Source organism: Clostridium sp. (assembly GCF_036660475.1).
GTDB lineage: Bacteria > Bacillota > Clostridia > Clostridiales > Clostridiaceae > Clostridium_J.
This window is the reverse complement of the sequence record NZ_JAVXAO010000012.1, coordinates 57,672-112,564: the sequence shown is the minus strand read 5'-3', so window position 1 is coordinate 112,564 and position 54,893 is coordinate 57,672. Positions and strand designations below refer to the sequence as shown.

The following is a 54,893-nucleotide window of genomic DNA, read 5'->3' as shown; positions in this document are numbered from 1 at the left end:
GAGCAGAGGACTGAAAATCCTCGTGTCGCTGGTTCGATTCCTGCTCGAGCCACCAGTCCTGGCGCCATAGCCAAGTGGTAAGGCAGAGGCCTGCAAAGCCTTTATCCCCAGTTCAAATCTGGGTGGCGCCTCCAAAAGACCTTGTAAATGTAATATTTACAAGGTCTTTTAATTTTTTGTTTAATTAAATTTTGATTTATGTATAATATCGTCTGATAAAAATGTGGTACTTTCATAAATCAAATCACTCCGTTCTATTAAATCTACTCCAGTTAAACTTAAGGCTTCTATAGCCTTCCAAATATTTAACTTAGCAAATTCAGATAAGGTTAAATCCCTAAACTCCATAGAGGGACAGTGAACGGTATTATTATCACATATACCTATAGAAGGGTATATTGTAGGGGTTGTATGGCTTACTGTTCCAATACCCAAAGAATAAAGCATACATTTACTTGTTCCTATATTAATTAAACCACATTCTTTTAGATTAGTTTCAAATATTTTATTTATAACTTTATTGTCTAAAAGTTCTTTACAGGGTAGCTCTAACATATGTACAGAACATTTTATATTTATTAATTTTTCAATACAATCTATGTATTTACGTATGCTAGTCTCTATATTATCGCACTGTATATGATTTTTAGCTTTAATTTCGAAGCTAACATTAGCTGAAGATGGATATTCATTTAAAGAGTTATCACATACAAGTTTTAAATGATCCATATAACAATACTTAGATGTGTTTTGTATTAATTGATTAATAAAATGTACTGTTTGTAAACATACATCCAGAGAAGAATCATTAGCATTATCATTAGATAATATTAAATTTGAATAATTAAGTTGTAGTGTTGTACATGACTGTGAACATCCATTTAGAGAAGTAATATTATCGACGTGTGGTGAAAAGATTACACTTGAATCTTGAAATATATTTTCTTTTGTCATTACAATTTCTGAGCCATTAGAATATTTGCCAGGACATCCAACAACAACAATTGATCCTCCGATTTTCTCAATTACCGAGGAGAGTCCAATAGCTGCACCTAAAACTATTGTGGCATTAGCATTATTGCCAAATATGTGCCCATCGCTACTTCCTGTACTATATTTGCATATAAAACATATTTCAGGATGACCATGTCCAACACGAGCACGAAATGCTGTTGGAATATTTACCAAGTTATGCTCTATAGAAAAATTATATTTTTCTAATAGTTTTACTATATAGTTATAGGATTTATATTCACTAAAACAATTTTCACTAACGTCATATAAAAATTTATTTATATCTAAAATTTCATTTTTTATTACAGATAAAAAACTTAAAATATGTTGTTTCAATTGAAAGCCTCCTTGCAGTAATATAATTTTAAATGTTTATATTATTGGATAATAATACTATAATAGTATATCCATAAAGTTAATTATTTATCCTTTAGAGTATTTTTCAATTAATGATAATAGAATGATTTTCGTTTGAATTAACAATAATAGAATAATCTTTTGAATGAAAATATATTTCTAAATATATTTAGAAATATAATAGAAATTATATAATATGAAAAAAATATGTTGGTTTTAGGAATAAGATGAGTAATTATAAAGTGAAATTTTTTTTGTGGACAAAATAAGAAATTAACTATTGTTGAATAAAATATATCATGAGGGGCTAGAATTAAGACAGTCTTAACATGAAGTGAGAATTAATTTACTTCAAAGAATAAAGATAAGTTTAACTTATCCTAGACCGGATGGAACTAGTTTAAAACTAGAACTATTGGATAAATTTTGAGGGGGATAAATATGAATAGGAAATGTATTGTGTGCAGAAAGCCTCTAGATAATGGTATAATTGTATATGGACGAAGAATTTGTAAAACCTGCGAAAAAAGATTATTAACAATAGAGCCAAATACAGATTTTTATGAGTTCTATAAAAATTGTATTAAAAAGAATTTAGTTCAACTTATGCCAAGAGGAGTGAATGATAAGTGTCAAGACTACCAATAATAGATGCACTAATGAAGTATAGTGAAGAAAAATATGATTATTTTGCGATGCCTGGCCATAAAATGGGAAAAGGTTTTAATAATACGATAGAGGCAAAGGCTTTTTTTAATAATTTAATTAATTATGATATAACTGAGGTAGATGGGTTAGATAATCTTCATCAGCCTACAGGGATAATTAAAGAGGCTCAAGATTACCTGTCTGAATACTATCAAAGCAAAAAATCTTACTTTTTAGTAAATGGAAGTACTTCTGGAAATATGATTATGATTTTCTCAACTTTTAATGAAGGTGATAAGATAATTGTAGAGAGGAATTGTCATAAATCTGTATTTAACAGTATAATACTAAGAAAATTAAATCCAGTATATATTAAAAATGAAGTAAGTGAAAAGTATGATGCTCCTTTTTCAATAAATAAGGAGCATCTATTTCAAGTTATAGAGGAAAATAAAGATGCAAAGGGGATACTTTTAACATATCCAAATTACTATGGAATATGTTTTGATATCAATGAAATTATAGATAGGGCAAAAGAATATAATATAAAAGTTTTAGTTGATTGTGCTCATGGGGCACATTTTGGAGTGATAGAAGAGCTTCCACAGAATCCGGTTAAACTTGGATGTGACATGGTAGTTCATAGTGCACATAAAACGCTACATAGCCTGACTCAAACTTCATTTTTACATGTAAATTCTAATGAATTATTAGAGCAGGCTAATTTTTATACAGGTGTATTTTCAACTACTAGCCCATCTTATATATTTTTAGCAAGTATGGATTATAGTAGATATTATTTAGATACATATGGCATAGTTGCATATAAAGAACTAGTTGAATTATGTGAGACATACAGGATAAAAATAAATTCATTAGGATTTTACCATATAATAGATGAAACAGATCTAGAGTTACATAATAAAAAAGAGAGTTTAAATGTATTGATTGACAAAACTAGGTATGTTATAAATGTTCCCAAAGGCTTTAGTGGACATAAATTGCTAGAACACTTACTAATTAATAAAATACAGTGTGAGATGAGTGATGATAGGAATGTAGTTTTAATATTTTCGACTACAAATGATGTGAGTGATTTCGAAAGGTTATATAATGTTTTGAGAGAATGCACTAGAGAATTCTTGAAATGTGAATATATTAAACCTATAGAATATGATTTGCCAGAAGTAAAAAAGCTACCATGGGAAACACTTAATATGAAAAAGAAACAGTGTAGGATAAATGATTCTTTAAATAAAATCTGCGGACAGGCCATAATTCCTTATCCGCCAGGAATACCATTGATAATGCCGGGAGAGCTTATAAGTAAGTATATTATTGATATAATATACTATTACCAAGAAAATAATGTTACATTATTAGGAATAGATGATAATAATATATACGTATTAGAAAATGATTAACTAAATGGAGGGACTATAGTGAATAAAGGAATATTAATTGCATTAGAAGGGCCAGATGGAAGTGGAAAATCTACACAAATAAAATTATTAGAAGAGTATTTTGTTAATAAAGGTGTAGAGGTGATTAGGACTAGAGAACCTGGAGGGACTAAAATTAGTGAAAAAATAAGGTCAGTCATATTGGATAATGATAATAAAGAGATGGATGATATGTGTGAGGCATTATTATATGCGGCATCAAGGGCACAATTGGTCAGAGAGGTTATAAAACCAGCTATTGAAGCAGGTAAAGTTGTACTATGTGATAGATTTGTATATTCTTCTATTGTATACCAAGGAATTGCACGAAATCTTGGAATGGACATAATTAAATCTATAAATGATGCAGCACTTGGCGGGTTAATGGCAGATTTAGTATTTATGATAACTATTCCTTATGAGAAGGGTATTGATAGAAAACGCAATCAGAAGGCTTTAGATAGGTTAGAAAATGGGGGATTAGAATTTCATAAAAAAGTTTTTGAAGGATATTCAAAAATTAGTACTATTTATGATAAAATAGAATTAATAGATGGGTGCAACTCAATAGAAGATATTCATAAGAGTATAATAAAGCGAGTTGAATCATATATAGGGTTATAATAATCTTTAGGAGGGGTAATATATGAAATTAATAATTGCAATAGTTCAAGATGACGATGCTATGGATTTAGTAGACATTCTAACTGAAAATGGACTAAGAGTTACTAAACTCGCAACTACAGGTGGCTTTTTAAAAGCAGGTAACACAACATTAATGATAGGGGTAGAAGCAACTAAAGTTGATACTGTTTTAGGGTATATAGAAGAAATTTGTAAGGTTAGAAAACAACTTATATCATCACCTTCTCCGGTGGCTGGTTCTACAGGGGTTTATGTTCCATATCCAATAGAGGTAAACATAGGTGGTGCAACTATATTTGTTGTTGATGTAGATAAGTTTTTAAGAGTATGATATAACTAAGGTTAGATAATGTACAATAGGCTCAGCTTATTGTACATTATTTCTTATTGAGAGGAGATTATGGGTATGATAGGACATGATAAAGTACAAAACAGTTTAATTCAAGCTATTGATAATAATAAATTGAGTCATGCTCATATAATTGTCGGTGAGAAAGGTATTGGAAAAAGCGAACTAGTAAAAATTATAGCACTAAAAATTTTAGGAATTAATGAGATAAGGGATCATGTAGATATAATTTATTGGACTCTTGATAAGGGAAAAACGTCCATAAGTGTAAACACAATAAGAGGTATAATTAACGAGTGTAATAAAAAACCTTTCGAAGGAGATAAGAAAGTAATTATAATAGACAATGGAGATAAAATTACATTTCAGGCACAAAATGCTTTTCTTAAAACTATAGAAGAACCGCCATCAAATGTTTTTATATTTATACTATGTGAAGATCTTGAAGGGATATTAGATACAATAAAATCAAGATGTTGTGTACATAAATTAAAGCCATTAAACGATGAAGATATGAAGATATTTTTGAAGAAAAAATATTCTAATATAGAGGATGACAAATTAAAAATTGTTAGTGCATTTGCTAAAGGCATACCAGGAAGAGCTGAGAAACTAATAGATAGCAGTGAATTTAGTATAATTAGAGATACAATTTTTGAAATTATAAGTAAGAGTAAAGATGTTCATAGCGAAGTAGCACTTCACTATGAAAAGTTTTTTAGTGATTATGGAAATAAGGATGAGGATATTTTAGATATAATTATAACTGTAATAAGAGATATAATTATATACAAAGAAGTGGGCGATGAAAGCTTTTTTATTAATATTGATAAATCTTCTGACATTAAAGATTTAGCTAATATATTTTCATCAAGCAAATTAAATGATATGATTAAAATTGTAGATGAAACTAGAAATATTTTAAAAAATAATGTAAACGCATCATTAGCATATATAACAATGATTTTGAAGATGCAGGAGGTTTAAATATGATAACAGTAATAGGAGTAAGGTTTAAGAAAGCTGGAAAGATATACTATTTTAATCCAGGTACTTTAGATATTAAAAAAGGTGACTTTGTTGTGGTTGAAACTGCACGTGGAATTGAATTTGGAGAATGTGTAGTTGGGATAAAGGAACTTAAAGAAGGCGAAATTGTAGCACCTTTAAAAGATGTAATTAGAAAGGCGCTAGAGGAAGATATAGCTGTAAATAGATCTAATAAAGAAAGAGAAGAAGAGGCTCTTAAGCTATGTGTAGATAAGATAAAAGCCCACAACCTAAGAATGAAGCTTATTGATGTTGAATATACTTTTGATAATAATAAAGTAATATTTTATTTTACAGCAGATGGAAGAGTTGATTTTAGGGAGCTTGTAAAAGATCTTGCATCAATTTTTAGAACTAGAATAGAGTTAAGACAAATTGGGGTAAGGGATGAAGCTAAGATGACTGGTGGCTTAGGCCCATGTGGAAGAAGTTTATGTTGTTCTACATTCCTAGGTGAGTTTGCACCAGTATCAATAAAAATGGCGAAAGAACAAAACCTATCATTAAATCCGACAAAAATATCGGGTATATGTGGTAGGCTTATGTGTTGTTTAAATTATGAACAAGAGACATATGAAGGCATAAGAAAGAGATTGCCTAAGATTGGATCTATAGTTGATACATGCCATGGTCAGGGTGAAGTAATATCTAGTAGTGTGGTAAAAGAAGCTGTAAAGGTAAAAGTAAAGGTAAAAGATGGTGAAGATGATATTAAGGTTGTTAAAATTGATGAGTTAACAATGATATCAGGAAGCTATGAAGATGTTATAAATGAGGTTGATTTAAAAGAATTAGAAAAACAAGCTGAAGATCCGAAGCTAATTAAAGAATTATTTCAAGAAAATTAGGGGGAAAACTATGAAGGCTACACTTAAAATTTGTGATATGGTAACATCTAAGGATGTTTTAAAGGTGAAAGAGGCTATATCAGCCAATGAGGGTGTTATTGCATGTGGGATACATAAATCCAAAAAAGAAGTAGAAATTGTGTATGATAATTATTTTATAAATATAGAGGATATAATTCAGTCCATAGAGGATTGTGATTACACAGTAATATAAATAAAAAAATCTTGCGATTATAAATTAGCAAGATTTTTTTGTTGTTACAGAATATGGTGTTAAATATTTTGAGTAGTTTTTAGCGAAAAATTACAGTGATTAAGTATTAAACTAGGTTAATTAGCACAAAAGAATAATTTTATTATAAATATATGTATATTTTTAATAAAATTGTTAATTATTTAAATAATGGTTATTTAAATATAGAGAGGTGTTAATTATGAAATTCAAAAAACAAATAATAATAATTATATCATGTGCAATTGTACTAGGTGGAATATTTTTTGCTGTAAGTTATATTGGTGATAAGGAACAAGTTAAAAAAGATTCAGAAGATGGTATAGTTAATAATTCAGAAGTGAAAACTGGAAATGAAGCAAAAAACCCTTTGACAGAAGATAAAGTTAACGATAATGCAAAGACCGATGATAGTAATAAAGTTGAAACTAGCAAGGCGGAAGTTAAAGAGGGATATTACATCGTTAAAGCAAACGATACTCTTTATTCTATAGCTAAAAAGTATATGCCAAAGTCAGAAACAAGTAAAATTGTTGAAGCAATTTTAAAAAGAAATAATATGACTAAGGATGATGTAATAAAAGAGGGTCAGAAGATAGTAATTTCTTATGAAACAGCATTAGTATCAGGTGAAAAGGCTGAAAGCGATACAGCAACTGATAAGGTAAATTCAAGTGAACATACTAAACACATACAATACACGGTTAAATCAGGTGATACATTATATAGTATATCAAATCAATATTTACCTAACATGGATACAAATAAAGGTGTAGAAGTAATTAAGGCCCATAATAAAATAGAAAATGAGAACACAATAAAGGAATCAGAAACAATATGTATACCTAAGGAATAATGTAAATAACCATGCAGATAAATTCTGCATGGTTATATTTTTAGTATTTTAACAGTAGTAGATTCTGCATAGATAAAATCGCTATCAAGGGTTAATAAATACTCTATATTATGACACATACAAGCTGCAATATGAGTTGCATCATTTATAGATAAAAGATTTTTAACCATAATATCTTTTGTTTTAGAAATACATAGTTTATTTATTTCAACATAGTTATACTTTACTGTATTTTCAAGTTGAGTGTGCATAGCTACAGCTGTCTTATAATAAACACTAAGAAGATCACGTTTGGCACTATTTTTAGAGAGGTTATCAAAGTACCTTTTATATGGAATTTCTCTGAGTTTATCAATTCTTTTCTCTTTGATAATTTTTTTATCATATTTACTGAAGACTGAAATAATTTCTCTTATATTTGTTTGAGAATTAAAGGCACTTTGTTTATCAATTTTATGGCGTATGTCAGTCATAAATACTTTATACATTATTTGATTGAGAACTTCGGCAGAAATAATATTTGTAACAAATAACATACACTTATTGTTGAGCAATAATCTAAATACTTCTATACACTCAGAATGTCGGATATCATCATCATAAACCAAACTAAGTAAGAAGGATGCATCTAGAAGAATCGAAGTATTTGATTGAAAATTTACTGATGAAAAAGGGTATGACAATATTTCCATAATACAAACCTTTCTTATTTTATTTTTACTTAAAAGGTAAATTAATATTAGTTAGGTAATGTAGATTTATATATCAATATTAGTATGTATAGACTATAAGGTGAAAAAAGATAGATCTTATTATATAATAGGTATGCATTGTATATTAATAATATGGCTAATATTAAGTGTGTAGACACCTTTTGTTTAATATAAGGGATAAATATTAGGCTTTATAGGATATAAGCAATAGAAAGGATAAGTGAATTATGGATTTAATAAATATAGATGAGACGTTGGATGATTTACAACTTAAGGGTATTCATATAATACAAAAGAAAGATGGGTTTAGATTTGGGGTAGATGCAGTACTTTTAGCTAACTTTGCTAAGGTGAAAAAAAAAGCTACTGTAATTGATTTATGTACTGGTACTGGAATAGTTCCTTTTATAATTAAGGGAAAGAGTGAATGTGGGTTGTTGCAAGGTGTTGAAATACAACAAGAATTTGTTGAAATGGCAAATAGAACAGCAAGATATAATAATTTTCAGGATGATGTAAAATTTATTGAAGCAGATTTAAAGGATGTAGGATTTTTAAAATCATTAAATAGAGTAGATGTTGTTACGGTTAATCCACCATATAAACTACATAATTCAGGGATTTTAAATGAAAAAGATAAAAATACTATCGCGAGACATGAGGTATGTTGTAAGCTAGAAGATGTAATAGTAGCTGCAAGGGTATTACTTAAGGATAATGGTCGACTTTTCATGGTTCATAGACCAGAAAGAATTGTGGATATACTAACCCTTATGAGAAAGCACAAAATAGAACCTAAGAGGTTAAGATTTGTTCACCCTAAGCCAGGAAAGGCACCTAATATATTGCTCATAGAAGGGCAAAGAGACGGGGGAGCATTTCTTAAAATTGAGGACCCACTATATGTACATTTAGAAGATGATTCATATTCTGAAGAGATTCAAGCCTTATATAATTCGCAATGCTTAGATTTATAATAGAAACTAATGGTAAGAGGAGAGATGAAAAATAATGAGTGGTAAATTATATTTAATACCCACACCAATAGGAAACTTAAAGGATATAACATTAAGAGCGCTTGAAACATTAAAGAGTGTAGATGTTATTGCCTGTGAGGATACTAGACAAAGTTTAAAATTACTAAATCATTTTCAAATTAAAAAGACTTTAATAAGTTATCATATGCATAATGAAAATGGTAAAAGTGAGGATATAATAAAGAGACTATTAGAAGGGCAGAACATAGCAATAATAAGTGATGCAGGTACTCCAGGAATTTCAGACCCAGGAGCTGTAATAGCAAGGAAATGTATTGACGAAGGTATACAATTTGAAGTTTATCCTGGTGCTACAGCTATAACTACAGCTCTAGTTTATTCAGGATTAGACACGAATAAGTTTACATTCGTAGGTTTCTTATCTAGAGAGAATAAGGAGCGAAAGGCTACAATGGAAGGCTTAATGGATAGACAAGAGACACTTATCCTATATGAGGCTCCACATAGGATACAGTCAACTTTAAGTTTTATAAGAGAAAGCTTAGGAAATAGAAAAATTGCTGTATGCAAAGAGCTTACGAAATTGCATGAAACAATATTAAGAGGTACTGTTGATGAATGTATACAGTATTATAATGAAAATCAGCCAAGAGGTGAATACGTAATTGTTATAGCTGGTAAGAGCAATGCTGAGATAATGCAGGAAATGAGAGCTCAGTGGGAAAATATGACCGTTGAGGAGCATATAAAACAATACATGGGTGAGGGCAAGGATAAAAAAGAGGCGGTAAAGCTAGTTGCTAAAGATCGTAACCTACATAAATCTGAGATATACAAGTATTCAATAAATATGTAAAGGTATAAACTGTAACAATTTACTTTAAAAGTTAATATACTAGAAGGAATAAACGTAGTTATGTTGAATATAATTAATATAGAATCATAAAAAAAGGAGAATTGTATAACCTTTTTTTATAAACACTTGAGAATATACTTGAAATAATGTTATAATCATATATGAGATTTAGAATGTTGAGGGGGAGGGTTTTTTTTGAATAAGAAAAGTATATCATTAGTACTTGCTTTGGCTATGGGTATTACTTGTATTGGAACTAATGCACTTGCAGATCCATACAATGACAAGTCCACGTATGAGCAAAAACTAGAGGAAAATAAAAATAGTTATAAAACGGCTCAGGAGCAAGTAGATGAAATTGAAGCTTCAATACAATCAGTAAATTCTCAGATGGAAGATATAACTGTAGATATAGAAAAATTAAATGTAGATATTCTCGAAGTAGAGGGTAGAATTGAAAAGAGCAATAACAAAGTACAAGCTACTGAGAGTGACATAAAAGAAGAGAATGATTTATATAGTAAAAGAATGAGATCTATGTATATGAATGGAATGGATAGTTATATTGAAGTGCTATTAAATTCTAAAGGATTATCAGACTTTGTATCTAGATTAAACAACGTGACTAAAATAATAAATTATGATAAAGAAATTATTAGTAGCTTAATGGATAAGAAACAACTTCTTGTATCTGAAAAGAAAATAATTGAAGATGAAAAAAGTAAGCTAGATGCATTTCAAGATGAAAATAATAAAAAGCTTGCTCAGTTAGAAGAAAAGAAATCAGAGCACAGTGCAGCTATGGAACTTGCAGCATCTAATAGAGATTTATTTGAAGCGGCAATGAAAGAAAGTGAAGATCAATTAGCTGAAACTATTAGACAAATAAATTCATTAACACAAAATACAAATAGACCTAACAGAGGGGATGAAACTACTGGTATAAATCCACCAGGAAGTGGTTCAAGCAGTTCAATTGTAAGCTACGCTATGACCTTTTTAGGTGTTCCATACCAATGGGGTGGAAATGGTCCTAATACCTTTGATTGTTCAGGTCTTACCAAGTATGTTTATGCTGGATGTGGAATAAGTATTCCAAGAACTGCGGAGAGTCAAATGAACGCAGGAAGTCCTGTATCTAGAGATCAACTTCAACATGGAGATTTAGTATTCTTCGGTTCAGGTGGAGAGGTATATCACGTAGGAATATATGTTGGTAATAATAGTTATCTTCATGCTCCACAAGATAATGAAGTGGTTAAAATATCTCCTATGTCACGTCAGGATTATATAGGTGGAAGAAGATATTAATTTGTTATATCAAGACTGGCAACTAGTTTGCTAGTCTTTTATTTATGCATTAGTATTTATAATTAATAAATAGGATAACTCAAATAATGTTATTGTGTAACCTTTAATAAAATAATAGTATTTGTATATCTATACATTATATACGTAGAAAGTGAAAAAACGTTACTTAAAATAAGTAACGTTTTTTAAATTTAATTATTTAAAATTATTCGCCTTTTAGTTCATTTAAACATTTTTGGCATATGTTTTTAGATCTATAGTTAACTACATCACGAGCATCTCCGCAGAATATGCAAGCAGGTTCGTATTTTTTTAATATAACTTGATCGCCATCTACATATATCTCAAGAGCATCCTTAACATCGATGTCTAGAGTTCTTCTTAGTTCTACTGGAATAACTATCCTACCTAGCTCGTCCACTTTTCTTACAACACCAGTTGATTTCATAATAAATTCCTCCTATACACTTTTATAAAATATCACTAATGATTTAAATTACATAAATTGAATTTAATACCATGAATATATAATAGTACAAAAATATCCAAAAGTCAATAAAAAATGATAAAATAAATATAATTATTACAGTATATGGCATAAATATAAAAATGCTTATAGTTATATTATAGTGTACTTAGTAGAAAATAGATAAAACAAGATATATTAAGTAACTATTAAACTATTTTAACATAATAATACTTTTTTGCAACAGTTTTATCTTTACTATTCGAACTAATTCTACAAAATATATCGAATCATGAAGGATACAATGTTTTACAATTCATAAATTTTACAAGAATATAATAAAAGTTATGCACAGTATATATGTGGATAATGTGCATAAAATTAATAAATATTCATGAAGCCAACGAAATCAATAGCAAAATCATTATATTAATCCACAACATATGTTGATAGTATATGTATATTATTTGTAATCTAATGTTACTAATGTTAATAATATTAGATAGGGTAAAATAATGAAGGAATTTTTAGCGACTATATCAAAAAAATTATTTGATAAGATATTTGTAAAGATGATATTTATATTTTATAATTACAATAGGAGTTATAATAAATATTAAGTAATGAGTTGATGTTAAAAACTAATAATTACTAAGGTGATTAAATAAAGGGTATTTTGAGGAAAGATGAGGTATTAAAGTGGAAGACGAAAGAGTTAAAGATGGAGATATTTTTCAAGAAGTTATGGCTAAATTTTCAGATATAGTAAATGAAACTTCAAAAAAAAGTGTAATACAGTATGAGGAACTACCACAGTATGATCTTTTTTTATCACAGGTTAAAGATTATCTAAATGATAAATTTGATCAAGATAATTTTACGAATAATATATTGCAAAATTACATAAAGAGTGAAGTTATATCTAAACCAGAAGATGGGAAAAAAAGAGGGTATACAAAGTTACATTTAGTGCAATTAGTGTTGCTAGGATATATGCGTCCTATTTTAACAATGGATGAAATTAGGAGTGTATTTAGGTTAGCTTTTAATGATATAAATAATAGAGCGGATGATATTCTTTCTTGGGAGGATACATATAAGTTATTCAGAGAACTTCAGCAACAAAGCTTGGAATTGTCATTTATGGGAAGCCAAGAAGGAAGAGAAGAAATATTTAGTAAATATCTTGAGAAATATAATTTCAATGATAAAGAAAAAGAGCGTATCATGATGTTTTTGCTGGTTATGAGTTTAGTAGCAGAAGCGAGTAATATAAAAAGATTAGTAACATCTCTAGTAAATGAATTTGGGGATAAATATAATTAGGTATCTGAAAGTAAATAATAAGCCAAAGATGAGAATGATATTGACTTATTTATTTTTGAGGATATGGTAGGTAAGATTAAATATTTTCTGAAAGTGAAACTATATTAGCATAAAAAAATCTTCTTATGAAAAGATACATAATAGGTAAAGTCATAAGGAGATGAAAAAATGAAGTCAATTTATTTAAATCAGTGTATAATCACGAAGAATGCGGAACGAGTATATGTGCAACTTATGGTTAAGGATAAATATATAGTTAATAAGAAGATATCATATGTACTTGGAGATATAACGGGCGATATTGAATTTGTTAGTATAGATAATTTTAATGTAGGTGACATTGTATTGGTCGGCATAGTTAACAGTAAAGTGATTAATGTAAAATTAGATTATAAACAGCATGATCTTCGTGATTTTATTTGTCATGTAAAGAGAGATATAAAGGATATAATGGTAGAACTTGAAGAGGAGACTACAAATCAATTTAAAGATGAAGAAGTTCTCACTTTGAATAAATATTTCTTTGAAAATTCTAGTTTTGTTAAAGAATTCGCTAAGGGGATTGGTGGATTAGCGCATCATACCTATATAGGGGGACTTGCAGAACATACATTAAATGTAGTGCATTTTTCTAATGAATTTGCGAATAGATATAATTGTAGATATAAAGAGATGGTAATTCTTGCTGCTAAGTTACATGATATAGGGAAAATTTATGAGTATTCGTCAGAGGGGATGTTTAAAAGAACCCTTAGAGGTGAGATGGAAGGCCACATAGTAATTGGAATTACTATGATAGAGGAGGCTTTTGAAAATTCACTAGGGAGTTATAGCGAAAGTTTCAAAAATAGGATAAAAGGATGTATAGTTCAACATCATGGAAAGCCTAAATATGGATCACCTAAGGAACCTAATACACAAGAGGCCTTCATACTTCACTACGCTGATTACGTTGATGCAACTATGGATAAGGTATCTAAAGTAAGAGATTCTACACATATGGATTCCTGGTCTAAATATGATGAAGGAATTAAAACAAAATTGTATATATAAATTATAATTTAGAATTTAAGATTATGGAAGAAATTCTTAGGGAGCTAAAAAGTGAAGTTTGTATATTTAGTTAAGTTAAATACATAATAGTGAAACTAATGCAAATGGTTAGTTTATTAATAAATAGAAGGGAGTATGTCTGAAAATTTTCAGACATACTCTCTTTAAATGTAAATTAAGGATTATTTACATCCAGTATTTTCACCTATGATTTTTGAAACAACTTTAAAGGTCTTTTCAAAGAAAGTTTTTTTGTAAGAAACAGTACATTCTTCAAAAATATATTCTTCATCTTTGTCAACAACGAATTTTAGTCCATCTAAATCTTCAATTATGTCATTTGATTTTTGTTCATCCAGAACAACACTTAAATTTGGGCCACCTCAACCAAAACCTGCAATAGTAAGTCTAGCAGCTGATTTGCCCTGAGTTTTAAGGTTAGCTAAAAGAGCGTCCCTAGCTTCGGTATCAATAGTTATATTCATTAAACATTCCTCCTAAAATTGTATATGATTTTTAATTTGTATTTCATTGTATTTATATAGTACGACTATTAATAGATAAGTTCAATAAATATATTCAATAACTGCTTGGATAAATTTATTTGATAATTAGAACATAATCAGATGTTATCTGATAAGGTATTATCAAAAGCCGATTAGAAAATTTAATGATTTAATATTTAAATGTATTGACATATAAATTTATCTGAGTTAAACTGAAATAGATAAATACAATTTAATATAGTGTCCTTTTAAAAGCGGTACAGAGATGCCGGCAAGGGAAGAAGATTAAATTTCGTGTTATAGTTGTTAATAGAGAGTACTAGGTAGTAATAAACTACGATGGTACACACTACTAATATAAAGATATGAATTGATATTTCAAAGCTTTCCTTTTAGGAAAGCTTTTTTTTTATAATTAAATTATGATTACCTTTAAATTATCCCAGCGAGGTTAAAAAGGAGTGTTTTATATGTTAAAAGGAAGAAATTTAATTGAACCAATGGATCTTACACTAGAGGAAATGGACGAGATATTTGATTTAGCAGATGAGATAATAGCAGAGCCAAAGAAGTTTATGCATGCTTGTGATGGAGACATACTAGCAACATTATTTTATGAGCCAAGTACTAGAACTAGATTTAGTTTTGAGGCTGCAATGCAAAGATTAGGTGGTAGTGTAATAGGATTTTCGGAGCCAAATGCTAGTGCTGTTGCAAAGGGTGAGAGTATAGCGGATACAATAAGAACTGTATCATGTTACGCAGATATAGCTGTAATGAGACATCCTAAAGAAGGAGCTCCACAGGTTGCGGCACAGTATAGTGAAATACCAGTAGTTAACGCAGGGGATGGTGGACATCAACATCCAACTCAAACATTAACAGATTTATTGACAATAAGATCTACAAAGGGAAGACTTAACAATTTAACGATAGGTTGTTGTGGAGACTTAAAATTTGGTAGAACAGTTCATTCATTAATAAAGGCTTTAACTAGATATGAAAATAATAAGTTTGTACTTATATCACCTGAAGAACTAGAAATTCCTGAATATATAAAGCAGGAAGTTCTTAAGAAGAGGAATATAGAGTTTAAACAAGTAAGAACTATGGAAGAAGCTATGGAAGAAATAGATATTCTATACATGACAAGGGTTCAAAGAGAAAGATTCTTCAATGAAGATGATTATATAAAACTAAAAGATACTTATATATTAGATAATGAAAAAATGAAAAGTGCTAAGGACGATATGATAGTTCTTCACCCGTTACCAAGAGTAAATGAAATAGCGTATGAAGTAGATAGTGATAGAAGAGCAATTTATTTTAAACAAGCTAAGTATGGAATGTATGTAAGAATGGCATTAATACTAAAATTACTAGGAATTTACTAAGGTATATAAGGAGGAATTAATATGTTAACTATAAATAGTATAAAAGATGGATTAGTAATAGATCACATAAAAGCTGGAGAGGGAATAAAGATATTTAATTTCTTAAACCTATATGAAGCGGATTTTACAGTGGCACTTATAATGAATGCTACAAGTAATAAGTGTGGTAAAAAAGATATAATAAAAATTGAGAATAAAATTGATATAGATTTTGAAATATTAGGGGTTATAGATCCTAATATAACTATAGATGTAATTGAAAATGAAGAGATAAAGAGAAAGATAAAGTTACAACTTCCTGAGCGTGTTGTAAATGTTATAAAGTGTAAAAACCCTAGATGTGTAACATCTATAGAACCAAATATTAAGCACATACACCACTTAGTTGATGAAGAGACTAAAGAGTATAAATGTCATTATTGTGATGACCTACAAAAAGTAAATTCATTATATTAAGGATGAGGTGAAAAAATGGAAATTTGCATAAAGAACGGTACAGTGGTTGATTGGAGTGGAACCTTTATTGGTGATATATATATAAAAGATGGAGTAATTCATGAGATTGGGAGAAATCTTATGAAGGATTGCAAAACTATTGATGCTAAAGGGCTTGTAGTAATGCCGGGCTTTGTAGATTTACATGTTCACTTTAGAGATCCTGGATATACCTATAAGGAAGATATTGAGTCAGGATCAAAGGCAGCAGTAAAAGGCGGATATGTAATGGTTAATCTTATGGCTAATACAAATCCAGTATGTAGCACCATGGATACTGTTAATTATGTAGTGAATAAAGGTAAAGAAGTTGGTCTTGTTGATATTAATCAAGTTATATCAATTACTAATAACTTTACAGGAGATGATATAAGCCACCTTGATAAATTATCTAAGGGTGAAGTAAAGGTAATATCTGAGGATGGAAAAGATGTTATGCATAGCGAAGTTATGTTAAATGCTATGATTAAAGCTAAAGAGAAAGAGATTACAGTTATGTGTCATTGTGAGAATCATAATTTATCCAATATAGATATGAGACTAGCAGAAAATACAATGACTTGGAGAAACTTAACGTTAGCTAAGCATGCTGGATGTAAAGTTCATTTTTCTCATGTAAGCACTAAGGAGTCCATGGAATATATCATAAAAGCAAAACAGAAAGGGCATAGAGTTACTTGTGAAGTAGCGCCACATCATATAGCTCTGACAAATAAAATAAAATATAGAGTAAATCCTCCATTAAGAGAAGAGGAAGATGTAAAGTTTTTAATCAAAGCAATAAAGGATGGATATGTGGATAGTATTGCAACGGATCATGCACCACATAGTGTAGATGATAAGAAAAATGGTGCACCAGGAATATCGGGGATAGAAACATCTTTCGCTATCAGCTACACAAAGTTAGTAAAAGAAGGTCATATAGATTTAAATAAGTTAAGTGAAATAATGAGTAAAAAACCTAGTGATATCTTAGGTGTAAATAAAGGAACCATAGACATAGGATGTGATGGTGATTTAGTAATAGTGGACCTAGATAAAGAATATGAAATTCACAAAGAGGAACTTATATCTAAGGGTAAAAATACACCTTTTGATAAAATGTTAGTCTCTGGAGAAGTAGTAACCACGATAAAGGGCGGAAAAATAGTTTACTCAAATAAATAGTTAAGGAAGTGCAATATGATAATAGATAGATTGTTTGAAACCATTGAAAAAAAGGGGCATGTTTGCTTAGGATTAGATACGGAAATATCATATATACCAGAAGGATTCAGAAAAAAGTTTGATAATATAGGCGATGCAATATTTGAATTTAACAAAGCAATTATAGACGAAACAGTAGATCACGTAGCTTGTTACAAGCCACAAATAGCATATTATGAAGCTTATGGTATGGATGGACTTAGAGCATATGCAAAAACTTTAAAGTATATAAGGGAAAAAGGAGCTCTATCTATTGGAGATATTAAAAGAGGGGATATAGCAAAAACAGCAGAAATGTATGCAAAAGCTCATCTAGCAGGAGAATTTGAGGCTGATTTTATAACGCTAAGTCCATACATGGGACTTGATAGTATAGAACCTTATCTACCATATGTGGAAAGCAAAGAGAAGGGTGTATTTGTACTAGTTAGAACTTCAAACAAAGGAAGTAAAGATATTCAATATATAGAAACTGAAGACAATAGAAGAGTATATAATGTAGTTGGAGAAACTATTAATAATTTAGGAAAAGGATACATTGGAAAATGTGGGTATAGCTCAGTAGGTGGAGTAATAGGTTGTACTCATGTAGATGAAGGTATAGAAATAAGAAAAGCATTAGATACAACATTCTTCTTAATTCCGGGATATGGAGCACAAGGTGGAAGAGCAGAAGATGTAGCACTTTACTTAAAGAATGGTAATGGCGGAGTAGTTAATTCTTCAAGAGGAATAATGCTTGCATATAAAGGTAAGGCTGATGGCGAAGAGAATTTTGCAAAGTACGCGAAAGAAGAAGCTATTAGAATGAAGAACGAGATTTTAGAGGCTATTAAAAATTTGAAGAAATAGAAATAGGAAAGTGACAGTAACATCAAAAATGTGACTGTCACTATATTTAAAAAGTCACATTAAACCTTATAATTAGAAAAATCACCGTTACTATTAATAAGGTGAGTGTCACAATGTTAGTAGAATGAACTATTAGGAGTAATAATATGGAAAACAATAATTATGAATATAGCTTAAATAAAGTAATAGAAAATAAAGAGATTTCCAAGGGAATATTTAAAATTTCAGTAGAAGGAAAATTTAATGCAAAACCAGGTCAGTTCTATATGCTAAGATGTTGGGACAAGGAACCATTATTATGGAGACCAATTAGTATCCATAATATAACCGAAAATTCCATAGAATTTTTATACCAAATAGTTGGAGATGGAACTAAACTAATTAGTAAACTTAAAGCAAGTGAAGAAATTAAGGTTATGGGACCTTTAGGGAATGGATTTAATATAGATGATATTAAAGGCAAGGTTGCTGTAGTTTCAGGTGGAATTGGTGTAGCGCCAATGAGACATCTAGTAGAAAATATTAAGAATGCTAAGGTGGATGTATTTTCAGGATTTAGAGATGAAGTTTATGGATTAAATGAAATAGAGGACTCTGGAATATCAGTGAAGGTATCGACAGAAGATGGAAGCGTAGGACATAAGGGATATGTAACGGAGTTATTAAATCCAAAGGACTATGATTTAGTTTTATGCTGTGGGCCAGAGGTTATGATGTATAGAGTAGTCAGCTTATGTAAGGAAGCTGGTACTAAGGTTTATATTTCAGAAGAAAAGAAGATGGCTTGCGGAATTGGGGCCTGTCTTGTATGTACTTGCAAAACCGTTCATGGACATAAAAGAACCTGTAAAGATGGTCCAGTATTTAATGGAGAAGACTTAGAGTTTTAAAGGAGAAATTATGCTTAAAGTAAATATTTGTGGTAAAGAGTTTAAAAATCCAATAATGACTGCATCAGGAACCTTTGGGTTTGGACAAGAATACAGTAATTTTTATGATATATCTAAACTTGGAGGAATCTGTAGTAAGGGATTAACACTAAATGAAAGACAAGGTAATTCTGGGATAAGGATTAAAGAAGCTACGGGCGGAATGTTAAACAGCGTAGGGTTACAAAATCCAGGTATAGATAAATTTATAGAAAATGAACTGCCTAAAATGAAAGAATTTAATACAAATATAATTGCAAACGTAGGTGGAGCTACAGTTGAAGAATATATAAGTATAATTCAAAAATTAAATAATGAAGACATTGATATTATAGAATTAAATATATCATGTCCAAATGTAAAGCACGGTGGAATGGCATTAGGGATTAAAGCAGATGTAGCATATGAAGCTGTAAAACAGGTTAAGAAGATATGTAAAAAGCCATTGATGGTTAAGTTATCTCCAAATGCAGAGAATATAGTGGACATGGCTATAAGTTGTGAAGAGGCAGGTGCAGATGCACTATCGTTGATAAATACTTTTCAGGGAATGGCAATTGATTATAAAAAAAGAAAAGCAATATTTGATAATACCTATGCAGGATTCTCAGGACCAGCAGTAAAGCCTATGGCACTTAGAATGGTACATCAAGTTTGTAAAGCTTGTAAAATTCCAGTAGTTGGACTTGGTGGAATTACAAATTGGGAAGATGCGATTGAATTTATTATGGCAGGAGCTACTGGAATTCAAATAGGAACTGCAAATTTTATAAATCCATTAGCGGCAGTTGAAATTATAAATGGAATAGAAGAATTTATGATAAAAGAAAACATTAAAGATATAAGTGAAATAAGAGGGATAATATAGGAGGAATAAATTATGGAAAATAAAGTTGTAAATATATTAGTAGAGTGTGAAGCATTGTTAAATGGTCATTTTTTATTATCATCAGGAAAACATAGTAATAGGTATTGCCAATGTGCAAAGTTATTACAACATCCAGATAAAGCAGCAGAGGTTTTATCTGTTGTAGCAGAGCAAGTTAAAGATTTAGATGTAGATATGCTTGTCGGTCCAGCAATGGGTGGAATAGTGGTTGCTTATGAGCTTGCAAGACAATTAGGTAAGCCAGGAATATTTACTGAAAGAAAAGATGGAGTAATGACTTTAACAAGGGGCTTTGAAATTAAAAAAGGACAAAAGGTTCTAATAACAGAAGATGTAGTTACAACTGGAAAATCTACTATGGAAGTTGTAAAAATTCTAACAGAATTAGGGGCAGAAGTTGTTGGAGTATGCTGCATCGTTGATAGAAGAATTGAAAACTGTGCATTAACTCTTCCACTATATAGTGCATGTAAATTAGAAATTGAGAGCTTTGATAAGGAAGTATGCCCTCTTTGTAAAGACAACATACCTTATGTAAAACCAGGAAGTAGAAATATTAAATAAAAAATTTTTATGCAATAAAATTAAATAATTATTCATGAGATTATCTAGCTATTGGTTTTTTATTGGTAGCTAGATAATATTTAAAGAATATAATGCAAAAATTATACATATATGCATATAAAATTAATAAATGTAAATTTGACATAGATGAATTTAGATAATACTATAGAAATATATGATTAAGATCTAAATAATAGGTTTAAGGGGGTCATAAATTATGAAAATAGTATTAGCGCTAGGTGGAAATGCTCTTCAGGCAGATCCAAAGGACAAAAGTTCAAATGCTCAGCTACAGACTTGTAGAGAGACGGCTTCATCAATAGTAGACTTAATAGAAGATGGACATGTAGTATCTATAGTACATGGAAATGGACCACAGGTAGGTCAAATATTATCAACGGTTGAGGATGCTAGGAAACAAAATGAAGGAAATGTACTATTCCCATTTGATGTATGCGGATCATTTTCACAAGGCTATATTGGATATCATTTACAAAACTCAATTGCACGCGAACTTGCTAAAAGATCAATATGTAAATCAGTAGCGACAATAGTAACACAGGTTGTAGTTAATAAAGATGATGATGGCTTTCAAAATCCCACAAAACCAATTGGATCTTTTTTTTCGAAAGAAATGTCAGAAAAGTTAGAAAAATCTGAAGGGTATATTATGAAGGAAGATGCAGGTAGAGGATACAGAAGAGTAGTTGCATCTCCAAAACCAATTGATGTCATAGAAAAAAAGATGATAAAAGAATTAGTTGAAACTGGCAACATTGTAATATCATGCGGTGGAGGTGGAATTCCTGTTATAAGAGAAAATGATGAAGTAATAGGAGTACCAGCGGTTATAGATAAGGATTTTGCTGCAGAAAAATTAGCAGAAATTTTAGATGCAGACTGTTTATTAATATTAACTGCAGTTGATAGAGTATGTGTAAATTTTAATAAACCAAATCAAAGCGAACTTACTGAAGTAAATATTGATGATGTAAATAGATATATAGAAGAAGGCCAATTTGCACCTGGAAGTATGCTCCCTAAGGTTGAAGCTTGTAAGAAGTTCGTTATGTATGATAGTAATAAAATTGCAATGATAGCATCATTATCAAAGGCTAAAGATGCTTTAAAGGGGTTATCAGGAACAAAGATAGTAAGGTAGTTAGTGAGATTGAAAAATCAACATATAAGATAAAATTTGGAAAGGGGGAATCGGCGTGGATAAGTTATCTATAAATGTTTATTCAGAAATTGGAAAACTAAAAACTGTGCTTTTGCATAAACCAGGTGAAGAGATAGAAAACCTTATACCAGAATATCTAGAACGATTATTATTTGATGATATTCCATATTTAAAGGTAGCACAAAAGGAACATGACTTTTTTGCGAGTACACTGAAAAATGAAGGTGTTGAAGTTTTATATCTAGAAAAATTAGCTGCAGAAGCTATACGTGAAACCCATGTGAGAACATTATTTATTAATGAAATTCTAAAAGAAGCACAAGTAAATGATGATCATATGCATAAGGAGCTTAGCAATTATTTAATGAATATGCCAGATAAACAGGTGGTAGATACAGTAATGGCTGGGGTAAGAAAAGGTAGCTTGGGGATAAAAGAAGGTGCAAATGATTATCCATTTATATTAGATCCAATGCCAAATCTTTATTTTACTAGAGATCCATTTGCTTGTATGGGAAGAGGTGTATCCTTAAATTCAATGAGGACACAAACTAGGAAAAGAGAAACTATATTTGGGAAGTATATATTCAAGTATCACCCAAGATTTAAGGATTCAGATATAGATTTATGGTATGACAGAGAACTACCTACAAGTATAGAAGGTGGAGATGAACTGGTTTTATCAAAGGACCTTTTAGCTATAGGTTGTAGTCAAAGAACAGATAGAGAATCTGTATTTACTTTGGCTAGAAATATATTTGAACACCATGAAAGTTTCAAAACTATTCTTATTTTTGATATACCTAAAAGCAGAGCATTTATGCACTTAGATACTGTATTTACAATGATTGATTACGATAAATTCACAATACATCCAGAGATAGAAAAAACTCTTAAGGTTACAGCATTAACTTATGATTATAAAAACAATCAGGTTATTGCGACGGAAGAAGAAGATAGTTTAGAACATACTTTATCTAAATATCTACACATCGATGTAAAGCTTATAAGATGTGGTGGAGGAGATAGAATAATAGCAGCAAGAGAACAGTGGAATGATGGATCAAATACATTGGCTATATCACCGGGAAAAGTTATAACCTATGAAAGAAATTATGTAACTAATGAATTATTAGATAAATATAATGTTGAGGTTTTACAGATTCCATCAAGTGAACTTTCAAGGGGCCGTGGGGGCCCAAGATGTATGTCAATGCCATTGGTAAGAGACAATCTATAATAGTTATTTAAAGTTAAGGCATCTTCAAAAAACAAATAAGTCAGTATCCTTGACTATTTGACTTATTATTTATTTTCAGATGCCTAATATAATAAAAATAGGCTTTAAAAAATATAACATGGGCAAATATGAATATTTAGGGGGAATAAACAATGTTTAATTTAAGAAACAGACACTTTCTATCTTTAATGGATTTTTCACCAAAGGAGATAAATTATTTCTTAGAACTTTCATCGGATTTAAAAAAAGCTAAATATGCAGGTACTGAGACACAAAGGTTGTTAGGGAAAAATATAGCATTAATATTTGAAAAAGATTCAACAAGAACAAGATGTGCATTTGAAGTTGCTGCACATGACCAAGGAGCACATGTAACATATCTAGGACCTACAGGAAGTCAAATGGGCAAGAAAGAATCTGTAGCGGATACAGCAAGAGTTTTAGGAAGAATGTATGATGGTATAGAGTACAGAGGATATGGTCAAGAAATAGTAGAGGAACTTGCTAAGTTTGCAGGAGTTCCTGTATGGAATGGATTAACGACTGAAGATCATCCAACACAAATATTAGCTGATTTCTTAACTATAAAAGAACATTTCCCAAAACCACTAAGTGAAGTTGTATTTGTTTATGCTGGAGATGGAAGAAATAATATGGCTAATGCATTGATGATTGGCGCAGTTAAGATGGGTATGGACTTTAGAATTGTTGCACCTAAGAGCTTATTTCCAGAGGTAGCTTTAGTTGAAAAATGCAGAGCAATAGCAGAGGAAACTGGTGCTAGTGTTACAATTACTGAAGATGTAGCTGCAGGTGTTAAAAATGCTGATGTTATATATACAGATGTATGGGTATCTATGGGAGAAGCTGATGAAGTTTGGGCTCAAAGAATAGAATTATTAAGACCATATCAAGTTAACAAGGAAATGATGGAATTAACCGGCAAAAAAGATACTAAATTTATGCACTGTTTACCAGCATTCCATGACACAAAAACTAAGGTTGGTAAAGAGATATTTGATAAATACGGATTAAATGGGCTTGAAGTAACAGATGAAGTATTTGAAAGTTCAGCATCAATAGTATTTGATGAAGCTGAAAATAGAATGCATACAATAAAAGCTGTTATGGTTGCTACATTAGGAAATTAATTAATGAAAAGTAGAGATGAAGATTTAGCTATCTTCATCTCTATTTTATATTTCATGAATATATGTATGATTTTAGGGCTAAATAAAAATTACTTTTAATCAGTGTTAAAAGGTAATAAATCAACAATAAAAATAATATTATATATCATTAATTAACAACGGGTGTAAGGAGAGAATTAAGTATGATTAAGAATATCCCGAACGTAATATATGATAGACAAGGGAATGAAATGAGAGTTGCAAAGACAAGAAGAATTTTTTTTGAGAAGTATGGGAAAAAAGGATATGTGTTTCATGTTGAAAGAGAAGAAAAAATAACTAGTATAAGTGAATTTGAGATAACGGAAGAAAATGGGCGTTATATTGTTACAAGAGATCTTCTAGGAAATACTAATGGCAAATATGAAAGCTTATATGGAGAGTTATAATCATAAGGTGTGTTTTAACAAGTGATAATTGCATATAATTATTAAGAACTATAGTTTTAAAAGAAAACAATAGGAATAGACTTTAAATTTATAAGCCAAACTATGTAATATGTAGAAAACAGAAACTTATTACATAGGGAGGACAATAAAATGAAGAAGACAATAATGACACAGGAAAAATTGGTATTTATTCTTGTTATGTTGATTATAGGTACTGTAATATTAATAGGATGCAAAAATGATAAAAAAACAGGAGACACTACAAGTTCTGGACCATCGGTAGAGGAATTAGATAATAAACCTATACACAAGAAGGAGACAATTAAAATTGCGATAAGGACTTGTGAGGAAATTGTAGAGGAATTAGAGTCCATGGATGAAATAGAATCTGCAGTGGTATTTATAAATCATGAATCTGTATTAGTTGCATTAAAGTTAGAAGAATCTCATGAAAATATAACGAGTGATTTAAGAAATAAAATTGAGATAGAGGTAAAAAAAATATATCTAAATGCAAAAACTATAGCTATAAGTAAAGATGAGTATGTATTTGAATCAATTTCAAGATTGATAAAATCATTTAAAGAAGATAAAACAAGTGAGGAACTAAAAAAAGATATAGAAGAAATAATAAGAAATTTTTAAATTAAAAATTAAGAATTTAAAATTGAAATTGAAAATTAAGGAAGAAACTCCGGAGGAGTTTCTTCCTTAATTCATAATTTACAATTCTAAATTAATAAGACATATACTTTGAGAAGCTATGCCTTCTTCAGATCCAGTAAAACCTAGCCCCTCTTCTGTGGTAGCCTTAATGTTAATTTGACTTATATCAATACCTAAAGTATTAGCTATATTAGTGCGCATGGATAAGATATAAGGTGACATTTTGGGATTTTGAGCTATTATTGTGGCATCAATATTTCCGATTATATAATTATTATCAGCTAGGAGATGCCTAACTTCTTTAAGCAAATCGATGCTAGAAATTCCTTTGAATTTATTATTAGTATCCGGGAAGTGCTTACCAATATCACCGAGGGCAGCAGCTCCAAGCAAACTGTCCATTATTGCATGAAGTAAAACATCAGCATCAGAATGACCAAGAAGGCCTGTAGAATGTGGAATTTTTACACCACCGATAATTAAATCTCTATTAGGTACTAATCTATGTACATCATATCCAAGTCCAACTCTCATAAATAAACCTCCAAAATCATTTGTTTTTCAACTACTATTATTTAATATAATAATTTTAACACATATCGTAATTATATATGTAATGATATATAAATTCTAATTAAAAATAAAAGTTATGCACATTTAATGCACATTACTGTGGATAATGTGCATAACTAAATTTTGAATTGTGTGCATTATTTATATGATAATTAACATATTTATAAAAGAACATGAAATTATAGGTATAATTTCATGTATTAACATTAAATTAACCAAGTTATACACATGATGTCTGTGGATAATGTGTATAAAAACTTAAATTTAATGAAAATAATTACATTAATTACAATTAAATGGTTGGGCTAAAATGAGTATAAATATTTATTAACATGTTAGCTGTGAATATGTTTTAACACTAAGATTAGCATGATGATTTATCGAATTAATTATGAATATAGTAAAGGGATGAAGTTAACCTAAGAAAACTTCATCCCTTGTTTAGTTTATAGTTTTTTTTGAATTAGAGGTAAGATTAAGGATTGTTGACATCTCCTCAGAGGTTAAGTGTCTCCATTTACCCGTAGGAAGATTATTAAGGGAAACATTCATTATCCTAATACGCTTAAGGCTAGTAACGCTATAGCCAAGATATTCACACATTCTTCTAATTTGTCTATTTAAACCTTGAGTTAAAATTATATTAAAAGAAAACTTGTTAATCCTTTTAACACTACATGGTTTTGTAATCGTATCAAGAATCGGTATACCGCTCCCCATTGACTTAATAAAATCTGGAGTTATAGGTTTATCCACAGAAACAATATATTCCTTTTCATGATTGTTTCCAGCACGCAATATTTTATTAACCATATCACCGTCGTTTGTTAAAAATATTAAACCTTCCGAAGGTTTATCCAGACGACCTATGGGAAATATTCTTTCGGGATAATTTATAAAGTTAATAATATTACCTTTAACATGAGTTTCAGTTGTACAGGTTATACCAATAGGCTTGTTAAGTGCAATATAAACCTTATTGGATTTGGGTTTAATTGTTTTACCGTTAACCACAACAGTATCGTTAATAGTAACTTTTGTGCCGATTAATGCTTTAACACCGTTAATAGATACATTTCCAGTTTCAATGAATTTATCGGCTTCTCGCCTAGAACAGATTCCACTATCACTTATGTATTTGTTAAGTCTAATTAGACTATTATTGTCATTCATAGTAAATTGTCACTCCCATTATTGATTATTTGATGGTAATACATTATCGTTTCTATTTACAATTATTTCATAATTGAATTTATATGCATAATCTTTGAAAACGTCAAAGTTAAGGGGTTCTTTTTTACCACTCTTAGTGATATATATATAAATTCTTCCCTTTGAGTACTCATCACATACAGGTATTAATTCCTCGTTAAGAGAGTTGTCAAATAAAATTGATAATCCGCTATTTAAATCATTTCCTTTTATTGAATTGATAAACTCATCCTTTATTTTGGCCCCACTAGAATCTGAAATTTTAACTATTTTATCATTGTTAACATCTATTTTTAAATTATTATTCAAGGATATTATTACGGACCCTTTCGGTGAAAAAAATATAAAATACACACTTATCATAATAAAGAGTGATGAAATAATTAATATTGAAAACAGTTTTATCATATTAGATCGGTCTACATATTTTGTCCCACTATATGTTTTGCCTTTGACTGGGGTATTAGAATTTCGTTTTATAGTAACAAATTCTTTATCTTTGGTTATGATATAAACCATATTATCATCGAAATTAATAACTTTACCAGATTGTTTCATAAAAGTACCTTCCCTATATATGTATTAATTTAAAATTTAAAATTTTGAATTTTAAATTTGTAATTTCAAACATAACCCTTAATTTAAAATTTTAAGCTTTAACCTATAATTTTAAATTCAAAACATAACCTCTAATTTCTAATTTTAAATTTAAAACCCATATACCATTTTACAGTATAATTACAAATTGTGAAAGAGTCAGTGAAAAATGGATGTATTAAATTTACAAAACAAAAGTTTGAATATTCAATACAATAGGCGTATAATTGGGTGTATTGGAAATAATAAACTAAGGTTTAGAGTCGTATAATATATATGGGGGGAAACTAAATATGAAGAATAAGAGGAAAGTACTCTTTTCAGTTGTTGGGATAGTGTTTATACTAATTCTTATAGGAAGCTATATTAATAATTATAGCTTATTAAGTGAAGCACCATCAAAAACCTGGAGTAAAGAAGTAGAGATTGGTACTGGCAGAGGAAAGAACTCACCGGTAATTATAAAGGAAGACGATAGGTTGCTTACAGCATATGAAGATGTAGGTAAACTACGAATATGTGAAACTGATCTAAATGCTAAGGTTATAAAAACTGTAGACTATGAGATCGAGGAAGAACTTCTTAAAAATATGATGTTTTCAAAAAATGCCAATGGATATACACTGATGTATAATTCATCAAAATCAGGGCAAGGCTACATGGAAAAGATATTAGTAGACAAAAACCTAAACTTAATTAATAGAGAGGTTGTAGAGGGTATAGAGAGTACATATCAAGTAGATGATAGTAATATAGTATCTCTATATGAAGACAAACTAGAAGTGCTAAATACTGTGAATAACACGTCTGTAACAGTTCCAACAACAAAGGTATCAGTGCTTACAGCAAGTGCTAGTAAAGACGGGATTCAGGTATGTTATTTAGAGAATGAGGATGATGTAAATACATTCACGGTTAAAGATGGAGTTGCCTCTGAACCATTTTTAGTTACAACAATGTCTAAATCAGATAAAATAACATACAATAATATGTCATCTTCGTCAGATGGGATAAATGGTTACATATTAATTGAAGAATATGTTAGGAATGAATATTCAGCTACAAAGTTAATAGAGTTCCCTATAACTGGAGGAGAAACTAAAATAAGCACACTTTCAGTTAATAATTCAAAGTATGTAATAAATACAAAGGGAGCATACTCTGAAGATGGTGGTGTATTTTATGCTACGATGAGTACAGCTTTTGGTAAGAAGGAAGTAAAAAAATCCATAGTATCCTTTGTGGTTAAAGATGGAAAAGCATCTAATGTGGAGGTTGTAACAAGACTAAGAGAATTATGTATACATCCATACATTACTGATGAATATAGTACATTTTTAAGTTTTAGAGAGAAGGATACATATGATATAAACATATCATCATCAAATGAAGGCTTTAAGAGTGTAAATAATGTGCCTAGGGGTACAGAAAAGACTATGGCATTATCTTACACCGTAGAAGGTATTATGGAAAGCATATCATATATAATTATTTTAGGATTCCGTTGGATATTGCCAGTGCTATTTATTGGAGGTATAGTAACCTTCCTTGATTACGCATTTAGCGAAAAAAAGAAAAAAATAGTTTATATTATATTGGCTGCAATAGCGATAGGAATGAAAAGTTTTACTGTAATTAATATGTTTTATGGAACATATGCATCTATGTTACCTAGTGCAATAGCACATATAGGAGTAGGGATAGCTATATGTTTATTAATTGGAATAATAGTGTACACCTATGGATACTTTGTCTATATTGATGATTTAGAAGGTATATTTATAGGTAGATTTGGGCTATTTGTATTACTAGATGCAATGCTTACTTTAATGATATTTGTACCACTTATAGCATAAAATTTATTTAAATATAAGGATAAGACATCTTCAAAAATATAAAACAACAACTATTGTAAAAAAGAAACTTTACAGTAGTTGTTGTTATTTTTTCGCATTGTGCTACAATAAGTTTAACCAATAAATAGTTAAACTATTAATAATTGTAAAACGTGACCATTAAGGATGGCATAAGTAAGTACTATAAATGGGGGGATGAAAATGAAGAAAAAGAGGATGGTTTTGTTTTCGTTTATTATAGTAACATTTATACTAATTGTAATTGGAAGCTATATAAACAACTATAATTTAGAAGTACAGCCACCATCTGAAGTATGGAGTAAGGAAGTAATATTAGGAACTGCACTTGGGAAAAATGCTCCAGTAATATTAAAGGAAGAAAGCAAATTAATTGTTGCGTATGCAAATGATAAAAAGCTAAATCTATGTGAAGTAGATTTACAGGGAAAAATTTTAAGAACAAAGGAATATAATTTACAGGAGGAACTTGTAAATAAAGTTCTACTTACAAGTAGTAATAATGGGTATATACTAATGTATAACTCAAAAGATGGCGGAGATGGATATTTAGAAAATATAAAATTAGACAAAGAGTTAAATGAAGTTAAACGAGAAACTATTAATGGTGCTAAAGCTACTTGTCAATTAGATAATAATAATATAGTCGTTGGATATGATGATAAAGTTGAAATAATAAATACTCTAGAGAATACATCTATATTAGTACCAGCCCAAAATGTAAGTATGATTTCAGCTAGTAGAACAAAAACTGGATTCCTTGTATGCTATATGGAGGATGACTCAATATTTAAGGCGATTACACTTAATGAAGGTATAGCATCGGAGCCTAGGTTAGTACAACCTATAGCTAAAAATAGTAAAATTACATATAAGGGCATGGCAACTTCTTCAGATGATGAAAATGGATATATAATATTTGAACAATATATAAAAGGAGACTTCCATTCTAGTAGATTAATTGAATTTCCACTGTCGGGTGGAGAAGCTAAGGAAACTAAGCCATACATTAATAATTCAAATTATATAATCAATTCGGTGGGAGCATATTCGGAAAATGGCGGCGGAAAATTTTATTCGAATTTTGATAATCTATATGGTAAAAAAGAAATAAGGCGAGGCATATCCGCATTAGTAATGAAGGATGGCGAGGTTAAGGTTGAAGAGGTAGTTACAAGAACCCGTGGAGTATGTATAAATCCATATATAAATGAAGAATATATTAGCTATTTAACCTTTAAAGAAAAGGATATTTATGATGTAGTTATAGCATCTACTGGAGATGAGTTTAAGGCTATAAATAATTTACCAAGGGATTCTGAGAAAATAAGTGCTTTGAGTTATACTGTAGAAGGTATAGCGTATAGCTTTGTATATATAATTATTGTAGGATTTGCTTGGGTAGCCGTAGGTTTGGTTTTAAGTGGTATAGTTACATTTTGTGATTATAAGTTATCAGTTAAACAAAAGAAACTTATGTATGTTGCTGTGGCAGCTATAACTACAATTACAAAGATTTTTGTTATAATAACAATGTTCTATGGTACCTATGCATATATGCTCCCTAGTGTTATAGCTCCTATTTATATAGGTATTATCATTTGTGTATTAATAAGTTGCATAGTTTATAGTTATGGATATTATTTATATTCAAATGAATTTGAAGGTGTATTTATAGCAAAATTTAGCTTAAGCTTATTAATTGATGCAGTTTTAACTTTAATGGTTTATGTACCATTAACAATATAGACATCACATTAGGTAAATACATGAAATAGATCATTGCTGGAGGATTATTAGTAAGAAGTATAAAATAAAAAATATAAAACCGTTGTATCTATATTTATCATAATAGATACAACGGTTTATTTTAATTAGTTCATAATGACTTAATTTAAGTCAGCTATATTTAAAAAATAATTCTATAGGATAGGAGATAACAACCTTGATATTGCCTCTTTAAATTTAATAATTGGTGGTCGCTTATTATAAAGTTCCTTTGTAAGGAGTGTGCTTTTTAATAAGTCATCCTCAAAATATTTATCAACCTGTAAAGTTGTTTTTTCATCATATATAATAGCATTAACCTCAAAGTTAAGGCTGAAACTACGAATATCCATATTGGCAGTTCCTATTGTACACATCTTCCCATCGATAGATACCATTTTACTGTGAATAAATCCATTATCATAGGTATAACATTTAGCTCCACATTCTACAAGTTCCCAAATATAAGATTTAGATGCCCAATAAATAAATGGGTGATCTGGCTTACAAGGAATTATAATTCTGACATCTACTCCGGATAAACATGCAATTTTAATCGCTGTAAGAATACTTTCATCAGGAATAAAATAAGGTGTTTGGATATAAACCGAATTCTCAGCTTTGTTTATTAACTTAAGATAGGTATTACGAATTGAGCACCATTCAGAGTCAGGTCCGCTAGAGATTATCTGAACAGCTGTATTGCTAATATACTCTTTTTTAGGAAAATATTTTTCGTCCATAAAAAAATCTTGATTGCTTGCGAATCTCCAATCCATTAAAAATCGTACTTCAAGATAGTTAACAGAGTCTCCCTGAAGATGAAGGTGAGTATCCCTCCAAAAACCGAATTTTTTTGAAAGTCCAAGATATTCATCACCAATATTAAGTCCGCCAACAAAACCGTGAGCACCATCTATAACACATATTTTTCGGTGATTTCTATAATTTATTCTTACGTTTATATATGGAATAAATGGAGGGAAAAAGCAAGATACTTCTCCGCCAGCAGATTTTAGCGGTTTAAAGAAGTTACGTTTATTGTGTATACAACCCATTCCGTCATATAAAAGTTTTACTTCAACGCCTTCTTTAGCTTTAGCTACAAGTAAGTTTAAAAGCTTAGTTCCAATATCATCATCTTCAAAAATATAATATTGTATGTGAATAAATTCTTTCGCATTTTGTATACACTCAAATAGAAGAGGGAATTTTTCATCACCATTATTAAGTATATCTACCTTATTATTGTTTGTAACAATAAAGTTGTCACTAGACAAATTTAGATTAATCACATCATGAAACTCATATAATAATTGATTGTTATTTATAGAAGATTCATCATTGACTAATTTTTTTTGACTGTCTGAAAATTTCATTAATACCAATTCTTCTTCTTTTTTTAGTACAAAGAAATTTTTGCGACGTAAATCTTGACCAAAAAATAGATATAATATGAATCCAACGAATGGAACAAACAACATTATCATTAACCAGGTCCATGTATTGTGGGCATTTCGCCTTTCGAAAATTATTACTACAATAGCAAAAACTATATTTAATATAAAAATAAAGTTTACGATGTTAAGAAAAAAAGTATAGTTATCCATAGGCTCTCCTTATCATTTATAAGATAATATAATTTTAACATAGTAGATAAAAAATACATATATTCTTATAAAATATATTTATGGCATCTGAAAATAAATAATAAGTATAGGAAAGTTGAAATTAGTATTTACAACATATCAAAAGTTATGCTATAAAACAATTGGGACATGCAATAGAAGGTATAAAAATAAATAACTGGAGGAAGATATGAAAAAGTTTTTGAAGAAAACAGAAGTTAAAAATTATCTAATGATAATGCTAGGGATAACAATACTTGCAATTGGTATAAATGTGTATTATAAGCCACAACAATTGATTACAGGAGGGGTATCGGGCCTTTCAATAGTACTAGAATATGCATTTAAAATACCATTATGGTTAACGAACATAATTGTAAATATACCATTATTCATAATTGGAATAAAGATAAAGGGTACGGAATTTGCAAAGAAGGCTATATTTGGAGCAATATATGTTTCGGTTGCACTTTGGTACACGAGCTTTATTCCACCAGTACAATCAGATTTATTGATATCTAGTGTATTTGGGGGACTATTTGTTGGAACTGGAGTTGGATTAGTATTGAGATCATCAGCATCAACAGGTGGATCCGATTTGCTTGCAATAATAATTAAACACTTTTTGAAAAAGGTGCCTATAAATAAAATAATGATGTGTATAGATGGAGTTATAATAGTTGTAGGGTTATTTGTATTCGGGGTAGAAAAAGCAATGTATGCATTGATATCTATATTTATTGTATCAAAAGTTGTGAATACATTAGTTGAAGGGGTAAATTACTCTAAGGGTGTACATATAATTTCTAGTAAATCTGATGAAATAGCAGAGGTGTTGATGAAACATTTAAATAGAGGAATAACTAGTCTTCAGGGTAAGGGAGTTTATACTGGAGAAAGCAAAGATATACTATTTATAGTTTGTTCAACAGGGGAATTAATTGAACTGCAAAAGCTGGTTAAAAGTGTTGATGATAAGGCATTCATCACAATAACTGATGTTAGAGAAGTTGTGGGAAGAGGATTTTCAGAACCACAACATGATGGGAGTAATTAGGAGTTTAAAATCATAAATTATGAATTATGAATTATAAATTAGGGACATGATAAAAGAAATCTAATTAAAGATTGTGAATTTTTAATTAGATTTTTTATATTTTAGAAGGAATTGAGAATTTAATGAAGAAAGTATAACTTGGGGAATTAAAAATTGAAAATTATAAATGTTAAAATTAGGATTATAAACTTTAAATTTAAGATTATAAACTCTTAATTTTTAATTCTAAATTAAAAAAGGGGTGTTGTGTGTGAATATTAAATTAGAGAATCTTAAAAATGTGCAGGTACATAATAAATTTAATGGTGTTTTTGTATTTGAAAATTCTAAAGAAGTTCAAGGGGATTTCCCATGTGATAAGCTAAACTCTGTTATAGCTTGCTTAAATGAAGCTGGAGATTTTACTGGTAAAAAGGGAGAAGTTTATACAGTAAGTAACATAGAAGATAACACTGTGTTAAAAACAATCCTAGTAGGGCTTGGGGAAAAAAGTTGTTGTAATGTAGATAATGTTAGAAATAATACTTCAAAATTAATAAAGGAAGCTATAAAGCAAAAGATAAGTTCATTAGACATACATATAAAAGGTATGGATTGTTGCTGTAATTTTGGCAAAACAAAGGCAATTACAGAAGCTATAATAATGACTGCTTATAGCTTTAATAAATATAAAAGTGATAAGAAAGATATTTTATTAAAGGACGTAAATATTATATTTCATGAAGAACAGGATTTGAAATCTTTAGAGGGTGCTATTAATGAGGGAACATTGCTTGCAGAGGGAAATTTAATATCAAGAGAATTAGTAAATGAGCCTGCAAATATATTAACACCAGAAACACTTTCTAAAAGAGTTCAACAGTTAGGGCTAGAGTGCGGATTCGAAGTTGAAGTTCATGGTGTTGAAGAAATTGAGAATTTAGGTATGGATGCTTTCTTATCAGTAGGTAAAGGTTCTTCTAATAAACCTAAACTAATAGTTATGAGATATATGGGAAATCCAAGCGAGAAGGATAATATATTAGGGCTAGTAGGAAAAGGGTTAACCTTTGATGCAGGTGGATACTGTTTAAAAACTGCCGGTAGTATGTGGACGATGAAGAGTGATATGGGTGGAGCAGCATCAGTTGTAGGAGCTATGGCAACTATATGTAGAATGAAGCTTAAGAAGAATGTAGTAGCGGTTATAGCAGCTTGTGAAAACCTAATTTCAGGAGATGCATATAGACCAGGAGATATAATCAATACAATGAATGGAAAAACTATAGAAATAATTAATACAGATGCTGAAGGAAGATTAACTTTAGTAGATGCAGTTACTTATATAATAAGAAAAGAAAAAGTAAGTAAGGTATTAGATATAGCTACACTTACAGGAGCAGTAGGAGGAGCTATAGGTAATGCTGCAACAGGAATCGTTAGTAATAATGATGAATTCTATGCAATGCTTGAGGCTGCTTCTAAGGTTTGTGATGAAAAAGTATGGAGATTCCCAAATTTTGATGAATATAAAGAGCTTATAAAAAGTGGGAATGCAGATCTTGTTAACTCTACAGGGCCAGTGGGTGCAGGAGCAATAACAGCAGGATTATTCATTGGTGAATTTGTTGAAGATAAACCTTGGTTACATCTTGATATTGCAGCTACATCTTTCTCTGCTAAAACACCAAATAGGGAGTATTTCTCAAACGGTGCAACTGGAGTAGGAGCTAGACTATTATATGAAATAACAAAACTATATTAAGGGAAATTAATAGTATATAAGTTCAATTAGAAATGTATAATTTAGAATTGAAAATTTAAAGGTTAAAGTGAATAAATACAATAATAAAAACCTGTCCGTAGACAGGTTTTATTATTAATATGAGAGCATAATTTTATCCAGATATATGGATAGAATTATGCTCTTTTAATATATAAATATTAGGATTATAGAATACCTTCATCTTTAAGAACTGCTTCAATTTCTTGAACTTTTTTAGAAAGAGAAATGAAATTTTCTTTTATCATATCATCTGATGCAGAATTACATTTAATATTCTCTTCTAATTTTTCAATAGTAGAAAGAGCTTCATCAATTTCCTTTTGGGCTTGTTTTAAATTACTTTCGTTCATAAAAAATCTCCTTTAGATTTTATTTTAATTTTAGTTATGTCTTAAATGTTATCATTGAGGACACTTAAATTCAACTATAAATATAAATCTTTAATAAAATATATGGAACATTATAAAAGTAAAATAATATAAGTGGCTGATACATATACATTAGTTAGAACTGGATATTTTATTTGGGGTGTAAGGGAGAGTTTATATGATAAATGTAATATGGTTTGTAATTTTATTTATAGGCATAGGGTTTGGGTTATTAACAGGAGATGGAGAGCTTCTATCAAAGACAATAGTATCAACAACTACCTCCACAGTACAATTAGTAATAGAACTTCTTGGAATGATGTGTCTTTGGTGTGGGGTAATGAAAATTGCAGAGAGAAGTGGACTTACAGATAAGCTAGCCAAGCTATTAAAGCCAATACTTAGAAGAGTATTTAAAGAGGCAGGTAAAGATGATAAAGCCTTGGGGGCAATAGTTATGAATTTAACGGCAAATATGTTTGGATTGTCAAATGCAGCAACTCCATTTGGAATAAAAGCTATGGAAGAAATGGATAGAATAAATAGTCACAAAGATGTTGCTAGTAACGACATGGTTCTATTTTTAGTATTAAATGCTGCTTGCATACAATTTGTACCAACTACTGTAGTGTCAATAAGAGCTGCATTTAATTCAGGAAATCCAGGAGCAATAATACTTCCAGCGTTATGTACCACAACAATAGCGTCCATACTGGGGATTGTTCTATGCAAATTCCTACAAAAATATTTTTAAAGGAGAATGATTTATGGGGAATATATTTGATTATATATTAAAAGGGATAATTCCTATAATAATAGGTGGAGTTGTATTATATGGTATTATTGCAAAGGTTAAGGTTTATGAATGTTTTGTAGAAGGAGCAAAGGATGGCATTGGTGTATGTGTAAGGATTTTTCCATATTTATTAGCAATGCTTATAGCTGTAAATTGCTTTAGAGCTTCTGGCGTAATGGATTATCTTATAAATCTAATAAAACCCACAGTAAATGTAGTTGGAATACCTCCAGAAATTGTCCCTTTAATATTTATAAAACCCTTATCAGGAAGTGGAGCAATTGGAGTATTTACGGATATAATTAAAACCCATGGTCCAGATTCATTTTTAGGATTTTTGTCATCAATAATAATGGGTGGTACAGAAACTATATTTTATACCATCACTGTATACTTTGGAGCAGTAGGAATTAAAAAAGTAAGGCATAGTTTGTGGGTAGCATTAATAGTAGATTTCTGTGCGGTGCTCATTGCTGTAAACTTAGCCAAGGCGATTTTTTAATTGAGAATGCAAAATTTAGTTGAGAATACAAAATTAAAACCTGTTGACATTGGAAAGCTATAGTATTATCATTTAATTAATATATAATAAATGCTATGAAGAGAAGAGTACTAAAGGGAATTATCTAAAGAGAGCTAGGTGAGGTGAAAGCTAGCGGTGAGGAAATTTAGGAATATGGTCTTGGAGCAGATTTTCTAAAGTAGAAGTACCTAGGGAAGTAGGGGAGTCACCCGTATATGACAAAGTAATAAAAATCCTTTGGATGGAGTTACTTATTGAGGCATTTATTGAAAAATAAATGCGAAATAGAGTGGTAACACGTATATGACGTCTCTATGTGGAAATATTTCTGCATAGGGGCTTTTTTAATGTGTAGGAAATTATAAAATTTTTCGGATTTGAAATCAAGTAATATTAATGGGTTTAAAAATTCCATGTGACGAACTTGTTGCTACCAAGTGAGTGTGCCCCAAGCTATTTTAGCACTGTTTTTAATTAAAAATTATTATAAATTACAACAATTCTAAGGAGGAATAAACATGACAAAGAAACCATATTACATTACAACTGCCATTGCTTATACATCGGGGAAACCACATATAGGGAATAGTTATGAAATTGTTTTAGCGGATAGTATAGCTCGTTATAAAAGATTAGCAGGATATGATGTTCGCTTTCAAACTGGAACAGATGAACATGGACAAAAGATTGAATTAAAAGCTCAGGAGTGTGGAGTAACACCACAGGAATTTGTAGATAATATTGCAGAAAATATTAAAGATATATGGGACTTAATGAATACATCTTATGATAAATTTGTAAGAACAACCGATAAGTATCACAAAGAGCAAGTTCAAAAGATTTTTAAAAAGTTATATGAAAAGGGCGATATATATAAAGGTCATTATGAAGGAATGTATTGCACACCTTGCGAATCTTTCTTTACGTCAGGTCAGCTTAATGATGGAAAATGTCCAGATTGCGGAAGAGAAGTAGAATCAGCTAAGGAAGAAGCATATTTCTTAAAATTAGGTAACTATACTGAAAGATTAATTAATCATATAAATACTCATCCAGAATTTATTCAACCTGAATCACGTAAGAATGAGATGATGAATAACTTCTTACTTCCAGGTTTACAAGATTTATGTGTATCAAGAACTTCATTCAAATGGGGAATACCTGTTGATTTTGATAATAAACATGTAGTTTATGTTTGGATAGATGCCCTATCAAACTATATCACTGGACTTGGATATGACTTAGATGGAGATCATGCTGAGGACTATACAAAATATTGGCCAGCTGATTTACACTTAATCGGTAAGGATATTTTACGTTTCCATACTATATATTGGCCTATTATGTTAATGGCTTTAGATATTCCATTGCCAAAGCAAATATTTGGTCACCCATGGTTATTACAAGGTGATGGCAAAATGAGTAAATCAAAGGGTAATGTGTTATATGCAGATTATTTAGCAGAAAAATTCGGAGTTGATGCAGTTCGTTACTTTGTTCTTCATGAAATGCCATTTGATAATGACGGAGTGATAACTTTAGAATTAATGGCAGAGAGAATTAATTCAGATTTAGCAAATGCTTTAGGAAATCTTGTTTCAAGGACTGTTACAATGGTAGAAAAATACTTTGATGGTATAATACCAGCACCAGAGGTTAAAGAAGCTGTAGATGAAGAACTTATTTCATTAGCTTTAGACCTTCCTAAGAGAGTAGAAAAGAAAATGGATGCTTTAAGAGTAGCAGATGCCTTAGGTGAAATTTGGACATTAATTAGAAGAACAAATAAGTATATTGATGAAACTACTCCATGGATTCTTGGAAAAGATGAAGCTCAAAAGGGTAGACTGGCTACAGTGTTATATAACTTATGTGAAAGCTTAAGAGTTGTATCTTCACTTCTTGCTCCATTCTTACCAGAGACTAGCGGTAAGATTAATGAGCAATTAAATATAGAGAATATTTCACTTGAAAGCTTAAGTGAATTTAATGGAACTGTTGCAGGAACAAAGGTTAATAGAGGTTCTGTAATATTCCCAAGAATCGATATGGCGGAAATAGCTAAGGAAGCAGAAAGAATGGCAGAAGAGCAAAAGAAAGCCGTGGAAAAGAAAGAGATAACTCCAATAAAAGAAGAAATTACAATAGATGATTTTGATAAAATTGATCTTAGAGTAGTTAAAGTTTTAGCTTGTGAACCTGTGAAAAAAGCTAAGAAACTTTTAAAATTCACTGTAGATTTAGGTGGAGAAACTCGTCAGGTTATTTCAGGAATAGCAATGCATTGTAAACCAGAAGATTTAATTGGTAAAAATGTAGTCCTTGTAGCAAATCTTAAGCCAGTGACTTTAAGAGGTGAATTATCACAAGGAATGATACTTTCAGCAGCAACTGATGATGATTCAAAATTATGTGTAGTAAATCCAGGAGACATTGATTCAGGATCTATAGTAAGATAAGTAAGGCTCAAAATTTTATATTTTGTTAGTTGAGCTGAATGACACTAAGCATAGTTTAAGTGGAATTTCGTTAGAAATTATCAATTCGCGCAAAAAGTAGGCACTCCATTAAGTGGGGTGCCTACTTTAAATTATTTTTAAAATTAATATAAGTCCGGAGGATATATATAAATAAGCTAGAGTGTGATGATGATAATTACCTAAACGATATACATAAAATTCATTACATGTTAATATATAGATATGTAATTAAATTCATGAGGGGGATGTATATGTATAAAAAACTCATAAATAAATTTATAATATTAATATTATTCACTACTATATTTTTAACAAATACTAATAGTGTATATGCATTAAGTATTGATGAATTATATGTTAATGCATATAGAGCTGTAGTTGAAGCCACTCAAACAGGTACACAGGAAAAAGTTACAGCTGCAAGAATAGCAATAAAGCCATTATTAGATGCTTATAATGCAGGGGAAACGTGGTTGGAATCACAAATAGGAACTTTATCAAGTATGGTGGATAAAGTTCAACAAGATTTATTTAATGATTTCTATAGAATAATTTACGAAACAATAGATGGTAAAGTAGTGTTAAAAGAAGTTTTGATTCAGTCAGAAATAGATAGAGCTAGAGAATATGTATTTGCATTCAAAACATATGATGGTAATACAGAATATATAAATACATGGTCTGATGCAGTAGATAGATTTCAACAAAACAAATATGATGTTGCGTATACAGCAGTTTTAAAAGCAAGTGAAACAAAATCGCAATCGGATATAGAGTCTGCAAGGCTATTATTGAATGAATTAGCAACATCTAATAACGGGGATGTTATAAGTTGGGTAAGGATTGTTGAAATTAAGCTTAATTCAATAAGCGGTAATAAAACAGGGTATGTGTACAATACTGACTTTCAATTTGATTTAAATGTAAGAACAGCACCTAATTTAAATGGTGATATAGTTGGAAAGCTATATAATTATAATAGAATTGAAATTTTGGATACTATAGTTGATGCTAGTAATAATGTATGGGATAAGATTATTTATAATGGTAGTTTTGCGTATGTATCAGATGCTTACATACAACAATACACCTCTCCTTCAGATGCTGTAGTTAATATTGCAAAGAATATAACTAAGCAATTTGAAGTTGGAATCTCTAATCAAATTGCAGGAAATTTTGATGGACAAGGCTTATCTTTGGGATATTTCCAATGGTGTATTGGGCAAGGAACCTTACAGCCATTACTTAATAGGATGGATAGGCAATATAATTCTGAAATGAGAGTTGTTTTTGGGTCAAACTATGATACTGTGCATAATATGATACTTGATACATCAGAAAATCAACTTAAATGGGCTAAAAGCATTAATAATTCAACTAATAAAATTGTTGAGCCTTGGTATTCACAGTTTGTTAGTTTAAGTAAGGATAAAAATTTTATTAGTATTGAACAAGATGCAGAAGTTTATATGGTGAAACAAGCTATGATAATATGTGATAAATATAAGTTGAAAACAGTAAGGGGATTTGCTCTTGCTCTTGATATTGTGGTTCAAAATGGAAGTATAAACTCGGAAGCTACAAAAACAATTGATATAGCTATTGCGAAAACACCTAATATGACTGAAAAAAACCTCCTAGGTGTAATTGCAAATGCAGTAGCAGATAGTTCTCCAAATAATACAGAAGATATTCGCTCTAGGAAAATGGCAATAGTTAATGGTAAGGGAATTGTTCATGGTGAAATGCTTAATCTAGATACAAACTATGGGTTAAGTGATGATTGTTGGAGATAAACATTAAAAAAATGAAAACAATGTAATTAGTGTGATGATTTTAGACAATAGCGGTTAATGAAAAAAGCGATGTTAATGAATGAATCATTAAGTTACGCTAAAACCATTTGACTAAATAACAAATAGGTGAGCATAGCAAAATAACTGATTAAGTTATTTTGCTATGCTCCTTTTGAGGTTAAAATATACAGAGCTAAAGAGTTTAGGATTTAGTGTTTAAAATTTTTCGTGAAGATTTTTTTTTACACCTACAAAATAGAATTAGCTACTTTGTAAAAGCTACTCTATTTTTAAAATACACAGGTTTTACTCCACATAAATCACAAAGTAGGAGGGCTTCATTAAAGTTGCTCTTTATTGAGGCTGTATTATGAGAATCAGAACCTAGGGTAACATAATTACCACCTAAATCTTTATATCTACTATATATTATCTTTAAATTATCAAAACCTACTTTGTTCTTAAGCCTTCGAGTATTTATTTCCATAGCAGTATTAGTCTTTATGCAAGCTTTTAATACTTCATCAATATAGTCACTGTATTTATTATAGTAAATTTCACTATCTGTTACAGGAGCATATCTAGAAATATAATCTATGTGACCTAGTGTATCTATATAAGGGTGAGATTCGATGCAACTAACTATTTCTTTAAAATAATTTTCTAAGACTTTGCCATAGGATAAATCTTTATAAACCTCAGGATAACCTATGTCCAGGTTATTAATTGTATGTACAGAACCTATAACCTGGTCAAAATTATAGGCTTCTATAAGTGTCTTATTTTCGTCCTTGAAATCCAAAGACATTCCAAGTTCAATACCAAGAAGCAAATCATCACCTTTAAAATCTTCGTAGGTACTAAAATATTCATCTACATTAAACTTAAAACCAACATCTTCAGGGTAGTTTAAATCCATATGATCTGTAATAACTAATCCAATATTATGATCCTTAGCCACAGAAATAGCATCTTTCAGCTTCATAGTAGAATCCGTAGAAAATGAGGTATGTATATGACTGTCAAAAATCATAAAATTCACCAACCTTTCTTTTTAATTATAAATTATAAATTGAAAAAATACTAATCTAGGCTATAATATATATAAAATAGAGAAAAGAGGGATATAGTATGATTTTTGATTCACATGCACATTATGATGATGAGAGATTTAATGAAGATAGAGATATGGTTTTAAAAGAGATAAGAGAAAATGGTGTAATGGGAGTAATAAATTGTGGTTCAGATTTAAGAGGTTTGGAGATGTCTGTGAAGCTATCAGAGGAGTATGATTTTATATATGCAGCAGCGGGAATTCATCCCGGTAATGCGGATGAGTTTACAGATCAGGTTAAGGAAAGAATATGTGATCTTGCGAGAGATAACAAAATAGTTGCAGTAGGAGAGATTGGGCTTGATTATTATTGGGAGGAAAATCCTTCAAAGGAAGTTCAAAAGGAAGTCTTTAGAAATCAAATGGATATTGCAAGAAAATTTAAATTACCTGTAATAATCCATGATAGAGATGCTCATGGGGATACCTTAGAAATATTAAAGGAGTTTCCAGAGGTTAACGGTGTTGTACACTGCTTTTCAGGTAGTGTGGAATTCGCAAAAGAATGTATAAAACTGGGGTATTATATAGGTGTTACAGGTGTTGTTACCTTCAAAAATTCTAGAGTAATAAGGGAAGTTATCAAAGCTATACCATTAAATAGATTACTACTAGAGACTGATTGTCCATATATGGCACCAACACCATTCAGGGGAAAGCGAAATCAATCTGACTACATAAGTTATATTATAGATGAGATAGCGGCAATTCTAAACATAGAAAAAGAAGATTTGGAAAAAAATTCAATATTAAACACGAAAAACTTGTTTAAAATTTCAAAATAGGATATAATAAAAAACATAAACTTAAAATTAAGGCATTCGTAGAATGGAATTTACCAAAAGTGAGCCTGAAAAAATTTAGAATAATGTAGGTTATAACTTCATATTTATAGTATTAACCTATATTTATCACCTGAAAAGACTGAATAATCAGATTAAAAAGCTATCATTTTTATTTATTATTTAATTATGCATATATGCATTAGATTCAGTCAATTCAACGATTAGAGTGCTAAATTTGACATAAAATATGATCTAATATATAATATCAAAGTACTCTTGTCTGAGGGAGGTAATCTTTATGATAAACAAATTCAAAGATAAATTGAAAACAAATTTTTCAATTTGGCCAAAGACGGTGTTCGTTGTTGTGTTAGTTCTATTAAGTGCCACAGTTACTATTTGGGGGTTGAGGAATACCATTGAAGTAGTAATAGATGGACAAAAAGTAGAAATAATTACATTATCAAAAAATCTTCAAAATATACTTGCAAACAACGGCATAACAGTTGCGGAGAAAGATAAGATCTCTGTAGCGTTAGACAGTAAAGTTAATGATGGTGACATAATTTATATCAATAAAGCAGTAGATGTTAACCTCGTTATAGATGGTAAGAACTTATCAATAGCCTCAGCGGAGCCAACAGTAAAAGCTATGTTGGAAGCTGAGAGTATAGAAGTAGGTCAAGAGGACAAGATAAATCCATCTATAGATGAAATATTAACATCAGGAATGCTTGTGGAGGTTACAAGAGTGAATAGAGAACTTTTAGATGAAGTTCAATCCATTGCTTTTGAAACAGAAACAAGAAATAATTCCGAATTAAAACAAGGCATAGAACAAATTATACAAGAAGGTGCCGACGGAGAAAGAACAATTACAACAGAAGTTGTATATGAGAATGGTAGGGAAGTCAACAGAAGAGTTGTTGAAGAAAAAGTTAGTAAAAATCCTATAAAGAAGATATTGGATATAGGTACTCTAGCAACCATAAGACCATCACGTGGTGATAGTGGAGAAGAATTTGCATATTCAAGTATGATAACATGCACATCCACTGCGTATACTTCCGATAGGGGAGATTCAGGTACTATAACAGCTACTGGAACAACAGTTAGGCGTAATCCAAATGGATATAGCACTGTAGCGGTAGATCCAAGAGTGATTCCATTAGGAACAAAACTTTATATCGAAGGATATGGGCTTGCCATTGCAGAAGACACAGGTGGAGCTATAATCGGGAATAAGGTAGATGTATATGTTAATAGCTATGAAGAGGCGATTAACTGGGGTAGAAAAACCGTTAAGGTTTATATTTTAAAATAGGAGCATAGGCTCCTATTTTTTCTTTGTAAAGAAAATTTGTATAAAAAAATGGTGGCTATGATATAATTAAATTAATGCAAAATTTAAAATTGAGAATTGAAATTAATGTAAAATTTAAAGTTTGAAATTTAAAATGCAAAATTAAGAATGAGTGAAAAACTCCAAAGGAGTTTTCAACAATAATTTATGATTTTAAATTTATAATTTTAAATTATAAATAGTGGAGGAATATATGATTAAAGAAGTAATAGTTGTTGAAGGAAGAGATGATGTAACGGCTGTAAAAAGAGCTGTAGATGCAGAAGTGATATCAGTTAGTGGGTTTGGTATAAATAGTAAAACTATTGAGAAAATTAAGGAAGCAAATAAAAGACAGGGTGTAATTGTTTTAACTGACCCGGATTTTGCGGGAGAAAAAATAAGAAGAATCATAGCTAAAAGGGTTCCAGATATAAAGCATGCATATATAACTCAAAGTGAAGGTCGTAAGGGTGATAATATAGGTGTAGAGAATGCATCACCAGAGACTATAATAAAAGCACTTAATGGAGCTAAATGTCAGGTTAAAGAGCCAAGAACTGAATTTACGATACAAGATATGCATTTCTTTAAATTGACAGCAGATAAAGATGCTAAAAATAGAAGAGATGCCGTAGGTAGAGAATTAGGAATTGGATACAGTAATACAAATCAATTATTAACGAGATTAAATAATTATGGTATATCAAAGGAAGAGTTCATAGAAGCAATGAAAAAGGTAGATAAGGAGAATTAGTATGGATAAATTAAACACTAAAGAGCTTGTAGAAAAATATAATTTTAGATTTACTAAAAGTTTAGGACAGAACTTTTTAATTGATAATACAGTGTTGGATGATATAGTAAATGGAGCAGGAATAACAAAGGATGACTATGTAATAGAGATAGGTCCAGGGGTAGGAACATTAACTAAGGAACTATTACAGAGGGCTAGAAAGGTAACTAGTATAGAATTAGATTCTAAATTAATACCAATATTAGAAGCTGAATTATCTAGTTATGATAATTTTAATTTAGTACATAAGGATGCTTTAAAAGTAGATTATAAGGAGTTAATAGGGGATGAACAAAATGTAAAGGTAGTAGCAAATTTACCTTACTATGTAACTACGCCTATTATTGCTAATCTTTTAAAGGATAATTTAAACATAAAATCTATTACTATAATGATACAAAAAGAAGTTGCAGAGAGGATAAATGGTGAGCCAAGTACTAAGGATTATGGTGCATTTACTCTATTAGCTCAATATTATTGTGATAGTGAAATTATAAGACATGTATCGCCAAAATGCTTTATACCATCACCAAAAGTTGATTCTATAGTTATTAGATTAGATATATTAGATAAACCAAGAGTTGAAGTTAAGGACGAAAAGTTATTCTTTAATATAATAAGACAATCTTTTAATATGAGAAGAAAAACGTTATGGAATAGTATGAAGGGTGTAGGACTAGATAAAGAAACTCAGGAAAGAGCGTTTAGCCAGGCTGGAATTGATCCAGTAAGAAGAGGCGAAACTTTGTCTATACAAGAGTTTGCTAACCTAGCTAATACAATAAAAGAAATTATGTCTAAGTAAGGAATTTTTTTATGAGTATAGCAAAGATAAAAAAATAATAAAATTAATTAGCTCTGCCAATAATAAGTGGCGGAGCTAATTAATTTTATACACTTTTTTTAAAACACAATTAAGGGTTTTATAATTCATTTGAAATCATAAAATTTAAGCTATTAACTATAATTCATACATTATGCAAAAAATAAAAAATTATTCTTCATGTTTTATTATTATAAATCATATATTATAACGTATAAATAAAAATGGAGGTATAGGTATGCCATCTAATAAAAGTTATAATAAATTTTTTATCATATTACAAGAAGACCAGAAAGGTTATGGAGTAGACTCTAAGAAATCACCTTCAGGTTACGCAAAGTTAGAGATGAAAAATGATAAGGCTAAGTCATCATTTTATGCTCAAAATCTTAAGAAGCAAAAAGGTCCGTATTCAATGATTTTGATAGTTAGGGGTAAAAGTGGTAATGAACTAATAAATCTTGGACAGATAAATATAGATGAGGGCGGAAGTGCTGATGTTAGCAATGAATATGATGTTAACAATGTGGCAAACACAAACATAGGTATGGATAAGGTGCAAGGGGCAGCTATTTGTCGTATAAATGCGGATAAAATTAGTTCTGTACTAGTTGGATTTAACTGTGGACAAGAACTAAAAGGGTGGCAAAATTACCCTGTGGCAAAGGATAATAGCAATAAATCTGAAGGAGCAAAGAAACAAGAACCTAAGCCACATGTGGAAGAAAAGAAGGAAATGAAACAAGAGTCTAAGCCACATATGGAAGAAAAGAAGGAAATGAAACAAGAGTCTAAGCCACATATGGAAGAAAAGAAGGAAATGAAACAAGAGTCTAAGTCACATATGGAAGAAAAGAAGGAAATGAAACAAGAGTCTAAGCATCACATGGAAGAAAAGAAGGAAATGAAGCAAGAGTCTAAGCATCACATGGAAGAAAAGGAGGAAATGAAGCAAGAATCCAAGCCGCATGTGGAAGAAAAAAAGGAAGTGGAACAAGAGTCTAAGTATCACATGGAAGAAAAGAAGGAAATGAAGCAAGAATCTAAGCCATACATGGAAGATATAAATCAATATAATGATATAGAATGTCAAAGAGATAATGAATATAATATAGGCAATGAGGATGGCAAATATGTAGAGAATCAGGTTAAGCCTCATGTGATATATGAATTCAATCAGGGGGAGAGTAGTTCTAAAACTACAAATAGAGGTAGTTTTGGAGATGTAAATGAAATATTTGATGAGTATGAGAAAAAAATAGAAAAACTAAAGGGTACAAGGAAAAAATGTGAATGTGACGAGTATGATGATGAAAAAAAACATAAAGAAAAAAAACATAAGAAGAATGATTATACAGATAAAAATTTCCCAGTTGGAAACATGGGTGATTTCTTTAAGGAAGTAGTAAAAGGACTGGAAAAGATAGGGGTTAATGAAAATATTAAGAATTGTTTTTGGTATAAAGCACATGTAAATAAATTAGAAGATATGTATTGTGTTTACGATTATAATAAGTATTCAGTAGTATTTTACCCAATGATATGTTATTACCCATATATATCAAAGCACAAAAATTTCATGGTAGGATATAAATGTAATGATGAAGGACAGCTAAAGTATATTATATATGCAATACCTGGTACAAAGAAACTGTCTGATCAACCTTACGAGGGGAAAACGGGGTTTGTAACCTTTATGCAAGATGAGAATAATCAAGATAAGGGACATTGGTTAATGTATTATGATATAAAAGGTAATACAGTAGTTATTCCAGTTAAAAGATAAAAAATATAAATTCAAAACTCCGAATTTTATTCGGAGTTTATTCTATTTTTTGAAGGGAGCACATAGTATATTAGTAAAAGGAGGGGGAACATATGAAATTAGTAGATGATAATATGAAAAAAATAGGATTAGCAGTTATTTTATTTGGGCTTATGATAGTTATTGTAGGATTTGGGAAGTACTTTGAAGAAAGTTTGAAAATAACAACATTAACTCAAAATAGTATGGTTGAGTTTAATCAATATGAAATTTTAGATGGTGAAATAAAGTATAAGCTACCTATTGAATGGTTGACTACTGTAAAAGAGAATACGGATAACAATGTTTATCTTAATGAATTTGTATCTGGAGACGCAAATACCTATGGATCTATAGAAGTAGTAAAAAGCGAAAATGGAAGTGAAGCTATAATAGATCAATATATTAAAGAAATAACAGAGTTAGGTATAAATGATTTCAAAAGAGATAAAATTAAAATAAATGACAAGGGTGTAGAAGTTGTACAATATGAACTTAGAAGTAGTGAAAAGAATGTTAAAAAAACCTATGAGTATTATATCCCGGTAGATAATTATATGACTAAGGTAACGTTTATAATAAATGATAATAAAACCAAAGAAAATACTCAAAGTATTTTTGAAAATATAGTAAAAACTTTTTCTTTTAAAAAATAGTTTAGTAGTTTGATTTAATAGGTAACAACTATTATAATAAAACAATAAGGCTGTTGAAATAAATTATAAGACATCTAAAAATAAATTATAAGGTATCTGAGAATAAATAATAAGTCAAAGATGCGTAAGTTAAAGTTTCAATATGCTGAAGATAAATAAGAATTCCCAATTGGAGTTTTTAAATTGGAGGATAACAGTGAAAAAAATTAAAAAGGCATTAATAGGAGTATTGTTAATAGTGTGTGCAATGGGTATATCGGCTTGTGGTATAGGCAGCAATAAAGATTTTGAGTATATGAAAGAGCGAACAATCATGAAAGTAACAATACAGAGTACGAGAGATAAAAGTTATAAATTCACAGTTACAGATGAACAAGTAATACAAGATATATATAACATACTTTCAAGTGGAACTATAGTGGAAGAAAAATCTACTATGGATGCTGATTATATCTTAGAAATATATGAAAGTCCTACAGAAATTAGGACGTTTAATTATGTAGCAGGGCTTGATAAAAAAGATGGTGGTAATTTTTATAATGATGATAATAAATACATCATATCGAAGAGACTTGATAACGATATAATTAAAAACTTTGCAAATATAAGGAGACCTATAGATTTTCAACACGTTTATTATACATCCATAATGGGGGTTATTGAAAAATATAACAGTTCATTAGAAACTAAACCAAAGATAGGCCTTAATATAAATAGTGATATAATGTCTTTAAGATTTCAAATTTCCATGGAAATAGAAGCGTTCAAACGCAAGATAGATAAAGTAAACAATGTAGTATTTATGGATGACACTATGAAGGCAGAAGATTTTGATGTAGTAATGAGTGTAAATACACAAGGTTATACATCTAAGAGGTATAAAGCCATAATTGAGATTAAAGGTGGAGTAGGAGAGAAACCTATTAAATATTATGTTAATAACGCCTATGATGACGGAGAATGGGATATTCAAATAAGTGAAGAAATGCCGGATGGATTTTAAGGTGAAATGATTACTATGATTAGATGAAGGTTGCTTAAAGTGAATATGGACTTAAGCTTAATGCTTAGTAGTTTTAGAACTTATCTAGAGTGTGTCAGATTATTATCCCTAACTTAAAATGGGAGTGCTACAGCGGTTAGACATCAGATAAATATAATAATTAAGTAGGGTATCTCAAGATTTTGAGATACCCTACTTAATTTGATTAATTATATTTTATATTGATTAGTTATTTGTATATGGAGCAAGTCGCTTTTTGAGGTTATCAATATTAATAACGGAACATATAGCCATACAAATTATACAATCAGCTAATATAAATGAACCATTATATATTAATGAATATATAGCCGGTGTGAAACCTTTCTCTACAGCATAGCTACCCCAGAATATAATTCCGGCAGTATAGTGAAATATAAACATTCCAAAGAATCCAACGCCAATTGCTAAGTATTTATTGTTTTTAAAGAAACCAGAAATACCAACAGCCATAAAAGGAAGGGTATAGTCAAATAGAACCTGAATAGGATGAAGGATGTATGAAGGTCCTATAACAAAGTTTAATATTCCGTATACAAAGCCTGTAAATATACCGATTGTAGGCCCATATATTAGGGAAAGTAGAATAATGGGAAGCATACCACCTAGAGTGGCACTTCCACCGAAAGGTAATTGAAATAGCTTGAAAAATTCAAGAATTACGCACATTGCAACGGTTAATGCGATGTGTGCAATTAGCCTAGACGTAAATTTAACCTTTTTAACTTTCATAAATACACCTAGTATTATTAGTAATCCTACTAAGGTTGCGATGGTTGTCCAACTTGATAAAATGCCTTTGATATTTTCTAAAATTTCCATTATTAAGTCCTCCTTTAAATTAAGAAGTGCTAAGGACTAATAAAAAAAGTCGAGTTCCGAAGAACGCGACTTAAATAACTAAATATTAACTTTAGCTTATTAATCGCTTCCCTACGCTAGTATTATCTAGTTCAGGTCAAGGGTTAATGAAAAAAATCATCTCTCAGCCGAGGCACCCCTAGCACAAATATATATTACTTAATAGGAGTATATCATGTATATTACTTTATTTCAATATATAGGAATAAAATGGTGGCGCTACACTTTTACTGCTATGATTTCATAGTAGTAATCAAATTAAACTTTTAGATTCAGCTACATATATGGAAAATATTTAGAAAGTAATATAAATAGCAATAATAAAAAAACAGAACCAGAGTATTCAAACTTTGGTTCTGTTTTAGGTGGCGTAGAAATTGAGGTTAGATTTTTGTAACGTTTGCTGCTTGAGGGCCTCTTTCGCCATCTACTATTTCAAACTGAACTTTTTGTCCTTCATCAAGAACTTTATAGCCTTCGCTAGCTATAGCAGAGAAGTGTACAAATACATCTTCATGACCTTCAGCGGACAAGAATCCAAACCCCTTTTCACTATTAAACCATTTTACTGTTCCTTCTACCATATAATCTCCGTTATCGTTTCATCCTTATCAACATACTCAGTTTTGCGTTGCTACTCCTGTTGGTCGTGTACTCCAAGGATCTAATATCTCATTGTTAATGAGATGTAATACGGAATCTCCTTTCAAAATATTTGACCTTATCCAAGTTCCTTAGATAATAATTATATTGTTCTCAAATAAATTGATTTTATACTACTTTATTATACGCTTAGAAATATAATATCTATTACTGTAATAAGCTGAATTGAGATTAGAGACTCTAACTACATCTCCAGGCTTAGGAGCTTGAATGAATAAGTCATTTCCTTTATAGATTCCAACATGTGAGATATCATTTGGATCATCATCATTGGTATTAAAAAATATTATGTCTCCAGGTTGTAAGTCGTTTTTATCAACGGTCTTACCTTGGTGAACCTGATAGTAAGTAGTTCTTTCTAAGGATATTCCAAGTTGCTTGTATACATATTGAACAAGGCCTGAACAGTCAAAGCCAACAGGGGTAAATCCACCCCAAAGATAAGGAACTCCAAGATATTCCTCAGCTTTATTTACAATATCTTGTCCCGTGTAACTACTCTCAATTAGAGGCGTTTCTTTTACAAGAGGATTTGATGGCTGAGATTCATTAGTTACAGTCACATAATCTCCACTGATATAACCTGTGATATTTCCAATTTTAACATTGTACCAACCATTGGAATATGAAATTATAGGGAGCTTATTCCCATATCTAACTACAGTTAATATGCCATAGTTAGTTCCAGCTCCAGCCCTAACATTAAGAGCATCTGCAGTAATGACTGCCACTTTTCCATTTACATTATGATCTGGATCATCAACTGCAGGTGGGGTAACAGTTCCAGAATTAGAATCCGAACCAGAATTAGAATCTGAAGATAAAGTAATATAATCACCGCTTACAAAACCGGTTCCATTACCGTATTTAATTTTATGCCAGCCGTTAGAAGTTGAAAGTATTTCAACAGTAGCATTATTAGCAAGGGAGCCTATTATTTGACTGCTTGTACCAGCATTGGCTCTAACGTTTAAAGCACTAGCGTTAACTGTACCCTTAGTTAATGTAGTTGAATCAGAGTCAGTGTTATCAACTTTTACATATTCTCCAGAAATCCAACCAGAAGTATTATTATAATCAATTTTGTACCATCCATTATTTGATTCAGAAATGTATACCTTAGTATTGTAACTTAAAGATCCTATAATACTGCTTGAAGTATTAGGGTTAGATCTAACATTTAAGGCATCGGCAGTTACTGAACCTGTGAATGAACTTTTAGATGTATATGTAGGTGCCTCAGCAGGGTCTGCAAGGGCAACAGAGTGAATAGAAGTGGAAATTGCAGCACTAGTTGCCAGTGTACATAATATTTTTAAGGTGTTATCTTTCATAAACTATCAGTCCTTTCACTATATAAAATTTGAAGGTAAAATTTTCAATATTAATTAAATTATAAGTCAAAAAAATGTATAAGACAACAAAAAATCTCAAGAAATATAAAATTATCTAAACTAAAAATGTTGAATAGAAGATAGTGATAATCTATAATAGTGATGTTAATAGTTTAGTGTTAAATTAACAGAAGGTTAATCTATAATAGTACGTTAAATTTAATAATAAATCAAAAACATAGCAATAATATTTTTAAAGAGGAGATGGGAATCATAGAAAAATTAAATCAGGATAATGATAAGTCAATAATAGGTGGGAAAAAAAGTGGAATTACGGTGAAGAAGATAGTATATATGGCAGTGTTTATTGCCATAACGGCAGTTCTGTCTAGATTTTTTTCTATCCAATTAGAAATAATAAAAATAACATTTTCATTCATTCCAATAGCATTGGCAGCAATGATTTTTGGTCCAGCCTATGGTGGATTAGTTGCAGGAATAGAGGATTTATTAGGGGCTACACTATTTCCGAGAGGACCATTTTTCCCAGGATTTACAATGAGTGCAATTGTAGTAGGAGTAATATATGGAATAGTACTATATAAAAAACCTAAGACAACTATAAGATTTATAGTTGCATCTACACTAATTGCCATACTAGTGCATATTGGATTAAATACAGTTTGGCTTACAATTCTTTATGATAAGGGATTCATAGCACTTGCCAGTACTAGGGTTGTAAAAGCTTTAATAATGATACCAATAGAAGTAATTATGTTAAAACTATCTTGGAAGTATATTGGAGAAAAATTAGAAAAGACCATTTAAGGTATCTTCAAGATATTTATTTTCAGAGGCATAAATAAAACCCTAATTCTAGTTTAGTAGAATTAGAGTTCAAAAATTTTAACGTTATTTATGCCTGATAGAGGTTCATCAATAACTAAAGTGTTAGATTTAAGATTCATAGCATTTTTCATAAATGCTATGAATTTTTCCATTCCATGGATTGGAAAGTTCATTGAAGGTATTTTATAATGCATTGGAATCACTAACTTGCTTTGAAGTTTATTACAAAGTTTTGCAGCAGTCTCTGACTCAATAGTAAAATTACCACCAACAGGAATAAATAAAACATCTAGGCTACCAATTAAATCAATTTCTTTATCAGATAGCATATGACCTAAATCTCCTAAATGGCAAAATCGAAGTTCATCGATTTCAATTATGTATATTATATTTTCACCCCGTTTTGCACCTTTAACGTTATCGTGATAGCAGGGTATGCCTTGAATTTTAACAGAAGGCATTTCATAAACACAAGGGGTATTTATTATTATGGCACCAGGCGTTACTAAGTCAGTACAGTTATGATCAAAGTGATTATGGCTAATAGTTATAATATCAGCAGAGCCTTTATAAGGATCGCCACCTAAACATTCATCATATGGGTCCATTAATATTTTTTGGCCTAAAGAATTTTGGATTAAAAAGCAAGAGTGACCAAACCAAGTAATTATCATGTGAAAACACCACCTTTTAAATTGAGAATTATGAATTTAAAATTATA

At 30.2% G+C, this 54,893-nt stretch carries 54 protein-coding genes, 1 tRNA gene, 1 riboswitch and 1 other annotated feature; of the genes, 42 read left to right on the top strand and 13 right to left on the bottom strand.

Translation table 11 applies throughout. From position 1 onward, the window contains the following. The first annotated feature begins 60 nt into the window (after positions 1-60). Positions 61-134 (top strand) — tRNA-Cys (locus tag RSA29_RS15455). Positions 135-180: 46 nt separating this feature from the next. Here RSA29_RS15455 and RSA29_RS15450 read toward each other — a convergent pair. Continuing rightward, positions 181-1,350 carry a hypothetical protein gene (locus RSA29_RS15450; RefSeq protein ID WP_346943963.1) on the bottom strand — a complete coding sequence of 390 codons (1,170 nt, stop codon included), beginning with the start codon at positions 1,348-1,350 and terminating at the stop codon, positions 181-183. Positions 1,351-1,812: 462 nt separating this feature from the next. Here RSA29_RS15450 and RSA29_RS15445 point away from each other — a divergent pair, with 462 nt between their 5' ends. The 8 genes from RSA29_RS15445 to RSA29_RS15410 all read left to right on the top strand — a co-directional run bounded on the left by RSA29_RS15445 (position 1,813) and on the right by RSA29_RS15410 (position 7,441). Further along, complete coding sequence (locus RSA29_RS15445) at positions 1,813-2,019, top strand: sigma factor G inhibitor Gin (protein WP_346943964.1); 207 nt, start codon at positions 1,813-1,815, stop codon at positions 2,017-2,019. Next, positions 2,001-3,443 (top strand): aminotransferase class V-fold PLP-dependent enzyme, encoded by a 1,443-nt coding sequence (locus RSA29_RS15440; protein WP_346943965.1) that lies wholly within the window; start codon positions 2,001-2,003, stop codon positions 3,441-3,443. Before RSA29_RS15445 ends, RSA29_RS15440 begins: the two co-directional genes overlap by 19 nt. Before the next feature lie 18 nt (positions 3,444-3,461). Then, positions 3,462-4,085, top strand: coding sequence for a dTMP kinase (gene tmk, locus RSA29_RS15435; protein ID WP_346933986.1), 624 nt, complete (start codon positions 3,462-3,464; stop codon positions 4,083-4,085). Between the two features lie 22 nt (positions 4,086-4,107). Then, entirely contained in the window at positions 4,108-4,437 is a 330-nt protein-coding gene (locus RSA29_RS15430) for a cyclic-di-AMP receptor (RefSeq protein ID WP_346943966.1), read from the top strand. A 75-nt stretch (positions 4,438-4,512) separates the two neighbouring features. Beyond that, positions 4,513-5,442, top strand: coding sequence for a DNA polymerase III subunit delta' (locus RSA29_RS15425; RefSeq protein ID WP_346933988.1), 930 nt, complete (start codon positions 4,513-4,515; stop codon positions 5,440-5,442). 2 nt (positions 5,443-5,444) lie between these two features. Continuing rightward, complete coding sequence (locus RSA29_RS15420; protein ID WP_346943967.1) at positions 5,445-6,353, top strand: stage 0 sporulation family protein; 909 nt, start codon at positions 5,445-5,447, stop codon at positions 6,351-6,353. 10 nt (positions 6,354-6,363) lie between these two features. Continuing rightward, positions 6,364-6,567: a heavy-metal-associated domain-containing protein gene (locus tag RSA29_RS15415; protein ID WP_346933990.1), complete on the top strand. Its 204-nt coding sequence runs from the start codon at positions 6,364-6,366 to the stop codon at positions 6,565-6,567. 220 nt (positions 6,568-6,787) lie between these two features. Beyond that, positions 6,788-7,441, top strand: coding sequence for a LysM peptidoglycan-binding domain-containing protein (locus tag RSA29_RS15410; protein ID WP_346943968.1), 654 nt, complete (start codon positions 6,788-6,790; stop codon positions 7,439-7,441). A 32-nt stretch (positions 7,442-7,473) separates the two neighbouring features. Here RSA29_RS15410 and RSA29_RS15405 read toward each other — a convergent pair whose 3' ends face one another. Beyond that, on the bottom strand, positions 7,474-7,929 hold the full coding sequence (locus tag RSA29_RS15405) for a hypothetical protein (RefSeq protein WP_346943969.1): 456 nt from the start codon (positions 7,927-7,929) through the stop codon (positions 7,474-7,476). 452 nt (positions 7,930-8,381) lie between these two features. Between RSA29_RS15405 and RSA29_RS15400 the strand changes: the two genes are divergently transcribed. From RSA29_RS15400 to RSA29_RS15390, 3 genes are all read left to right on the top strand, one after another. After that, entirely contained in the window at positions 8,382-9,131 is a 750-nt protein-coding gene (locus RSA29_RS15400; RefSeq protein ID WP_346943970.1) for a tRNA1(Val) (adenine(37)-N6)-methyltransferase, read from the top strand. A gap of 34 nt (positions 9,132-9,165) precedes the next feature. Next, complete coding sequence (rsmI, locus tag RSA29_RS15395; protein ID WP_346943971.1) at positions 9,166-10,008, top strand: 16S rRNA (cytidine(1402)-2'-O)-methyltransferase; 843 nt, start codon at positions 9,166-9,168, stop codon at positions 10,006-10,008. Between the two features lie 195 nt (positions 10,009-10,203). Beyond that, on the top strand, positions 10,204-11,319 hold the full coding sequence (locus RSA29_RS15390) for an NlpC/P60 family protein (RefSeq protein WP_346943972.1): 1,116 nt from the start codon (positions 10,204-10,206) through the stop codon (positions 11,317-11,319). 205 nt (positions 11,320-11,524) lie between these two features. Here RSA29_RS15390 and RSA29_RS15385 read toward each other — a convergent pair whose 3' ends face one another. Next, entirely contained in the window at positions 11,525-11,767 is a 243-nt protein-coding gene (locus RSA29_RS15385) for an AbrB/MazE/SpoVT family DNA-binding domain-containing protein (protein WP_346933996.1), read from the bottom strand. Positions 11,768-12,529: 762 nt separating this feature from the next. Here RSA29_RS15385 and RSA29_RS15380 point away from each other — a divergent pair. From RSA29_RS15380 to RSA29_RS15315, 14 genes are all read left to right on the top strand, one after another. Next, entirely contained in the window at positions 12,530-13,111 is a 582-nt protein-coding gene (locus tag RSA29_RS15380; protein ID WP_346934023.1) for a DUF1836 domain-containing protein, read from the top strand. Positions 13,112-13,279: 168 nt separating this feature from the next. After that, entirely contained in the window at positions 13,280-14,164 is an 885-nt protein-coding gene (locus RSA29_RS15375) for an HD domain-containing protein (protein ID WP_346943973.1), read from the top strand. Between the two features lie 976 nt (positions 14,165-15,140). Next, the gene (gene pyrB, locus RSA29_RS15370; protein WP_346933998.1) at positions 15,141-16,064 is read left to right on the top strand and encodes an aspartate carbamoyltransferase; all 924 of its coding nucleotides are present in this window, start codon (positions 15,141-15,143) and stop codon (positions 16,062-16,064) included. 21 nt (positions 16,065-16,085) lie between these two features. Beyond that, positions 16,086-16,520, top strand: coding sequence for an aspartate carbamoyltransferase regulatory subunit (locus RSA29_RS15365; protein WP_346933999.1), 435 nt, complete (start codon positions 16,086-16,088; stop codon positions 16,518-16,520). A gap of 15 nt (positions 16,521-16,535) precedes the next feature. Next, positions 16,536-17,726 (top strand): dihydroorotase, encoded by a 1,191-nt coding sequence (locus RSA29_RS15360; protein ID WP_346943974.1) that lies wholly within the window; start codon positions 16,536-16,538, stop codon positions 17,724-17,726. A gap of 15 nt (positions 17,727-17,741) precedes the next feature. Beyond that, positions 17,742-18,617 (top strand): orotidine-5'-phosphate decarboxylase, encoded by an 876-nt coding sequence (gene pyrF / locus RSA29_RS15355; RefSeq protein WP_346943975.1) that lies wholly within the window; start codon positions 17,742-17,744, stop codon positions 18,615-18,617. Positions 18,618-18,763: 146 nt separating this feature from the next. Beyond that, on the top strand, positions 18,764-19,507 hold the full coding sequence (locus tag RSA29_RS15350) for a dihydroorotate dehydrogenase electron transfer subunit (RefSeq protein WP_346943976.1): 744 nt from the start codon (positions 18,764-18,766) through the stop codon (positions 19,505-19,507). A gap of 10 nt (positions 19,508-19,517) precedes the next feature. Next, positions 19,518-20,414 carry a dihydroorotate dehydrogenase gene (locus RSA29_RS15345; protein ID WP_346943977.1) on the top strand — a complete coding sequence of 299 codons (897 nt, stop codon included), beginning with the start codon at positions 19,518-19,520 and terminating at the stop codon, positions 20,412-20,414. Between the two features lie 12 nt (positions 20,415-20,426). Then, positions 20,427-20,999, top strand: a complete 573-nt coding sequence (pyrE, locus tag RSA29_RS15340) for an orotate phosphoribosyltransferase (RefSeq protein ID WP_346943978.1) — start codon at positions 20,427-20,429, stop codon at positions 20,997-20,999. Between the two features lie 217 nt (positions 21,000-21,216). Then, positions 21,217-22,161: a carbamate kinase gene (arcC, locus tag RSA29_RS15335; RefSeq protein WP_346943979.1), complete on the top strand. Its 945-nt coding sequence runs from the start codon at positions 21,217-21,219 to the stop codon at positions 22,159-22,161. 55 nt (positions 22,162-22,216) lie between these two features. After that, on the top strand, positions 22,217-23,422 hold the full coding sequence (gene arcA, locus RSA29_RS15330; RefSeq protein ID WP_346943980.1) for an arginine deiminase: 1,206 nt from the start codon (positions 22,217-22,219) through the stop codon (positions 23,420-23,422). A gap of 152 nt (positions 23,423-23,574) precedes the next feature. Further along, positions 23,575-24,573, top strand: coding sequence for an ornithine carbamoyltransferase (gene argF / locus RSA29_RS15325; RefSeq protein ID WP_346943981.1), 999 nt, complete (start codon positions 23,575-23,577; stop codon positions 24,571-24,573). Positions 24,574-24,755: 182 nt separating this feature from the next. Continuing rightward, positions 24,756-25,001 carry a hypothetical protein gene (locus RSA29_RS15320; protein WP_346943982.1) on the top strand — a complete coding sequence of 82 codons (246 nt, stop codon included), beginning with the start codon at positions 24,756-24,758 and terminating at the stop codon, positions 24,999-25,001. A 150-nt stretch (positions 25,002-25,151) separates the two neighbouring features. After that, on the top strand, positions 25,152-25,646 hold the full coding sequence (locus RSA29_RS15315; protein ID WP_346943983.1) for a YhcN/YlaJ family sporulation lipoprotein: 495 nt from the start codon (positions 25,152-25,154) through the stop codon (positions 25,644-25,646). A 78-nt stretch (positions 25,647-25,724) separates the two neighbouring features. Here RSA29_RS15315 and ispF read toward each other — a convergent pair whose 3' ends face one another. The 3 genes from ispF to RSA29_RS15300 form a co-directional block, all read right to left on the bottom strand. Continuing rightward, positions 25,725-26,201 (bottom strand): 2-C-methyl-D-erythritol 2,4-cyclodiphosphate synthase, encoded by a 477-nt coding sequence (gene ispF / locus RSA29_RS15310; RefSeq protein WP_346934010.1) that lies wholly within the window; start codon positions 26,199-26,201, stop codon positions 25,725-25,727. A gap of 480 nt (positions 26,202-26,681) precedes the next feature. Continuing rightward, the gene (rluF, locus tag RSA29_RS15305) at positions 26,682-27,413 is read right to left on the bottom strand and encodes a 23S rRNA pseudouridine(2604) synthase RluF (protein ID WP_346943984.1); all 732 of its coding nucleotides are present in this window, start codon (positions 27,411-27,413) and stop codon (positions 26,682-26,684) included. An 18-nt stretch (positions 27,414-27,431) separates the two neighbouring features. Beyond that, positions 27,432-28,010: a hypothetical protein gene (locus RSA29_RS15300; protein ID WP_346943985.1), complete on the bottom strand. Its 579-nt coding sequence runs from the start codon at positions 28,008-28,010 to the stop codon at positions 27,432-27,434. A gap of 332 nt (positions 28,011-28,342) precedes the next feature. On the opposite strand from RSA29_RS15300, the gene RSA29_RS15295 reads away from it, so the two are divergent. Together RSA29_RS15295 and RSA29_RS15290 are read left to right on the top strand one after the other, a co-directional pair. Next, a complete protein-coding gene (locus tag RSA29_RS15295) occupies positions 28,343-29,905 on the top strand; it encodes a hypothetical protein (RefSeq protein WP_346943986.1) in 1,563 nt (520 codons plus the stop codon). A gap of 201 nt (positions 29,906-30,106) precedes the next feature. Then, positions 30,107-31,672 (top strand): hypothetical protein, encoded by a 1,566-nt coding sequence (locus tag RSA29_RS15290; protein WP_346943987.1) that lies wholly within the window; start codon positions 30,107-30,109, stop codon positions 31,670-31,672. A 173-nt stretch (positions 31,673-31,845) separates the two neighbouring features. Here the strand turns inward: RSA29_RS15290 and cls are convergent, their stop codons facing one another. Next, positions 31,846-33,300: a cardiolipin synthase gene (cls, locus tag RSA29_RS15285; protein WP_346943988.1), complete on the bottom strand. Its 1,455-nt coding sequence runs from the start codon at positions 33,298-33,300 to the stop codon at positions 31,846-31,848. 208 nt (positions 33,301-33,508) lie between these two features. Between cls and RSA29_RS15280 the strand changes: the two genes are divergently transcribed. Together RSA29_RS15280 and RSA29_RS15275 are read left to right on the top strand one after the other, a co-directional pair. Further along, positions 33,509-34,375, top strand: coding sequence for a YitT family protein (locus RSA29_RS15280; RefSeq protein ID WP_346934016.1), 867 nt, complete (start codon positions 33,509-33,511; stop codon positions 34,373-34,375). Between the two features lie 250 nt (positions 34,376-34,625). Next, the gene (locus RSA29_RS15275; protein WP_346943989.1) at positions 34,626-36,119 is read left to right on the top strand and encodes a leucyl aminopeptidase; all 1,494 of its coding nucleotides are present in this window, start codon (positions 34,626-34,628) and stop codon (positions 36,117-36,119) included. Positions 36,120-36,304: 185 nt separating this feature from the next. On the opposite strand, the gene RSA29_RS15270 is transcribed toward RSA29_RS15275, so the two are convergent. Then, the gene (locus RSA29_RS15270; protein WP_346934018.1) at positions 36,305-36,490 is read right to left on the bottom strand and encodes a hypothetical protein; all 186 of its coding nucleotides are present in this window, start codon (positions 36,488-36,490) and stop codon (positions 36,305-36,307) included. Between the two features lie 196 nt (positions 36,491-36,686). Here RSA29_RS15270 and RSA29_RS15265 point away from each other — a divergent pair, with 196 nt between their 5' ends. The 4 genes from RSA29_RS15265 to RSA29_RS15250 all read left to right on the top strand — a co-directional run bounded on the left by RSA29_RS15265 (position 36,687) and on the right by RSA29_RS15250 (position 42,103). Then, positions 36,687-37,262: a nucleoside recognition domain-containing protein gene (locus RSA29_RS15265; protein WP_346943990.1), complete on the top strand. Its 576-nt coding sequence runs from the start codon at positions 36,687-36,689 to the stop codon at positions 37,260-37,262. A gap of 13 nt (positions 37,263-37,275) precedes the next feature. Next, entirely contained in the window at positions 37,276-37,806 is a 531-nt protein-coding gene (locus RSA29_RS15260; RefSeq protein ID WP_346943991.1) for a spore maturation protein, read from the top strand. Between the two features lie 86 nt (positions 37,807-37,892). Further along, positions 37,893-38,144: a binding site (T-box leader), on the top strand. A gap of 201 nt (positions 38,145-38,345) precedes the next feature. Next, positions 38,346-40,286, top strand: coding sequence for a methionine--tRNA ligase (gene metG / locus RSA29_RS15255; protein WP_346943992.1), 1,941 nt, complete (start codon positions 38,346-38,348; stop codon positions 40,284-40,286). Positions 40,287-40,558: 272 nt separating this feature from the next. Continuing rightward, positions 40,559-42,103, top strand: coding sequence for an SH3 domain-containing protein (locus RSA29_RS15250; RefSeq protein ID WP_346943993.1), 1,545 nt, complete (start codon positions 40,559-40,561; stop codon positions 42,101-42,103). A gap of 265 nt (positions 42,104-42,368) precedes the next feature. On the opposite strand, the gene RSA29_RS15245 is transcribed toward RSA29_RS15250, so the two are convergent. Continuing rightward, complete coding sequence (locus tag RSA29_RS15245; protein WP_346943994.1) at positions 42,369-43,136, bottom strand: histidinol phosphate phosphatase; 768 nt, start codon at positions 43,134-43,136, stop codon at positions 42,369-42,371. Positions 43,137-43,234: 98 nt separating this feature from the next. Between RSA29_RS15245 and RSA29_RS15240 the strand changes: the two genes are divergently transcribed. From RSA29_RS15240 to RSA29_RS15210, 7 genes are all read left to right on the top strand, one after another. Continuing rightward, the gene (locus RSA29_RS15240; RefSeq protein WP_346943995.1) at positions 43,235-44,002 is read left to right on the top strand and encodes a TatD family hydrolase; all 768 of its coding nucleotides are present in this window, start codon (positions 43,235-43,237) and stop codon (positions 44,000-44,002) included. Between the two features lie 298 nt (positions 44,003-44,300). Then, positions 44,301-45,326, top strand: coding sequence for a 3D domain-containing protein (locus RSA29_RS15235; protein ID WP_346943996.1), 1,026 nt, complete (start codon positions 44,301-44,303; stop codon positions 45,324-45,326). Between the two features lie 232 nt (positions 45,327-45,558). Then, complete coding sequence (gene rnmV / locus RSA29_RS15230) at positions 45,559-46,101, top strand: ribonuclease M5 (protein ID WP_346943997.1); 543 nt, start codon at positions 45,559-45,561, stop codon at positions 46,099-46,101. Position 46,102: 1 nt separating this feature from the next. After that, positions 46,103-46,945: a 16S rRNA (adenine(1518)-N(6)/adenine(1519)-N(6))-dimethyltransferase RsmA gene (gene rsmA / locus RSA29_RS15225; RefSeq protein WP_346943998.1), complete on the top strand. Its 843-nt coding sequence runs from the start codon at positions 46,103-46,105 to the stop codon at positions 46,943-46,945. Between the two features lie 256 nt (positions 46,946-47,201). Then, entirely contained in the window at positions 47,202-48,749 is a 1,548-nt protein-coding gene (locus RSA29_RS15220) for a hypothetical protein (protein WP_346943999.1), read from the top strand. Between the two features lie 92 nt (positions 48,750-48,841). Further along, positions 48,842-49,423: a hypothetical protein gene (locus RSA29_RS15215; protein ID WP_346944000.1), complete on the top strand. Its 582-nt coding sequence runs from the start codon at positions 48,842-48,844 to the stop codon at positions 49,421-49,423. 196 nt (positions 49,424-49,619) lie between these two features. Then, entirely contained in the window at positions 49,620-50,426 is an 807-nt protein-coding gene (locus RSA29_RS15210; RefSeq protein WP_346944001.1) for a hypothetical protein, read from the top strand. Between the two features lie 225 nt (positions 50,427-50,651). On the opposite strand, the gene thiT is transcribed toward RSA29_RS15210, so the two are convergent. The 3 genes from thiT to RSA29_RS15195 all read right to left on the bottom strand — a co-directional run bounded on the left by thiT (position 50,652) and on the right by RSA29_RS15195 (position 53,323). Beyond that, positions 50,652-51,287, bottom strand: a complete 636-nt coding sequence (gene thiT / locus RSA29_RS15205) for an energy-coupled thiamine transporter ThiT (protein ID WP_346944002.1) — start codon at positions 51,285-51,287, stop codon at positions 50,652-50,654. Positions 51,288-51,378: 91 nt separating this feature from the next. Continuing rightward, positions 51,379-51,477, bottom strand: a riboswitch (TPP riboswitch). Between the two features lie 232 nt (positions 51,478-51,709). Then, complete coding sequence (locus RSA29_RS15200) at positions 51,710-51,910, bottom strand: cold-shock protein (protein ID WP_346944003.1); 201 nt, start codon at positions 51,908-51,910, stop codon at positions 51,710-51,712. A 192-nt stretch (positions 51,911-52,102) separates the two neighbouring features. Further along, positions 52,103-53,323: an SH3 domain-containing protein gene (locus RSA29_RS15195; protein ID WP_346944004.1), complete on the bottom strand. Its 1,221-nt coding sequence runs from the start codon at positions 53,321-53,323 to the stop codon at positions 52,103-52,105. A 264-nt stretch (positions 53,324-53,587) separates the two neighbouring features. Between RSA29_RS15195 and RSA29_RS15190 the strand changes: the two genes are divergently transcribed. Continuing rightward, positions 53,588-54,151 carry a folate family ECF transporter S component gene (locus tag RSA29_RS15190; protein WP_346944005.1) on the top strand — a complete coding sequence of 188 codons (564 nt, stop codon included), beginning with the start codon at positions 53,588-53,590 and terminating at the stop codon, positions 54,149-54,151. Between the two features lie 62 nt (positions 54,152-54,213). On the opposite strand, the gene RSA29_RS15185 is transcribed toward RSA29_RS15190, so the two are convergent. Then, entirely contained in the window at positions 54,214-54,846 is a 633-nt protein-coding gene (locus tag RSA29_RS15185) for an MBL fold metallo-hydrolase (protein ID WP_346944006.1), read from the bottom strand. Positions 54,847-54,893 lie beyond the last annotated feature (47 nt).

What these genes read in the sequence shown, in the direction of transcription:
- RSA29_RS15445 (WP_346943964.1), top strand. Translation starts at nt 1,813, where the DNA reads ATGAATAGGAAATGTATTGTGTGCAGAAAGCCTCTAGATAATGGTATA.
- RSA29_RS15430 (WP_346943966.1), top strand. Translation starts at nt 4,108, where the DNA reads ATGAAATTAATAATTGCAATAGTTCAAGATGACGATGCTATGGATTTA.
- RSA29_RS15425 (WP_346933988.1), top strand. Translation starts at nt 4,513, where the DNA reads ATGATAGGACATGATAAAGTACAAAACAGTTTAATTCAAGCTATTGAT.
- RSA29_RS15420 (WP_346943967.1), top strand. Translation starts at nt 5,445, where the DNA reads ATGATAACAGTAATAGGAGTAAGGTTTAAGAAAGCTGGAAAGATATAC.
- RSA29_RS15415 (WP_346933990.1), top strand. Translation starts at nt 6,364, where the DNA reads ATGAAGGCTACACTTAAAATTTGTGATATGGTAACATCTAAGGATGTT.
- RSA29_RS15410 (WP_346943968.1), top strand. Translation starts at nt 6,788, where the DNA reads ATGAAATTCAAAAAACAAATAATAATAATTATATCATGTGCAATTGTA.
- RSA29_RS15405 (WP_346943969.1), bottom strand. Translation starts at nt 7,929, where the DNA reads ATGTATAAAGTATTTATGACTGACATACGCCATAAAATTGATAAACAA.
- RSA29_RS15400 (WP_346943970.1), top strand. Translation starts at nt 8,382, where the DNA reads ATGGATTTAATAAATATAGATGAGACGTTGGATGATTTACAACTTAAG.
- rsmI (WP_346943971.1), top strand. Translation starts at nt 9,166, where the DNA reads ATGAGTGGTAAATTATATTTAATACCCACACCAATAGGAAACTTAAAG.
- RSA29_RS15385 (WP_346933996.1), bottom strand. Translation starts at nt 11,767, where the DNA reads ATGAAATCAACTGGTGTTGTAAGAAAAGTGGACGAGCTAGGTAGGATA.
- RSA29_RS15380 (WP_346934023.1), top strand. Translation starts at nt 12,530, where the DNA reads ATGGCTAAATTTTCAGATATAGTAAATGAAACTTCAAAAAAAAGTGTA.
- RSA29_RS15375 (WP_346943973.1), top strand. Translation starts at nt 13,280, where the DNA reads ATGAAGTCAATTTATTTAAATCAGTGTATAATCACGAAGAATGCGGAA.
- pyrB (WP_346933998.1), top strand. Translation starts at nt 15,141, where the DNA reads ATGTTAAAAGGAAGAAATTTAATTGAACCAATGGATCTTACACTAGAG.
- RSA29_RS15365 (WP_346933999.1), top strand. Translation starts at nt 16,086, where the DNA reads ATGTTAACTATAAATAGTATAAAAGATGGATTAGTAATAGATCACATA.
- RSA29_RS15360 (WP_346943974.1), top strand. Translation starts at nt 16,536, where the DNA reads ATGGAAATTTGCATAAAGAACGGTACAGTGGTTGATTGGAGTGGAACC.
- pyrF (WP_346943975.1), top strand. Translation starts at nt 17,742, where the DNA reads ATGATAATAGATAGATTGTTTGAAACCATTGAAAAAAAGGGGCATGTT.
- RSA29_RS15350 (WP_346943976.1), top strand. Translation starts at nt 18,764, where the DNA reads ATGGAAAACAATAATTATGAATATAGCTTAAATAAAGTAATAGAAAAT.
- RSA29_RS15345 (WP_346943977.1), top strand. Translation starts at nt 19,518, where the DNA reads ATGCTTAAAGTAAATATTTGTGGTAAAGAGTTTAAAAATCCAATAATG.
- pyrE (WP_346943978.1), top strand. Translation starts at nt 20,427, where the DNA reads ATGGAAAATAAAGTTGTAAATATATTAGTAGAGTGTGAAGCATTGTTA.
- arcC (WP_346943979.1), top strand. Translation starts at nt 21,217, where the DNA reads ATGAAAATAGTATTAGCGCTAGGTGGAAATGCTCTTCAGGCAGATCCA.
- argF (WP_346943981.1), top strand. Translation starts at nt 23,575, where the DNA reads ATGTTTAATTTAAGAAACAGACACTTTCTATCTTTAATGGATTTTTCA.
- RSA29_RS15320 (WP_346943982.1), top strand. Translation starts at nt 24,756, where the DNA reads ATGATTAAGAATATCCCGAACGTAATATATGATAGACAAGGGAATGAA.
- RSA29_RS15315 (WP_346943983.1), top strand. Translation starts at nt 25,152, where the DNA reads ATGAAGAAGACAATAATGACACAGGAAAAATTGGTATTTATTCTTGTT.
- ispF (WP_346934010.1), bottom strand. Translation starts at nt 26,201, where the DNA reads ATGAGAGTTGGACTTGGATATGATGTACATAGATTAGTACCTAATAGA.
- rluF (WP_346943984.1), bottom strand. Translation starts at nt 27,413, where the DNA reads ATGAATGACAATAATAGTCTAATTAGACTTAACAAATACATAAGTGAT.
- RSA29_RS15300 (WP_346943985.1), bottom strand. Translation starts at nt 28,010, where the DNA reads ATGAAACAATCTGGTAAAGTTATTAATTTCGATGATAATATGGTTTAT.
- RSA29_RS15295 (WP_346943986.1), top strand. Translation starts at nt 28,343, where the DNA reads ATGAAGAATAAGAGGAAAGTACTCTTTTCAGTTGTTGGGATAGTGTTT.
- RSA29_RS15290 (WP_346943987.1), top strand. Translation starts at nt 30,107, where the DNA reads ATGAAGAAAAAGAGGATGGTTTTGTTTTCGTTTATTATAGTAACATTT.
- cls (WP_346943988.1), bottom strand. Translation starts at nt 33,300, where the DNA reads ATGGATAACTATACTTTTTTTCTTAACATCGTAAACTTTATTTTTATA.
- RSA29_RS15280 (WP_346934016.1), top strand. Translation starts at nt 33,509, where the DNA reads ATGAAAAAGTTTTTGAAGAAAACAGAAGTTAAAAATTATCTAATGATA.
- RSA29_RS15270 (WP_346934018.1), bottom strand. Translation starts at nt 36,490, where the DNA reads ATGAACGAAAGTAATTTAAAACAAGCCCAAAAGGAAATTGATGAAGCT.
- RSA29_RS15265 (WP_346943990.1), top strand. Translation starts at nt 36,687, where the DNA reads ATGATAAATGTAATATGGTTTGTAATTTTATTTATAGGCATAGGGTTT.
- RSA29_RS15260 (WP_346943991.1), top strand. Translation starts at nt 37,276, where the DNA reads ATGGGGAATATATTTGATTATATATTAAAAGGGATAATTCCTATAATA.
- metG (WP_346943992.1), top strand. Translation starts at nt 38,346, where the DNA reads ATGACAAAGAAACCATATTACATTACAACTGCCATTGCTTATACATCG.
- RSA29_RS15250 (WP_346943993.1), top strand. Translation starts at nt 40,559, where the DNA reads ATGTATAAAAAACTCATAAATAAATTTATAATATTAATATTATTCACT.
- RSA29_RS15245 (WP_346943994.1), bottom strand. Translation starts at nt 43,136, where the DNA reads ATGATTTTTGACAGTCATATACATACCTCATTTTCTACGGATTCTACT.
- RSA29_RS15240 (WP_346943995.1), top strand. Translation starts at nt 43,235, where the DNA reads ATGATTTTTGATTCACATGCACATTATGATGATGAGAGATTTAATGAA.
- RSA29_RS15235 (WP_346943996.1), top strand. Translation starts at nt 44,301, where the DNA reads ATGATAAACAAATTCAAAGATAAATTGAAAACAAATTTTTCAATTTGG.
- rnmV (WP_346943997.1), top strand. Translation starts at nt 45,559, where the DNA reads ATGATTAAAGAAGTAATAGTTGTTGAAGGAAGAGATGATGTAACGGCT.
- rsmA (WP_346943998.1), top strand. Translation starts at nt 46,103, where the DNA reads ATGGATAAATTAAACACTAAAGAGCTTGTAGAAAAATATAATTTTAGA.
- RSA29_RS15220 (WP_346943999.1), top strand. Translation starts at nt 47,202, where the DNA reads ATGCCATCTAATAAAAGTTATAATAAATTTTTTATCATATTACAAGAA.
- RSA29_RS15215 (WP_346944000.1), top strand. Translation starts at nt 48,842, where the DNA reads ATGAAATTAGTAGATGATAATATGAAAAAAATAGGATTAGCAGTTATT.
- thiT (WP_346944002.1), bottom strand. Translation starts at nt 51,287, where the DNA reads ATGGAAATTTTAGAAAATATCAAAGGCATTTTATCAAGTTGGACAACC.
- RSA29_RS15200 (WP_346944003.1), bottom strand. Translation starts at nt 51,910, where the DNA reads ATGGTAGAAGGAACAGTAAAATGGTTTAATAGTGAAAAGGGGTTTGGA.
- RSA29_RS15195 (WP_346944004.1), bottom strand. Translation starts at nt 53,323, where the DNA reads ATGAAAGATAACACCTTAAAAATATTATGTACACTGGCAACTAGTGCT.
- RSA29_RS15190 (WP_346944005.1), top strand. Translation starts at nt 53,588, where the DNA reads ATGGGAATCATAGAAAAATTAAATCAGGATAATGATAAGTCAATAATA.
- RSA29_RS15185 (WP_346944006.1), bottom strand. Translation starts at nt 54,846, where the DNA reads ATGATAATTACTTGGTTTGGTCACTCTTGCTTTTTAATCCAAAATTCT.